Here is a 56,965-nt window from a genome sequence, read left to right as displayed (position 1 = left end):
GGCGCAGCAGATCCAGAACATGATCCTGCAGGGTTACAAGGCCATCGTGGTCGACGCGGCCTCCCCCACCGCGCTGAACGGCACCATCAAGAAGGCCTGCGCGGCCGGCGTGGTGGTGGTGTCCTATGACGGGGTGGTGACCGAGCCCTGCGCCTACCGCGTCACCTTCGACTTCCGCAAGATGGGCGAGAAACAGATCGACTACCTGGCCGAGCGCCTGAACGGCAAGGGCAACATCCTCGAGATCCGCGGCCTGGCCGGGGTGTCGGTGGATGGCGAGATCCACGCCGGCATCATGGACGGCATCAAGAAGCATCCGGGCCTGAAGATCGTCGGTTCGGTCAACGGCGACTGGGCGCAGACCGTGGCGCAGAAGGCGGTCTCGGGCATCCTGCCGACGCTGCCCAAGGTCGACGGCGTGGTGACCCAGGGCGGCGACGGCTTCGGCGTGGCGCAGGCCTTCAAGGCGGCCAATCGTGAACTGCCCATCATCATCCTCGGCAACCGCGAGGACGAACTGCAATGGTGGAAGACCCAGGTCCAGAGCGGCTACAAGACCTACTCGGCCTCCAACCCGCCGGGCGCGGTGACGGTGGCCTTCTGGGTCGCCCAGCAGGTGCTGGCCGGCAAGAAGGTGCCCAAGGAAATCGACATCGTGGCGCCGCTGCTGTACCTCAACGAACAGCAGCTGCCCGACGCGCTGGCCAAGACCCCGCAAGGCGGCGTGGCCGATATCGCCTTCTCCCAGCAGGATACGGTCAAGCTGCTCGACGCCACACCGGCCAAGGGCAAGTGACGCCGACCGGTCCCGCGCATGCGCGGGACCGGCGGACGCCATCCGCCGCTTGCGTCCATTGCCGCGGGCTGCGCGGGCGTCGTCATCCATGCCGCGGCGCGCCCCCGCCGGCGCGCGCCTCCACCATGAAACGGATCATCCACCGTGAACGCAGCCACCACTCCCCCGCCCGCGCCGGCAGCATCGCCCGGCGCCCCGCTGTGCAGCCTCGCGCACATCCATAAATCCTTCGGTCCGGTCAGGGCGCTGCAGGACGCCAGCCTCGATATCGAACCCGGCCAGTGCTGGGGCCTGGTCGGCCACAACGGCGCCGGCAAGTCGACGCTGATGAACGTGCTGGCCGGCGTGCTGCCGGGCGACCAGGGCAGCATCGCCGTCGACGGCCGCGTGCTGCCGGCCTACTCGACCCAGACCGCCTACCGCCACGGCATACGCTGCGTGTTCCAGGAACTGTCGCTGTGCTTGAACCTGTCGGTGGCCGAGAACCTGTGCGTGTTCCACCCGGCGCTCAAGAGCTTCGGCTGGCGCCGCAAGGCGCGCCGGCTGGTGCTGGAAAAACTCGACGAAATCTTTCCCGGGCACGGCGTCGCGCCCGACCGCATCGTCGGCGAACTCTCCATCACGCAGCGCCAGATGGTGGAGATCGCCTGCGCCTTCACCGTGGTGGATGCGCCGGTGCGCCTGCTGATCCTGGACGAGCCCACTTCCAGCCTGGACGCCCAGACCGCCGCGCGCCTGACCACCTACATCCGGCGCCGGCTGCAGGACGGGCTGAGCCTGGTCTTCATCTCGCACATGCTGGGCGAGATCTTCGACTGCTGCAATCGCATCGCGGTGATGCGCGACGGCAGGCTGGTGCTGCAGGATGAGGCTGCCCGGCTGAACCGCGAGTCGCTGGTGCAGGCCATGGGACACGCCGACCAGAAACAGATCGAACGTCAGGCCGAGGCCGACGGGCAACAGGTCGACTTCGACGCCGCCCCCGCGCTGCTGGAAACCGAACTGGCGCCGGCCTCGCCGGTACGCCGCCTGCGCGTGGCGCGCGGCCAGGTGGTGGGCCTGTCCGGCCTGGCCGGCCAGGGCCAGACCGAGATGCTGGTGCGCCTCTTTGAACAGTACCGCGGCAAGCTGCGCATCGCCTTCGTCGCCGGCGACCGCGCGCGCGACGGCAACTTCCCGCTCTGGAGCATCCTGCACAACCTCAGCATCCGCTCGTTGCCGCAGCTGTCGCGGCGCGGCGTGGTGGATCGTGCGCGCGAGGCCGAACTGGGCGCGCAATGGCACGAGCGCATCGCCATCCGCACGCCGGACCTGGGCAACGACATCCTCTCGCTGTCCGGCGGCAACCAGCAGAAGGTGCTGTTTGCCCGCGCGCTGTCGTCCGACGCCGAACTGATCCTGATGGACGACCCGATGCGCGGCGTCGACTTCGGCACCAAGGTCGACATGTACCGGCTGATCCGCGCCGAAGCCGCACGCGGCCGCAGCTTCCTCTGGTACACCACCGAGAACGACGAACTCGAGTACTGCGACAACAGCTATGTCTTCTACCAGCACCAGGTCACGCTGGCGCTGGCTCGCCATGAACTGTCGGAGGAGCGCATCATCGCGGCCTCCTTCGGCAGCACCAAGGCCGCGCCCGAGGCCGGCCGCCGCCCCTTGAAAGGAGCCCGCGCATGAACGCCCTGCCGCGCCATGAAATCCAGACGCTGCTGCTGCCGGTGATCACGCTGGCGGCGGTGCTGGCGCCGATCTTCTGGATCAACCCCAACACCATGAGCTACTTCGGCCTTGGCCTGCTGCTCAACCTGGCCGTGCCGATGATCCTGGCCAGCATGGCCCAGCTGTGCATCATCGCGGTCAACGACCTCGACCTGTCGATCGGCGCCTTCGTCAGCCTGGTCTCGTGCATCGCCGTCACCTGGCTGCCGCAACAGCCGGCGCTGGCGATCGCCGCGATGCTGGGCTGCGTGCTGCTGTACGCGGCCGTCGGCGCACTGGTGGAAATCTTCAACCTGCCGTCCATCGTGGTCACGCTCGGCCTGTCCTTCGTGTGGGGCGGCTGGGCGCTGATCCTGCTGCCCATGCCAGGCGGCGCCACGCCGCAGTGGCTGCAGGACATCATGAACCTGGCCATCCCGGTGGTGCCCACGCCCATCGTCTATGCGCTGGCGATCGCGGCCGCCGGCCACTGGTTCCTGATGCGCTCGGCGCCCGGCGTGCGCCTGCGCGGCGCCGGCGGCAATCCCAAGGCCATCGTCAGGAGCGGCGGTTCGGTGGTGCGCGCCAAGGCCGTGATGTACGGCCTGGCCGGCCTGCTGGGCATCCTCTCGGCGCTGGCGCTGGTGGGCATCACCACCTCGGCCGACGCCAACATCGCGCAGCGCTACACGCTGGTGTCGATCGCCGCGGTGATCCTGGGCGGCGGCAGCTTCATCGGCGGCAAGGTGTCGCCCATCGGCGCCATGCTGGGCGCGGTCACGCTGGGCATCGCCGCATCCTTCCTGTCCTTCCTCGACATCGCGCCGAAATGGCAGATCGGCCTGCAAGGCGCGATCCTGATCGTGGTGCTGTCGTTGCGCACGCTGCTGGCCCGCCGTGGAGAACGCCAATGACCAGCGCAAGCCATCACTCCCCTGCCCCGGTTGCGCTCAAGGAACGGCTGGCGCGTCGCCCCTGGAGCTGGTCGTTCATCGGCGCGGTGCTGCTGTGGCTGGCCACGCTGGCGGTGGCCGGCGCGGACGCGGCCTTCAACATCGGCCTGGCGGCGCTGTCCTTCGGCGCGCTGATGGTGCTGGTGGGCCTGGGCCAGATGCTGGTGGTCACTACCGGCCCCGGCAACATCGACCTCTCGATTCCCTCCACCATCGCGCTGACCGGCGCCATGGCCATGCGCACCATGGGCGGCGCGGACAGCGGCATCCTGGCCGGCGTGGCGGTGGCGATCGCGGTGGGCGTGGCCATCGGCCTGTGCAACTACCTGCTGATCCGCCTGCTGCAGATCCCGCCCATCATCGCCACCATGTCGTCCTCCTTCATCCTGCAGTCGCTGGCCATTCATACCAGCCAGGGCATGAAGATCGCGCCGCCGCAGCTGCTGTCTTCATTTGCCACCGGCTGGCTGCTGCATCTGCCGGTGCTGGCCTGGGTGGTGCTGGCGTTCGCCCTGGCGCTGGCCTGGATCCTGGCGCGCACGCTGTTCGGCCGCTTCCTGTCGGCGGCCGGGCAGAACGCGCGCGCGGCCTGGCTGGCCGGCATCGGGGTGGAGCGCATCCGCTGCCTGTGCTACGTGATGTGCGCCGTGTTCGCGGCGCTGTGCGCGTTGCTGATCGCCGGCTTCTCCGGCGGCGCCTCGCTGGACATGGGCAACGAATACCTGCTCATGTCGGTGGCGGTGGTCGTCATCGGCGGCACCAGCGTCACCGGCGGGCGCGCCACCGTGGCCGGCATCTGGGGCGCGGCGCTGTTCCTGTATTTCACCAACACCTTGCTCAACGTCATCGGCCTGTCGGCCGGCGGCCGCTCGGTGCTGTCTGGGCTGATCATCATTGCGGTGATCGTGCTTTCCGGCCGGCGCCGCGCCTATCGATAAATCCAACAGGAGACCTGCATGTCCTTGCCCGAATCCCCTTTCCAGCATTTCGACGCGCGCTTTCGCCGCATGGTGGTCGATACCGCCCACCTCGACCGCCTGTACGGCGACTGTCGCTGGGCCGAAGGTCCCGTGTGGCTGCCGGCGACGCAGGAACTGATCTGGAGCGACATCCCCAACAACCGCCTGCTGCGCTGGTCGGAGGGTGCGGGCGCGGGCGTGTTGCGCCAGCCGTCCGACTTCAACAACGGCAACACGCTGGACCGCGAGGGCCGCATCGTCGGTTGCCTGCACGGCGGCCGCGCGGTGGTGCGCACCGAGCACGACGGCAGCATCACCACGCTGGCCTCGCACTGGCAGGGCAAGCGCCTGAATTCGCCCAATGACGTGGTGGTGAAGTCGGACGGTTCGATCTGGTTCACCGACCCCGACTACGGCATCAACAGCGACTACGAGGGCTACCAGGCCGAGAGCGAGATCGGCGCCTGCAATGTCTATCGCATCGACGGCGCCAGCGGCGAGCTCTCCATCGTCACCGGCGACATGGAGCGGCCCAACGGCCTGGCCTTCTCGCCCGACGAAAGCCGGCTCTATATCGCCGACACCGGCCTGACCCATCGCGAAGGCGGGCCGCACCACATCCGCGTGTTCGACGTGGTCGACGGCTGCCGGCTGCGCGGCGGCGAGGTGTTCGCCACCATCTCGCCGGGCCTGGCCGACGGCTTCCGCCTGGATGACCGCGGCAACATCTGGACCTCGGCCGCCGACGGCGTGCATTGCTATGCGCCCGACGGCGTGCTGCTGGGCAAGGTGCTGGTGCCGGAAGTGGTGTCCAATGTGGTGTTCGGCGGGCCGCGCGGCAACCGCCTGTTCATCACCGCCACGACCTCGCTGTACGCGGTCTACGTGGCGGTGAACGGCGCGCGCCGTCCGGCGCGCTGAAAAGAAACCGGCTCAGCGCGCCATGCGCGCGTAGGACACCAGCATGGCGGCCAGCTCGCGCGCGGCCGGCCCCAGCGGCGCGGCGGCGCGCTGGATCAGGCTGATGCGCGCCGCGGGGATAGGCTCGGCCACGGCGATCGAGGTGAGGCGCTGGCCGAAGCCATCCGGCGCCAACGCCGCGCGCGGGCCGAGGAAAAGATAGTCCGATTGCGCCACCAGCTGCAGCGTGTCGAACAGCGATTCGACGGTGGCCACGATGTGCGGCGGCGCCAGGTCGCTGGCGGCGAACCAGTCGGCGATGCGGTTGCCGGGCGTGCCCGCTACGCCAATGGGGCGGGTGTTGATCCAGGCCGCGCCGGCCAGCTGGCGTATCGAGGTGGCGTCCTGCAGCGGATGGCCGCGACGGCCGATGATGCAGGGGTCGGCCGGCAACAGCTCGGTCTCGGCCAGGTCCAGCATGTCGGTGCCGGGCGAGACCAGGGACAGCGCGAAGTCGATGCGTCCCTCGCGTATGCCCGAGAGCATCAGCGAGGACGGCCCGCTGGCCAGGTGCACCGTCACGCGCGGATGGCGTTCGCGCAACTGGCGCAGCACCGGCGGCACCAGCTTGGCGAAGGCCTCCGACGATACCCCCACGTTCACCGCGCCGGCCAGCTCGCCGTCGGCGGCGCTGCACTCCTGCAGCGCGCGTTCATATTCCCCCAGGATCACCCGCGCCCGCGCCAGCAGCGCGCTGCCGTGCGCGGTCAGGCCGATGCCGCTGTGCGCGCGCACGAAGAGGGTACAGGCCAGGCTGGCTTCCAGCCGCTGGATCTGCTGGGTCAGGCCGCTCTGGCCCATGTCGAGGGCGCGCGCGGCGGCGCGGATACTGCCGTGTTCCACCACGGCGACGAAGGCGCGCAATTGGTCCAGGGTCATGGGCGAGAGATGGGATCGATGGTGGGCGGCCGGGGTGATTGCACGGCGCGATCATGATCACGATAGTAGCATCTTGGGCGCACCGGCCCGGCTGGCTAGACTTTTCCTGCGATTTGACTTCAACCACGTCACAAGGAAAAACATGCAAGACGACCTCTACCAGCTCGGCGAAAAAATCCGCGGCGAAGTGCTCGGCCCGGCCTATGTCAACGCCTCGCAGGCGGCCACCGACGAATTCTCCGAGCCGATGCGCGCCTTCGCCATCCGCAACCTGTGGGGCGACATCTGGGCACGTCCCGGCCTGGACCGCCGCAGCCGCAGCATCGTCAACCTGGCGCTGCTGTCGGCCGCCAACCGCCCCAACGAACTGAAGATCCACATCCGCGCCGCGCTCAACAACGGCGTCACCCGCGCCGAGATCGGCGAGGTATTCCTGCAGGTGGCGCTGTATGCCGGCGTGCCCACCGGCAGCGACGCCACCCGCGTGGCCAAGCTCTTGTTCGCCGAGCTCGACGCCGAAGCCCGCGCGGGAGCCTGAGCATGGATGCGCGCCAGGCCCTGTTCGAACAATTGCGCCAGGCCGCCGTCGGCGTGGCCGCGAGCGTCGGCTCGTGGATAGGCGGCCGCCCCGTGGCCGGCGACGGCCAGGCGCTGCCGCTGGTGGATCCCTTTACCGAACGCGAACTGATGCGTTTCGACCATGCGTCGGACGCCATCGTCGACGCCGCTCTGACCGACGCGCAGGCAGGCTTCGAGCGCTGGTCGGCGCTGCCGGCGCAGCAGCGCGCCATTCGCATGGCGCGCCTGGGCGAGCTGGTGACACGCGAGGCCGACACCCTGGCCAAGCTGGAAAGCATCACCAGCGGCAAGTCGCTCAAGGGCAGCCGCGCGCAGCTGGCGGCGGTGGCCGAGATCTTCCGCTACTACGCCGGCTGGTGCGACAAGTTCGGCGGCAACGTGGTGCCGGTGCCGGGCGGCCAGTTCACCTATACGCTGCGCGAACCGCTGGGCGTGGTGCTGGCCATCACGCCGTGGAACTCGCCGATCTACCTGGCAGCATGGAACATCGCGCCGGCGCTGGCGATGGGCAACGCGGTGCTGCTCAAGCCCTCCGAGCTGACGCCGCTGACCTCGCTGGCGCTGGCGCGCCTGGCGATCGAGGCCGGTTTTCCGCCGGGCACGCTCAACGTGGTCAACGGCCTGGGCCAGCACATCGGCAACGCCGCCATCGCCAACGAGGCCGTCAAGAAGGTGGTGTTCGTCGGCTCCATCGGCGTGGGCCGCCGGGTCAACGCGGCGGCGGCGGCGCGGCCGATCTCCTGCCTGCTGGAGCTGGGCGGCAAGTCGGCCAACATCGTGTTCGAGGATGCCGATGTCGACGCCGCCGTGAAGGCCGCGGTGGTGGCCGGTTTCGCCAACACCGGCCAGAACTGCGCGGCCGGTTCGCGCCTGCTGGTGCAGCGCTCCTTGTACCCGCGCTTCGCGGCGGCGGTGGCGCACGCCAGCCGGCAATACCGCTACGGCGATCCGCTGGATGAGGACGTCGACTGCGGCCCGATCAACAACGGCCCGCAATACCAGCGCATCCGCGACATGATCGCCATGGGCCTGGACGGCGGCGCCGAGCTGCTGGCCGGCGGCATGCCGCCGGCCGATACCGGCGGGCGCGGCTGGTTCGTCGCGCCCACCGTGCTGGGCGAGGTCGACAACGGCATGCGCATCGCGCGCGAGGAAGTGTTCGGGCCGGTGCTGTCGATCATCCCCTTCGACGACGAAGAGCAGGCCGTGGCCATCGCCAACGACAGCGAATTCGGCCTGGCCGGCGCCGTGTGGACGCGCGACGTGGCGCGCGCGCACCGCATGGCCGCGCGGGTGCGGGCCGGCATCTTCTGGATCAACATGTTTCGCGACATGCATGTGGCCAGCCCTTTCGGCGGCTACGGCAGCAGCGGCTACGGGCGCTCAAGCGGCGTCGAGTCGCTGTACGAATACACGCAGACCAAGAGCGTCTGGCTGCCGACCGCGGCCGGTTTCTGAGCTTCACCAACCAAGGAAATAAACGATGGAAAAGATCCAACGCATAGGTGTGATCGGCCTGGGCAACATGGGGCGCGGCATGGCGCTGTCGCTGGCGCGCGCCGGCTTTGGCGTGGCAGGCTTCGACAACGGCGAGAGCGCGACGCTCGCCGCGCGCGCGGCCGGCATTGCCGTGGCCGACGGCCTGCCGGCGCTGGCCGCGACCTGCGACGCCTTCGTGCTGTCGCTGCCGACCTCGGCCATCGTCAAGGCGGTGCTGTTCGGCGCCGACGGCAAGGATGGCCTGGCCGCGCTGCTCAAACCCGGCACCCTGATCGTCGACACCACCACCGCCGACCCGCAGGCCACGCGCGCCATGCTGCCGGCGCTGGGCGAGCGCGGGCTGCGCTTCGTCGATGCGCCGGTCAGCGGCGGCGCGGCGGGCGCGCAGAAAGGCCAGCTCACCATGTTCATCGGCGGCGCCCCGGCCGACCTCGAGCTGGCCGAACCCGTGCTGGCCGCCATGGGCAGCAAGCGCTTCACCATTGGTGCCGCGGGCGCGGGCCATACCGCCAAGCTGATCAACAACCTGCTGGTGGCCTCGCACCTGCTGACCGCGGCCGATGCCTTCCGGCTCTCGGAGGCGGCGGGCGTGCCGATCGGGCAAATCATCGAAGCGGTCAACGCCGGCTCCGGCCGCAGCGGCGTCACGCAGTACAACTACCCCAGCCGCATCATGAACGGCGCCTTCGACTCCGGTTTCACGATGCAACTCATGCGCAAGGACGTGGGCCTGGCGATGGCGCTGGCCGAGCAGCTGGCGCTCGAGCTGCCGCTGGCGCGCGAAGTGGGCCGTCGCTGGAAGGAGAGCGCGGCGCTGCTGGCCGACGGCGAAGACTTCAACCGCATTACCCAGCTGCAGTAAAGCGGCCGCCGGGTACGGACGCGATGGCGGTCCGTGCCCATCGCCAGAGGCAAGCCCGCCCTGCGCGCTTGCCTCTTTTGCATCGGTGAGGCGCCGATGCAACTCATCCGTGGAAAATCCCTGCGGCCGCGCTTTTCTTGCACGGCATGCGCCCCTAGACTCGATCCTGCGCCGGCACATCGATCCGCCCTCACGCCCACACAATTCCAACAGGCCAGGGCAATGCGGACAAAGGGAACAGCATTTCGCACCGTCGGCGCGATTGCCATGTCCGCCGTCATCGCAACGGCATCCTGTTCCAGAACTTCACCTCGGGGAAAACCATGTTCCAACTTCAAGCACGCGCGCAAAGCGCCATCGTCTCCGGCTTCGTGCTGGCGATTGTCACCTCGGCGAGCGCGCAGGCCGCCGACCTTGGCCTCAGCGGCGATGCCGGCACCACCGGCGTGGGCGTCCACCTCAGCGTGCCGGTGGCGCAGCAGCTCAACGCGCGTTTCGGCGTCAACTACTTCGACTACAGTTTCCATACCAGCACCAACGACATCAACTACGATGCCAAGGCCAAGCTGCGCACCTTCGACGCGCTGCTCGACTGGTTCCCGTTCGCCAATGAATTCCGCCTTTCCGGCGGGGTGATCTACAACGGCAACAAGGTCGACGCCACCGGCACGCCCAAGGCCAACGGCACCTACACCATCAACGGCAATACCTACACCGCCTCACAGGCGGGCCAGGTCGACGGCCGCATCGACTTCAAGAAGTTCGCGCCCTACCTCGGCCTGGGCTACGGCAATGCGCTGGCGCCCAACAAGGGCTGGGGCTTCACGGCCGACGTCGGCGTGATGTTCCAGGGCAACGGCTCGACCTCGGTCAGCAACTCGGGCTGTACCGCCTCGGCGCTGATCTGTACCCAGCTGGCGCGCGACGTGGCGGCGGAGAACGCCGAGCTCAACGACAAGGTGCACGGCTACAACCTGTATCCGGTGGTGCGGCTGGGCGTCAGTTACAAGTTCTAGCCTAGTCTGCCACGCTCAATGGATGAGCCTCTGCATACCGCCCTGGCTACGCGCCTCATTTACGTCAACACGGTTCCGATGGCCGCATCCCAGGGAACAAATCAGAATCGTCGGCAACCCCGATGGTGATGTTTTTCGGATCCCTGCCATTGGCCATCACGACTGCGCGCAATGCGGCTATCGCAGCCTCACCATTCTCGAGCTTGCAATAGCGGGTGGTAATGCCGCTTGCGTCGCCTTTCTGCAAGAGGGTACCGACGATGAAACAGCCTTCAGACCACGAAACATCCATTCCGTAGTGAAACTGAATCGCTGACCGCGGGGCGGTTCCGCCCAACTCAAGTCGCCATTTCTGATCCAGCGACTTCATCCATGGCTTGCTGGCGTCAGTTCGAACAGATGCAGTGTAGATGCCCTTGGGAATTGAACTGACATTGGCTTGATTGCCTTTCCAAGGGCGTTCGATCACGTCACAAATAGGAACCAGCGTCTTGAGCAACGGAAGCACAGTCTGATCCAGCGGCGCCGCTTGGGTGGAAAGGTCATAAATTGAGCCTCTGATGCAAGGAGCGACACATTGGTTCGTCGGCGCCAATCCCAGCCGGCGAACCACCATCAGACGGACCGGCACAAGTTTCTGGGCAAAAAGCTCTGGGGCAAGTATTGCCGCCACGCTCCCTGCCAACATTGCTCGTCGCTTTTTCATTGCTGCCTCCAAACGAATATCATTAGAGCCATGGCGCTTCTTCAACCTTTGCTGGAGCCCTCTGGCGCCGAAACCGGAATCGCTTCAAATTGCATTTCTTCGCACCATAGTGCAGTTCGCAAGGGCGGGAGCATTGACAGCGCTGCGCCAGCTCTCGAAATTATTCCCTTGCCCATTCTCGGCATGCATCTGGAAACAAATGGCCGCGACCAAGCGATCTTCCGCAGATTTAAGTTCTGCCGCAGTACGCAAAAGATTCAACATACGCGCGGCATCAACATTGATATCGGCCATCACGCTGCTCACTCCAGGATACTGAGTGAAGTCCCACAGCACGTCTGAGGCCTGATCAAGCAGCGCAATGGACACCCGGATATCCGTCGATGAATTGCGCGCCCGCTTTTCACGCCAAGCCGCTGCGTTCGCCTTCAATGCGCGTGCATACAGAAGGGCATTTTTTGCATCCGGGGCACTTTTGAACGCCGCGCTTGCATCGCCCATCATCTTCGGCGCTTCCTGCGTCGCCCCTGTAAAATCTCCTCGATCCAGCATCGACTCCGTGATGACCAGACGTAATGCAGCGGAATCCTGATCTGACTTGCTGGCCAACTTCACTGCATAACTGGCCAGGTCAATGATCTTCAGATGCAAGGACGCGGACGATCCGCCTGCCTTGTTGGCAATCGTCCCCCTGAGCCGCTCGCAAGCCTCCCTGAGGATGCTGGCCAAACGCAAAATGCTTGCCTGGGATGCTACGACCGGATCGTACAAAAGCGGATCAATACTGTTGCCGTCGGTGATTGCAGGGACGTCCAGCGACTCAATTTTCATGTTGGCCAGCCGCGCCTGTAGTGCATCAAGCCGCGGCGCCACGTTGATGCTTGCAAAGGAGATCGTCAGGTCTCCGCCGCTGCATCGTCGCGGCCTTCCCGTGCACGGCCCTCTGCTGGCAGGCGAGCCGCCGCCTTTTAGCAGCAGCATGCCGCTGAGATCCACTCCGTTGGTAAAGTTAGCATTCCCCGCAGACAGGGGAACGCTCACCCGATAACTACCGCCGCTTTGCGTCACCGTAGCGTCTTCTGCGGACAACCGAACATCGAAACCACCAGATGAAATCCAGTGAGGTCGATCCCATGGCTCGTTCCAGCAGGACAGGCCAAAGTATTTACATCTCCGCCTTTCGCCGTACTCGTGATCGACGTCGACCCTCCCACTGGCAGACACATCTACACTCTCTCCTGGGTAGAGCTTTACGTGCGGAACCAGTTGAATTGACTGAGGCTTGTCCCAAAGTATGTTCACACGGCCACTGACGGGCTCGGCATTCGACGCCACCGCAGCAACTGCTGCGCCCACTGCAAAGAAGAATTTATAGGTAGCGTTCATTGAGCCAGCTCCTTGCACTGTAGCTTGGCAGCATCGCCGTCACGGTCCATCGCTTCGATATCCGCCTTGGCGGTCATCCAGCTGCATTGCGTCGTCGCGCGTTGCCAATCCATCGCCCGCTTTGCGGGCGGCACTTTCGCATTTGCCTTGCACAAGGTCATTGGAGAAGACTTGGCGTCGTCTTGCGATACGCGCAGGAACTCCAATCCTGCATCGGCTGCCAGCCAGCGATTCGACGAGGATGGAGGAATACCCTGGCATCCATTGGACGACCAGAAGTAGATGCTCCGGCAAGCTGCTTCAGCGCCTCCCCGTGTTTCCGGGGTGTTGCACGCGTCGATTGCCGTGGCCATGCTCCGGGAGACAAAGGTGCGCTCGGAATCAATGTTCTCCGGATCGGTATAGATATAGGCCAGCTCAATCTCGAAATCCTCGACATCCTTGACCGCAGGGCTGGCCTGGATGGTCAACTCATAGGCGCCGTATAGCCCCCACCCTTCAAGGTTGCTTAGAATCGTCGTGTCCTTAAATCGCACCGCCAGTTGCGCGGCATCGAAGGTGTCCGCCCTGTTGCTTGGCATGAAGCTGTTGGGAATCATGGATTCCTCCCGCAATGCGATCTGGCCGCGCGCTCCGTTTTCATCAATATAGGGAATACGCGAATGCCCCAAATGCCGTACCGACAACAACGACCCGGCGACTCTTCCATTGCGCGTTACAGGAACGGCATTCCAGTCAAGATTGCGCACGTTTAAACGGTGCTCCGAAATTTCCCTCAATGAGGTCGGATCAAGCGTCACCCGGAACACGAATGGCTGCTTCGAACCGGAATTCTTCCATTGATTGAATCGTTGGAGTGTTCCAGGCGGAGCCAGGTTTTCCATCGCACGAACTCTGCTGGTCGTTCCGATCTGTCCCAGACGATTATCCCCCGGTGAACAGCCGTGGCTCTCGCAATAATCCTCGGCCAGCTGAACCAGCTGCTGCCAGTGCATGAACAGCAGGAATGGATCCGTCTTGGTCGCTTCCCGATCCCGATTGAGCCAATCGAAAAGGTGGATTTCAGTGTCCAATGCCAGGCGCGCCAATGTGGGATCCGTGGCAATCTTGGAAGCAAAGAAACCTCGTGAGTCGGTCGCTCCGGACCACATGGCAAGAGAACGATCAAATATATCGAAGCGCTGTCGCAGCATTTCTGCCAAATAGAAAAAATAGGGCCGATACAGCCGCAGGCGCGCGTCAATATCCTGGGTGGTGTCCAAAATCGTGTCCATCGCACCGTTATATTGCTCCAGCTGCGCTTTCGCCGCATCGGCCAAAGCTGTCGCCCGCGCATATTCCTTTCGGCTGATCGCCTCGCTGAAATCCGCGTCTTGCGACGACCTCACCAACTCCTGATAGCTACTCATCAGCTTCTGACTCTGGTCTGAGAGCTGTTCATTGAGCTGCCTGTTCGCATCCATGGCGCCGAAGGTCTGTGCCAGCTGAAGCGCTGTTCCCGCGCCAGGAAAGGCTGCATTGAGCGCCATCGCGGCCATCTGGTTCTGCATCTGATCCTGCGCGCTGTTCGATGGAATCAGCGGATCGTCCGGAACTGACGGTACCTCTGGACGTGGCACTGCAGGAGCTGCCATCGACGCTGCTGCAACATATCGCACGCCTTTGTCCACCTCGTTTCTGAAGTCGGGAGGTAAGGACTTCAGCTTGCTCCATATCTTCGCCGAGTCATTTCTGTTGACGAACCGCGACAGGAAATTTCCTGCACCTTCTTCAGATGCGGAGGCGGCAACAAGACTCATCAAGCGATCGGGACTTGCCTTCACGCTGACGGAGGAGAGCAAGGACTCTATTTGAGCTTGCGCATCAAGGCGAATGAGCGAAGGATTTATTGGCTTGGCCAATTGGATGATCTGTGTATTGACATCGAAGGTCTTCAGGCTTCCAGACACGTTGATCACAAACGTTCCATCTGCGACCAGGCCCATTCCCGTTTTCTTCAGATACGCCTCGCGCTGAACCTGGGACAAGCTCAGCGTGTCGTTGGCGGCGTTCAGGAAATAAGAAAGCAGTTGGCCATCATTGATACCGGGATGCCGTGCTTTGAGCGAATACCACAAGTTAGTATTGACCGAAGAGATGTAGTTGGGATAGGCCTTGAGCGCTGTCACCAACGCTTCCTCGGCCTGACGTCCGGTAATTTGCAGGTCCTTGACTCCGTCTATCGTCCTCGCCATGAGAGCTTGCATTGCGGTGTCGCCTTCTGCCTTCGCCCTTTTGAATTCCTGCGCAAAGAAGGTACTGGCTTCCGCGTTAACCGCTTTGGGTAGGTCTCCCATTTCCCTGGCAACGGTCCTCAGACTGTTGCGGTAATTTTCAAGCTGCTTTTTGTTCGCAGAGAATTGTTGGTAAGCCGTTTGAATCCAAGCTTGTACCGGCTTTTGAGAGTCGATGATCTTATCGATTTTCTGCGCCTGTTCAGGACTCAGCCTGGAATAGGTCAACTCCCCAACCTTCATAAAGCGTTCCATGCTGGGCTCTCGGATGGACACTGCCACCAGTTCCGCATCGCGCTTGAGAGCGCCGATTTCCTTGTACGTATTCTTCAGGTTAGCAAAGGTCTTATTTGCCTCCGCCATGACGTCGTCGAACTGCTTCAACTCGACGCTCAAGGCGCTGCCGGGATTGGCAAGCTCCGAAGTCACATAGGCCGCCACGGCTTTCTTCAGATCGCCATCCGCCACCCCGGCGATAACCTCGACAGGCATGCCGGTCGCGGAAGCTGCCGCATTCATCGCCAATGAAGTGGCTTGCTTGCCCAGCGCATCTTGTTGACTGGCCAGTGCATCCATACGTTGACCGACCCGGGTCATCTCCTTGGTGACAAAATCCCTCGCCGTTGCATTGTTGGCCTTCAACTGGGTCCACCGATTGGTATCGATGGTCTTGACATCAGCAGTCAACTCCTCAGCCTTGAATTGGCCAAGCACATAGGATTTCTTACCGTCGAGCTCTTTGAGCCTCGCAGCTGCGTCGCTCGTCTTGAATTGCAGTTGCTCCATTTCACTGTTGGCTTTCTCAAGGCGACTACGCAGGCTTTTGATCCTCTCCAGTTCCAGTTGCGGCGTGGTGGGACGCAGTGTGCGAAAGCCACCCCAAAACGTCAATCGGCGCTCCAACAAGAATTTCCGGTAATCGATATCAGCTCGCACCAGCGATAACGTGGCTTTTTGCGCTTTGCTCATGCCATCACATGAATCGCCTCCGCCGCAATTCGGCAAAGATGCCAGTGCTGCGTCATAGAGCGTTCTCAGGGCGCCCGCCTCTTCTGACTGCAAGTAGCCGTCCTCCCCTGCCTTTGTTCGCATGAATCGCTCATCGGCGGCCAGTTTGCGTGCGCTGGCAAGCTCGATTTTCAATGATTGCAACGTCGGACTGTCGGAGTAGCGGGCTTCCGGAAGCAATGCCAACTTGACGCTTGCGGTCTGACCGTATTCGTTTTTGAGCTGTATTTGCAGAGTTGCATCCTTGGGCAATGCATCAACGGAAATACTCATGCCAAGCTTTTCCAGCTTTTTTAGCTTGGTGGGCGACAGGGGCGGCTCTACCTCTCCGATTTCGACGGCGCCATAGTTGACGACAATAAGATCCTGAAGCTGAACTAGGACTTCCTGGGCATTCTGGGAATAGAAGCGAGAAGTCGCATTTTCCGATTTCGGTTTGAGGCCAGGCACTCCCGCGCCAATAGCCTTGACCGCAATCGACTTGGCGCCGGTGTTCACCGTCCATACGGAACTGACGGAATTCTTGGGCAAGCGCAACAGCGGCAAGCGCTCATCCCCCGCTACCGTTTCCATGCTCATACATCCCTGATCGCCGCCGGCGCCGGGTGTAACCATGGTCAAGCTCGCGCCAATCGGAGCAATCTCCTCAAGAACGACGCGGCAGTAGGCCCCTCCGTCACTGAGCGTCAGCAACAAAGGAGAATTCGATGATGATGAACGTATGACTTCGCATTGCGGCAATGACTTCAGGTCAACGATCGTCTCCGCAGGGATGCAGGTCTGCGCCCTCAATTCGGCGCTATTTGTCTGCAGTGCAAAAGCCAATAGTATTAACAAGCCCCCCCGTGCATTCATCACTACCTCCGGTGTGAGTAACGAATCAATTAGCCAATACCAACAAGAGCACCGTCCGATTGAATTATCAATTTCTTGATTGCCCCGGACGAACTCCTTCTCGACTTCGAAACAAGACACAGGGCACAGGGCACAGGGCACAGAGCATCCCTCGCATTTCTGAAATACGAGTAACTTGCGATTGCATAAAACGAAAAGCGATATTAAACGTTCAATGGCGCTGAACCATCGATCGCATGAATTACACTCCGTGGTGATAAAGTGCTTTCGAACAACGTTGAAGATGCCCCATCTTCAGATGTACCCGATACATCACGTCTGATCCGCGGTGCTGACGCAAACTTCAAGTTACTTTTTATTGATACGCCGCACCGGCGAAATTCCCCTGCAGAAATGCCTTTTATTTTCTTTGATACTTAACTCATAAGCGATAAAAATATATCACGTCATTTGCGAGTTAGTTAAAAATTTTTTACTTCTCACAACAGGATATGCAGACCCTTTTATCGCCCGATATTCGCGAAAAGGAACTATCCGCCGCCATTGGTTTCCCGTCTGACTTTGCAGCGTCCGAGCCGCGAGTCCACTTCAAAAGAAGGAACCGGCGCACACTACCCGAATCGCTATCCGGCAAAACCCATATATCTGCTATTGGGCTACGCAGATATATCGTTTTCGGCGCTGTGTTAGAGTTGCTTTTCTTTCGCCTTGTCCCGCCTGTCGGGCAAGGCGTTTTTCATGGGTTCCCTAACCCCATCCATCAAAAAGGTCCATATGACTGACTTCGACTTGCGCCGGCACACGGCTGTGCTGGCGTGGCTTTCGCTGTTCCACCTGCTGGTGATCACCTCCAGCAATTACCTGGTGCAGCTGCCGGTTTCCATCTTCGGCTTCCACACGACCTGGGGCGCGTTCAGCTTCCCCTTCATCTTCCTGGCCACCGACCTCACCGTGCGCTTCTTCGGCGCACCGCTGGCGCGCCGCATCATCTTCGCGGTGATGCTGCCGGCGCTGTTCATTTCCTATGGCGTGTCGGCGCTGTTCTACATGGGGCAGTGGCAAGGCGTCGAGGCGCTGGCGCACTTCAACCTGTTCGTGGCGCGCATCGCGGCGGCCAGCTTCACCGCCTATGCCCTGGGCCAGGTGCTGGACGTGCAGGTGTTCAACCGCCTGCGCGCCAGCCGCAACTGGTGGCTGGCGCCGTCGGTGTCGATGGTGTTCGGCAACGCCAGCGACACGCTGGCCTTCTTCACCATCGCGTTCTGGCGCAGCAGCGATCCCTTCATGGCCGAGCACTGGGTCGAGATCGCGCTGGTGGATTACGGCTTCAAGATCGTCATCAGCCTGCTGTTCTTCCTGCCGGCCTATGGCGCGCTGATGTCGCTGTTCAAGAACTGGTTCGGCCGCACGCCGGCCGCCGGTCCGGCCTGAACGCAGCGGCGTTGCAACACCGGGCGCCGGCGCGGTTTTTTCTTCCTGCAACATTTCCCGCCAGACGGTAAACTTGCGGTTGCGCGCGGCGATCCCCGCCGCGCCCCTCCCTCCCCTGGATACCGCATGAACTGGCCCCTGTTTGCCCTTGCCGTCGCCGCCTTCGGCATCGGCACCACCGAATTCGTCATCATGGGCCTGCTGCCCGACGTCGCCCGCGACCTGGGCGTGTCGGCGCCGGCGGCCGGCATGCTGGTGTCCGGCTACGCGCTGGGCGTGGCCGCCGGCGCGCCGATCCTGGCCATCGTCACCGCCAAGTGGCCGCGCAAGCAGGCGCTGGTGGGCCTGATGAGCCTGTTCATCCTCGGCAATATCCTGTGCGCGGTGGCGCCGACCTATGGCTTCCTGATGGTGGCGCGCGTGGTGACGGCCTTCTGCCACGCGGCCTTCTTCGGCATCGGCTCGGTGGTGGCCGCTGAACTGGTGGCGCCGGACAAGCGCGCCCAGGCCGTGGCGCTGATGTTTACCGGGCTGACGGTGGCCAATATCCTGGGCGTGCCGCTGGGCACCGCCTTCGGCCACGCCGCCGGCTGGCGCTCGACCTTCGGCGTGGTGACCGGCATCGGCGTGGTGGCCGCGATCATGCTGTGGTCCATGCTGCCCAGGAAGATCCCCATGCAGGGCGGCAACATCTTCCAGGAATTCCGCTCCATCATCGATACCCGGGTGCAGCTCTCGCTGCTGACCTCGACGCTGGCGTCGATCAGCATGTTCACCGTCATCACCTACATCGCCTACATCCTGCTGGACGTGACCGGTTTCAGCGCCAAGGAAGAAAGCTGGGTGCTGCTGCTGTTCGGCGCCGGCATCACCGTGGGCGGCCTGGTCGGCGGCAAGCTGGCGGACTGGAAGCTGATGCCGGTGCTGTGCACTGTGTTCATCTGCATCGCCATCGTGCTGGGCCTGTTCTCGTTCACCAGCCATTACAAGTGGCCGACGCTGGCGACCATGTTCGCCTGGGGCGCCTTCGCCTTCGCGGTGGTGCCGGGCGCGCAGATCCGCGTGCTGGACACCGCGCGCGGCGCCCCCAACCTGGCCTCGACGCTGAACCAGGGCGCCTTCAACCTGGGCAACGCCACCGGCGCCTGGCTGGGCGGTGTGGCGATTTCGGCAGGCCTGCCATTGACCGACCTGCCGCTGATCGGCGCCGCGGTCGCGCTGCTGGGCCTGGCGACGGTGGCGCTGTCGGCGTCTCTCGACAGGCGCGCGCAAGTGGCCGCCTGACGCAAAACGCTGGACGGCACAAACAGAAACGGCGCTTGCCTTTATCGGGCAAGCGCCGTTTCTGTTTGCAGCGGGGATATTCAGGCCGCGTTCATGTTGGCCGACGCCACGAAGTTGTCGAAGAAGCTCTCGCAGCGCGCCAGCTGCTCCAGCGTCACGAACTCGTTGGGCTTGTGCGCCTGCACGATGTCGCCGGGGCCGCAGATCACGGCCGGCATGCCGGCCTCGCCGAACAGGCCGCCTTCGGTACCGAAGCCGACCTTGCGCGCGCGCTCGCTGCCGAGGATGCGCAGCGCCGAAGCCACGATGGGGTCATCAACCGGCGTGCTCATGCCCGGATAAGCCGTCAGCGTCTCGAACTCGATGCGTCCCTGCGCGCCGTCGGCGGTCATCTGCGGCACCACTTCCCTTTCGGCATAGGCCTTCACTTCGTCGAACACCTCGCGCGGATCGATGCCCGGCAGGAAGCGGTGCTCGAACACGAACTCGGCCTTGTCGGGAATGATGTTGGGCGCGCTGCCGCCGTTGGAGAGCGTGGTGACGATGGACGAATACGGCACGTCGAAATCGTAGTCGTTGGTCTCGGTCTCGCGCACGCGCCTGGCGATGTCGCGGATCTTCAGCTGCATCATCGCGGCGAAGTCGATGCTGTTGATGCCCAGGTGCGGGCACGACGAGTGCGCGGCATGGCCGTGCACCGAGCAGCGGTAGGAGCGCTTGCCCTTGTGCGCGATCACGGCCTGCATCGAGGTCGGCTCGCCGATGATCACGCCGGTGGGGCGGATCTCGTTTGCCTTCAGATCGGCCAGCAGTTCGCGCACGCCCAGGCAGCCGACTTCCTCATCATACGAGAACGAGAAATGCAGCGGTGTATGCAGGCGGCTCTGGTCGATCGACGGCAGGCGCGACAGGCACACGGCGATGAAGCCCTTCATGTCGCAGGCGCCGCGGCCAAACAGCTTGCCGTCGGCGACATGGGCGACGAAGGGATCGGTGTCCCAGTTCTGCCCCTTCACCGGAACCACGTCGGTGTGGCCGGAGAAGACGGTGCCGAACTTCGCATTGCCGGCCGCGCCGCCGATGGTGGCGAAGAGGTTGGCCTTGCGCTTCTCGGCGTCGTAGGTGAGGCGGGTGACGGCGCCGTGGCGCTCGAGGTAGTCGCGGACCCATTCGATCAATCCGAGGTTGGATTCGCGGCTGATGGTGTTGAAACCGATGAGTGTCTTGATGATGTCCAGCGTCTGCTTCGTCGGTTCCGAAGCGGCTGTCTTGAGAGGTGCGTTCATGATGATGTTTGCCTGTTCAATTTCCGGAGCGCACACCCGCGATGCGGGCGATTCGTTCCGGCAACTTCAGCAGCAAGCCCCGTGCCACGGCTGAGCCGTCGCGGCGGCTGGGCCTGCCAAGCCCGATTTTCCCTGGCTGCTTGTTGAACGGCGGTCTGTTGCCGCCTGATATCGGAAGCGCAGCGTGCAGAGGAAAAACTGCGCGCTTTACGCAACACAGTCGACATTACACCTCATTTCCGCAAGCCGCGCTCACCCCTTCCGAAAAATCCGTTCTTCATAGACAAAAAGCTCATCTTTGGCGGCGCAAGCATGTCGCCCAAGGCCGGTCTTATCAGGAATTTCATGATATGGCCGCCCCCTCCTTTTTGTAAGACTGCAAATGAAGCAACCAGCCCGGGCGGCCCGCCACGAGCAGTCGCCGACGTCTTCCCGCCCGTTGGGAAGAGGCTGCCGGAATCGCTGTAATAGGAAAGACCGAAATCATGAAACCGCCGATCATCCTGATGATTGAATCGAACGGCGAAGCAGTCGAACTGGCGCGCTTCGCCCTGTGGCGAAGCAACTTCCATTGCGTGCTGCAGTGGTACGACGAAGCCGACGCGGCCATCAACCGCCTGCTGTACGCCCGGCGCGACGGCGGCAGCGGCGAGTTGCCGGCCATGATCTTCCTCGACCCGGGCATGATGGAGAACAACGGCCTCGACTTCATCCTGGCGATGAAGGCCGGACGCGCCACGCGCGCGGTGCCCATCGTGGTCTTTCCCGATCCCGATTACCCGCCGGCGCTGCCCGAGCTGATCGAGGCCGGCGCCAGCGAGTACCTGCTCAAGCCGGCTTCCGCGGACGCCTATATCAAGGTATTCCTGGAATGCGCCCAGCATTGGGGCAAGCGCCGGCGCTCGCGCGCTGCGCGCGAGACGCCCTCCTCTTCGCCATGAAAAAAGCCCGCAGATGCGGGCTTTTTCTTTTGCTGGCTGCGGCGCCGTCCGGGACGGTGCAGGGCCGGTGCGTTACTTCGTCACGCGCGAGCTGATGTGTTCATCAAATGCGCGGTGCGCGGCTTCCAGGTTCTTCAGGGCGCTCTGCCACGGCTCGTAGTCGGCCGCCGTCAGGAACGGCGCTCCGGGAGTCTGCTTCCACTCCTCCAGCTTGGCCGTCATCAGTTCATACTCTTCCAGCTGGACTTGCAGCAAGGTCTCCATCTGGAGACGCAGTTCTTCTGCGCGTTCAATCCAGGGATCGGGTGTCGTCTGTTCGGTCGTTTCCATTCGTCCTCCACTAAAGGAGCCAGCATGCTAGCACGAGGCAGCCTTGTTGCAGCGGAATTGACGACTGTAAATGACCTCAGGCGATGCCCAGCGAGGCCGCCAGCCAGTCGGCCTGCGCGCCCTTGAGCGAGGCCAGCTCGATCGACAGCACGGCAAGCGCCGCCGCGCCCTGCAGCATGAAAGACAGCTTCTTGCGCAGATAGGCGGCATACCAGCGCAGCGCCTGCGGATACTTGCCGTGCCCGCGATGATAGGTCGCGCATTGATGCATCTGCTTGTAGGTGCGGGGCCGGTCCAGCGGCACATCGGCCCAGCCCGAGCCGCGCTGGTAGGACAGGAACATCGACTGCGCACAGGCGTGCGACCAGTTGTGCCAGGGCTTGAGCGGGCCGCCGAAATGCAGCATCACGGCGTCCTCGGCGATGCTCAGCTTTTGCCTGCCGGAGCGCAAATTGCTCAGCAGCGAGAACATGATGTTCCATTTGGGATGCAGTTTCATCACGTGGCCGTGCGCCACCTTGTTCAACGCGTCCTGGTCGGGATAGTCGAGTTTGTAGCGGCCGCTGCCGATCAGTTCGATGGCGCGCTCGGTGATGCCCGCGCGGTTCCAGTTGTCGATGTCGATCAGCAGCAGGCCCGAGTTGAAGTAGAAATCGCCGTCCAGCTCCATGGCGACCAGGCGCCGCTGAGCGATGGTATGCACATCGGCCGCGGCGGCGGCGACATGCTCGCCCAGGTCCATGCGGGCAAGTTCTGCGAGCTTGCCCCGGCAAAGGATGTCGGAGTCCACATAGAGCATGCGGTCAGTGACGCCGGCCAGCACGCCGGGCATCAGGATGCGGGTGAAGATGGCATTGGAGTAATTGCCGCGCGGGTTGTGACGATAACGCGAGAACACGCCTTCATCCAGCACGTGGACATGCATGGGAACGCCGCGTTCGGCCGACATGCGCGACAGCCGGGCCCGGCTGTCTTCGGTGCAGCCGAAGGTGAAGACGTGGAAAACGAAGTCGAGGTCCGGATTGTTGTCCAGGATGGAGGCGATGCAGACGCCCGCTCCCCGGAAAAAATTCTCGTCCACGCCGAATGCGACATGCAATGCCGAACGTTCACCGTTCATGAAGACCTCTTCCAAGATGAGTAGCTGCCCGCAGGATGCGCGATCTTAACATCTGCTGCATGGCCTATCCATGACAGCAGAACAAAATCACTCGCTTAATTCAAGCGCGACAGCAGCCTTGTTACACGTGGAAACCCCAACTGCCGGAACGATTACTTGTATTTGTGAGTATTGCGGATGAGCGCAACGACGGACGCCATGCTGCCCGCGCGCCGAGGATGGGCGAGACGGCGGCAAATCGATGAAGAATGCGGGAGAATCCGAGCGCGGAGAGCCCGGAAAGGGCCGGAATGCGGAAAGAACCGGAACGCAGACGGCAAAACCAGGAGCAGAAATGCAAAAGCCGTTGAACGCTATGCATTCAACGGCTTTGCAATTTGGTTGCGGGGGCAGGATTTGAACCTACGACCTTCGGGTTATGAGCCCGACGAGCTGCCAGACTGCTCCACCCCGCGTCTGTACGGTACGTCTGATACTAAAAAACAAAAGCCGCCGAACACACTGATTCAGCGGCCTTTTTTATCTGGTTGCGGGGGCAGGATTTGAACCTACGACCTTCGGGTTATGAGCCCGACGAGCTGCCAGACTGCTCCACCCCGCGTCTGAAGAAAAAGATTATATGACATATAAATCAGGAGCGCAACCTCTCTCTGCACTCTTTCTAGAGTGATACACTTCACTGCGCATCTGCCGATGCCGGCGCGGCGGTTCAGCCGCCGCGACATCCGCAATGGAGCGAGACGCGCATGCATGCCGATAACAACCATATCAAGCCACGACGATCCACACTTATGAAATTCTGTTCCGAATGCGGCCAGCCGGTCTCGCTGCAGGTTCCCCAGGACGACACGCGCCAGCGCTTCGTCTGCGGCAGCTGCGGCACGATCCATTACCAGAATCCCAAGATGGTGGTCGGCTCGGTGCCCGTGTGGGAACGCGACGGCGAGGTCAAGGTGCTGCTGTGCAAGCGCGCCATCGAGCCGCGCCTGGGCTACTGGACGCTGCCGGCCGGTTTCATGGAAAACGATGAGACCACCGAAGACGCCGCCGTGCGCGAGACCGAGGAAGAAGCCGGCGCGCGCATCAAGCTACATGAGCTCTATACACTGGTGAACGTGCCGCACGTGCACCAGGTGCATCTGTTCTACCGGGCCACCCTGCTGGACCTGGAATACCAGGCCGGCATCGAGAGCCTGGAAGTCGCCCTCTATACAGAGGAGCAGATTCCCTGGAAGGACATCGCCTTCCCCACGGTGGAGTTCACGCTGCGCGCCTTCTTCGCGGACCTGAAGAAAGTGCGCGCCGGTGACGGCGGCTTCGCGCTGCACACCGAAGACATACGGCGCCGCATGATCTGATCCGCGAAAGGTTAGCGGATGATCGCCTGGCTCAACATCGACACGCCCTTCCCCGACGTCTCGCGCGCATTGAAAGATCCCGCGGGATTGCTGGCGGCCGGGGCCGACCTGTCGCCGCCGCGCCTGCTGGAAGCCTATCGCCAGGGCATCTTCCCCTGGTTTTCGGAAGGCCAGCCGATTCTCTGGTGGAGCACCGACCCGCGCATGGTGCTGCGCACCGACCGCTTCACCGTATCCGACAGCCTGAAAAAGACCCTGCGCCGCATCGAGCGCAGCCGCCATGGCGACCGCCTGTGGCAGGTCACCTTCGACACCGTCTTCGAGCAGGTCATGCGCGGTTGCGCCGGGCCGCGCCGGCATGAGCAGGGCACCTGGATCTCGCCGGAGATCATCGAGGGCTACACCGGCCTGCACCAGGCCGGATATGCGCACTCCTCGGAAGTCTGGCTCAACGGCGAACTGGTGGGCGGCGCCTACGGCGTGGCCATCGGCAGGATGTTCTACGGCGAGTCGATGTTCGCCCGCGTCAGCGATGCCTCCAAGGTCGCGCTGGCGCACCTGGTGTTCTTCCTGCGCAGCCACGGCGTGGAGATGATCGACTGCCAGCAGGAAACCTCGCACCTGGCCTCGCTGGGCGCGCGCCCCATCCCCCGCGACGACTTCCTGCGCCACCTGCGCGGCGCCATCCGCGAACCGCAGATCCACGGCTGGCAGCCGCTGAACCTGCTGGAGACCGGCATCCCGCCGGCGGCGCCCGCGGCCCGCGTGGCGCGCGCATGAGCCGCCGCGCCCCTGCCGCAGCCGTGGTCTTTGCCACCAATCCTGACAAAGTAGTGTAAATTAGAAGTTCGGCTCATCGCCCCGCGGCCGTCGCTCTCCCGCCGCCGGGCTCCCGCAAGACAGGACAGGACGCACATGACGCATCTCAAAGACTTGCCGTTCTCCACGTTGCAATTCTATGCAACCGCGCCCTATCCTTGCAGCTATCTCGACAACCAGCAGGCCCGCTCGCAGGTCGCCACTCCCTCGCACCTGATCAACGCCGACGTCTATTCGGAGCTGGTCAAGACCGGCTTTCGCCGCAGCGGCATCTTCACCTATCGTCCCTATTGCGACGGCTGCAACGCCTGCACGCCGGTGCGCATCCGGGTGGCCGATTTCGTGCGCAACCGCAGCCAGCGCCGCGCCTGGGAACGCAACCGCCACCTGGTGGCGCTGGTCACGAACCTGACCTACGCCCACGAGCACTACGAGCTGTACCTGCGCTACCAGTCGGTGCGCCACGCCGGCGGCGGCATGGACCAGGACAGCCGCGACCAGTACGCGCAGTTCCTCCTGCAGAGCAAGGTCAACACCCGCCTGGTGGAATTCCGCGAGCCCGACGGCACGCTGCGCATGGTCAGCATCATCGACGTGCTCAATGACGGCCTGTCCTCGGTCTACACCTTCTTCGACCCCGACATGCCGGCCTCCAGCTTCGGCACCTACAACATCCTGTGGCAGATCGAACAGGCGCGCCAGCTCGACATGCCCTACGTCTATCTCGGCTACTGGATCAAGGAAAGCCAGAAGATGGCCTACAAGACCAACTTCCAGCCGCTGGAAGCCCTGAGCAGGGGCGACTGGACGCCGCTGGAAGAGTGAGCTCGCGCGGCCGCCGCGCCGCAAATGCCACAGGATGACGGCAAATCGCCGGAGATGCGCGCCCATGCCGTAAAAACTGCGGGGGCGCGGCGCGGACACGTTAGAATAGCGGCACTTTTCACCGCCATCCGCCCATCCAGCACCTTCCATCGTGTCCGACAAATTCCTCTACGCGCTCGCGCGTCCGCTGCTGTTCTCCCTCGAACCCGAGACCGCGCACCACCTCACCCTGCCGGCGCTGCGCTGCGCCGCCCGCTACAGCCTGACCGACTTCATCGCCAAGGTTCCGGCGCGCGATCCGCGCACGGTGATGGGCATCGAATTCCCCAATCCGGTCGGCATGGCCGCCGGGCTGGACAAGGACGGCGCCTACATCGACGGCCTGGCGGCGCTGGGCTTCGGCTTCATCGAGGTCGGCACGGTCACGCCACGCGCGCAGCCGGGCAACCCGCTGCCGCGCATGTTCCGCCTGCCGGACGCAAACGCGGTGATCAACCGCATGGGCTTTAACAACGGCGGCGTCGACGCCTTCGTGGCCAATGTCCAGGCCTCGCGCTTCTACCAGGAAAAGCGGGGCGTGCTGGGCCTGAACATCGGCAAGAACGCCGACACCCCGATCGAGCGCGCCGCCGAAGACTATGTACACTGCCTGGAAAAGGTCTATCCCTACGCCAGCTACGTGACGGTCAACATTTCCTCGCCCAACACCAAGAACCTGCGCCAGCTGCAGGGCGCCTCCGAGCTGGACGCGCTGCTGTCGCAGCTGAAGTCGGCCCAGCGCCGCCTGGCCGACCGCCACGGCCGCTACGTGCCGGTGGCGCTGAAGATCGCGCCGGACATGGATGACGAGCAGGTCAAGAACGTCGCCGATGCGCTGCTGCGCCACCAGATCGACGGCGTCATCGGCACCAACACCACCATCACGCGCGATGCGGTCAAGGGCATGCAGCACGGCGAGGAAGCCGGCGGCCTGTCCGGCCGTCCGGTGTTCGAACTGTCCAACCGCGTCATCCGCGGCCTGAAGGCCGAACTGGGCGACGCCCTGCCCATCATCGGCGTGGGCGGCATCTTCAACGGCGAAGATGCCAAGGCCAAGATCGACGCCGGCGCCTCGCTGGTGCAGCTCTACACCGGCCTGATCTACCGCGGCCCGGCGCTGGTGCGCGAATGCGCCGAGGCGCTGCGCGCGCCGGCTACCGCGACGACGGCTCATCACTAAACGCGGGCGCAATAGCGCAGGCGAAAAAAAACAGCAGGCGCAGGCCTGCTGTTTTTGTTTCCCGAGCGCTCGCCCAGGACCGGCGCGCGAAGCGCTCAGTCCTTGGACGCTTCGCGCTTGAGATTGAAAATCTGCCGCGCCTTGGCGTCGGATTCAGCTTTCTTTTCGAAGTCGGTCTTTTCGCAACCGACCAGAACCGCCCCGACGACCAGCGTCAGCAACATGACGACGACACGCATGATATTCCCCTGAAAATTCGGATGAAGCATCCCCGGATGAACGCCGGCGCAGGCGCAAGATCTGCGCACCGGATGCCGGCAGGCGCCATTTTATGCCCAAACCCGGCGGCGCGACGCAGACAGTAAAGAAAGATTTTCGGCGCGGCCGCCCGATGCACGTTTGTCATCGCGACCGCGCCGCAGCGTTCATCCCTGCAGCTTCGGACTGGGCGTTTCCATCTCGATGGTGCGGCCGTCGTCGCCGGCGGCGCCATGCGACAGCCCCTCCTTGAGGCGGAACACGCTCACCAGCGACGCCAGTCCCGACGCCTGCTCCTGCATGGCGCGCGCGGCGGCTGCGGCCTGTTCCACCAGCGCGGCGTTCTGCTGCGTGCTCTCGTCCATCAGCGCGATGGCGCGGTTGACCTCCTCGATGCCGGCGCTCTGCTCCTGGCTGGCGGCGCTGATCTCGGCCACCACGTCGGTCACGCGGCGCACGCTTTCCACCACCTCGCTCATGGTCTGCCCGGCCTGCTCGACCAGCTTGCTGCCGGCGCCGACCTTGTTGACCGAATCGTCGATCAGGGTCTTGATCTCCTTGGCGGCGGCCGCCGAGCGCTGCGCCAGCGAACGCACTTCGGAGGCCACCACCGCGAAGCCGCGCCCCTGCTCGCCCGCCCGCGCCGCCTCCACGGCAGCGTTCAGCGCCAGGATATTGGTCTGGAACGCGATGCCGTCGATCACGCTGATGATGTCGACGATCTTGCGCGAAGAATCGTTGATCGAGCTCATGGTCTGCACCACCTGCCCCACCACGCTGCCGCCCTGCATCGCCACCTGCGACGCCGAGCCGGCCAGCTGGTTGGCCTGGCGCGCGTTGTCGGCGTTCTGCTTGACGGTGGAGGTCAGTTCTTCCATGGCCGAGGCGGTCTCTTCCAGCGAACCGGCCTGCTGCTCGGTGCGGCTGGACAGATCCAGGTTACCGCTGGCGATCTCCTGGGAGGCGTTGGCGATGCTGTCGGTACCGCTGCGCACCTGGCTGACGATGGTGCGCAGGCTGCGGTTCATGTCCTGCAGCGCCGCCAGCAGCTGGCCGGTCTCGTCGCGGCTGGCGGCCTTGAATTCGGCGGTCAGGTCGCCCTGCGCCACCCGGCGCGAGACGTCCACGGCGGTGCGCAGGGGCCTGATGATGCTGGCGGTCAGCCACCAGGCGCACAGCACGCCGAAGGCCAGGATCAGGATCTCCAGCGCCAGCATCAGCATCTTGCTGCGCGCGGCGATGGCGTCGATCTCCTGCGCCATGCGGTCGATGTCGTCGCGCTGGATCTGCAGCAGCGTCTGCATGGCACCGAGATAACGGTTGGCCGCCGGCACGAACACTTGGTCCAGCACGCGGTTGCCTTCGGCCAGGTCGCCGGTGGCCTTGACCTTGTTGATGTCGTCGCGCCCGGCCAGGTAGGCCTTGCGCTCCACCGCGATCTGCGCGAAGGCGGCTTTCTCGGCCTCGCTCTGGATCAGCGGCTCGATCTTCGACTGGGTCTGGGCCGAACTCTTGGACGAGGCCGCCGCATCGTCGGCGAAGTATTCCGCCAGCGACGGATCGGCGCTCTTGGCGATGGCCAGCGTACGGCGGATACCGCCGTACAGGTTGGCGTACCAGTCGGAGATCAGGCGCTCCTTGGCCAGCGGTTGCTGCATCATTTCATGGGTGGCGTCCGACACCGCCTGCAGGCGCCAGAAACCGATGGCGGTGATCACGATGGACAACGCCAGGATCAGGCCGAAGCCCAGCGACAGGCGCTTGCCTATCGACATGTTGCTGATGATTTTCATGTTCCCTTCCCTCAATTCTGGTTGTTGTTCTGCGGTCTCGCGTCGCCCATGCCGGCGCCGGGCGCTTCTCTTTTTTATTTCCACACGGAAAATTATCCGCGGACGATATTAAACGGCAAAAGGATAGGACTGACCAGTGAGAAAATTGCATGTGGGAAAATCAAAACACCAGCCCTGGCACCGCCGGGGTTCGCCACTGCTGCCGCGCCGTCCCCGGCATTGCCGAAGCGACAATGCCGGTCCCGCTGCCGCACGTCGACAGTGGCCGGTTTTATAATGGAAGGCTCCCGACGGCCGGGCCGTCAACGCGTATTCATGCCATGTCCGCCAATACCATCTCGATCAACAGCCAGATGAGCCATTTCGACAGCCACGACAGCGTCTGGCTGTTCGGCTACGGCTCCATCATCTTCAAGGCCGATTTCCCCTTCCTGGAGCGCCGTCCTGCGCACATCAACGGCTGGGCCCGGCGCTTCTGGCAGGGCTCGCACGACCATCGCGGCACCGTCGAGGCGCCCGGGCGCGTGGTGACGCTGGTGCCGCAGGAGGGCGCGGTCTGCGCCGGCATGGCCTACCTGATCACGCCCGAGGTGTTCGCCCACCTCGACCACCGCGAAAAAAACGGCTACCTGCGCCTGGTGACCGAGATCCACTTTGGGGAAGCTGAAAAAGCTGAGGGCCTGATCTATATCGCCTCGGAAGAAAACACCGCCTTCGCCGGCCCGGCCAGCGAGCTGGACATCGCCCGCCAGATCGCCCGCGCGGCCGGGCCCAGCGGACGCAACAGCGAATACCTGCTGCTGCTGGCGCAGGCCCTGCGCGAACTGGGTTCGGACGACGCCCACGTGTTCGAGATCGAAAAGCACCTGCTGCAACTGGAACGCGAAGCCGCCGCCCGCTGAGCGGCGTGGTATCTTTGCCCGGCTCCAGGCATCAATCACCATCCAAAAACACAAGGAAGAGGAACATGATCAAAGCTCTCGCCGCATGCGCAACCGCTCTCGCCCTGGCCGCCTGTGCCGCTCCGGTGGAGAGGACGTCCAGCGGAGAAATCCCCCAGTCGCGCATCTACATCAAGAGCATGACGCAGCAGGATGCCGGCCTGAGCCAGGTCGAGTTCAGCCGCGCCGCCGGCATGCTCAACAACGAGATGCTGGAACTGGCGATCAATGACGTGGTGCTGGCCCAGATGGCCAGCGGCGAACACCTGGCCATCTGGCTCAAGCCGGGCCGCTACGATTTCAGCGCCAGGCCGGTCCTGACCCTCAATACCCCGGCCTCCGCCAAGCAGGACCGCGTGAGCGTCGAGGTGAAGGCCGGCGGCGCCTACAAGATCCACATCGCCACCGAGGTGCGCGGACTCAAGATGAGCCTGGCCGGACAATAAGACGCGGGCGCCTTCGGGCGCATTGCCGCCGTCCTCATGTCGCACGAATGAAACATCGTGCGATTTTTTTTGCCTGCCGATGCCGCACCCCACCGCAAGCACGCCTGTCATCCAATAAGCAAACTGTTGATTTAAAAGGATATTTTCAAGTTACGGGTACAAAAACCGGCACAGGCATCAAGTTATTCAAGAATTCGATAACTGATATTGGGATTCAAAATTGGCTCCGTCGCGAGGAAGCACATATATTGCAATGCAACAGATCAATTTTTTCTCGCGGAGCTCACCATGAACATCGTCGTCGACATCCTGCCCTACACCCTGCTGATCGGCGCCATGGTCGCGCGCTACCTGGTTTCGGCCAAGTAAGCAGCAACCCTGGCCGGGTCTTTTCCGCACCTCGTGGTGCGGATCTGATTCAGGCAGCAGTACTTCGAAAAGCGGTTATTGTCGCATTGCAATGCTGACAAGCCGCTTTTTGTTTTGCCCGTTGAAACGGCAAATTTGGCGCAGGATTTGCCAACTTATCATCATTGCTGATAACAGCAGGAATCCGTCGCCAGCGGGGATTTTTGCCCGCGGATTTGAAAAGACGGTCCGCTTTCCCGGCGTGCGCCTTCCGGCCGGGCATCTTGCAAATGGCTGACTTGCCATTACACTCGCTAAGTTTGCCAACCGGAACGAAAGAAACCGCATGAAGCGTCTCGCCTCCATCGTCGCTGCAACCGCGCTGCTGCTGGCGCTGCAAGGCTGTGCCTGCGCCCCCGGCTTCGTCGGTTTTGACAGCCGATGCGCATTTACCAACGTTCCCAGCGGGCAACCCTGAGCGGGTTTCCGCTTCTTCGGGTGCTTGAAAACACCCTCCGGACGGCTTTACACGGGTAATTTATTGTTAATTTTCGAACCCGTAGCCGCAGCGCCGATCCGCATCCCCTCCCGTCACCTCTCCTCAGCCCGCGTCGGCCAATTGCGCCAGCCACTGGCGCAGGTCGTCCATGGCCTGTTCGCGCAGGGCCGGCGTCTCGTTGAATATCTCGTGGTAAGCGTCCGGATACCAATGCATGGACTTGCGCCCGGCCGGCAAGGCGTCGAAGAAGGCGCGGCTGCCGTGCGGCGCGACGAACGCGTCGTCCCCGGCCACCTGCAGCAGCACCGGCTGCATGAACTGCCCGGCGTCGCGCGCCACCTGGTGCATGGCGTCGAGCATGAAGTTGAGCATGCGCGGCGCGATCTTGCCGTGGTTCAGCGGGTCGCCGCGGTAGGCCTTGATCTGCTGCGCATCGTGCGAAATGCGGCTGGCCGGCAAGGCCGTGGGCAGCGCAAAGCCCGGCGCGATGCCGCTTGAAACGGCCAGCAGCAGCTTCTGCCACGCCGTCATGTCCAGCGCCAGCGCCGGCGAAGACAACGCCAGCGCGCGCACCGGGCTGAAAGCGCCGGTGGCGAAGCGCGCCGCCACCAGGCCGCCCATGCTGTGTCCGAACAGGATGGGCGTGCACTGCGTGCGGCGGCTGAAATCGTCGAAACTGAGCTTGAGGTCCTGCAGCAGGTCGTCCGCCCTTGCCAGGCTGCCCTGGCGCCCGCCGGAGTTGCCGTGGCCGCGATGGTCGCAGATGCGCACCGACAGGCCGGCCTGGTTGAACAGCCGGGCCAGCGCGACATAGCGGCCGCCATGCTCGCCCAGCCCGTGCACCATCTGCACCGCGGCGCGCGCGCCCGGCAACAGCCAGTCGCGGCAAAAGAGCCGGGTGCCGTCGGCGGCGTCGAACCAATGTTCCTGCGGTGCCTGCTGGCTGCTCATGCCGTCTCCAAGGTTGTTGCCGGCGCGGGCCTGGCCCGGCAGGACGTAAGACTCAGGGTTCGTGGTGTTCCGCGTAACGCCGGCGCGCGCGCCAGACTTCCTTCAATCGCCGGCTCTGGCGCAAGGCCAGCTGCAGCGAAGCGGCCCACGACAGTGGCCGCGGATGCACCACCGCGCGCAGGGCGCGCGAATAATCGAGCACCAGGCCGGGCGTCCAGGCCATCGTCAGCGCCCGCTTGCGGATCTGGCTGGCGACCCAGATCTCCGGCGTAAACATCATGCGCACGGCATTGGACCAGTGGCGGTCGCGCGTGCCGATCACGCCTTCCAGCGCCGCCTCGAGCGCGTTGGCGACGGTGCTGGAGCAGTTGCGGTAGGTCAGGTTGTAGATCTCGGTCTGGCGGTAGTCGCCCCAGAAACGCTCCAGCCCGCAGCGGCTGTAGTCGCGAAAGACGATCTTCTCGGTCGACTCGCACCAGGCCGCAGCCTCGCCCGGATAGTCGCTCAGGTAGCGGCCCCGCACATTGTTGTCGGCGGTGGCGCGCAAGAGCCGGGCGAACTGGTCGGGCGAGCGGTCGATCTCTTCGGCCGGGTAAAGGCTGATGTACAGGCCGGGCGGCACCTCCAGCGCGGCGTGGCCGGTGGAGATCACGCCATTGGTGTCGACCGCCGCGATGTAGCGGTCGATCACCGGCTGGCGCCGCGCCGGCCCCTTGGCGCTGCCGGCCGGGGTCCAGACGTGCACCGTCATCGGCGCCGCACCGCCCTCCTCGTTGCCGGCGGTAGCGTCGTCGTCCGGCGCGGCCGCAGCCTGTTCCTGGGCGGCGGCGCCGGCTTCGTGCGACTGCGGCGCGGGCGACTTCCAGCCCCGCCCCAGCGCGCTGCCGTCGGCGCGCAGCATGGGCTTCATGCGCTCGTCGCCGCGGTACAGGCCGGCGTCGAACGGCTTGTCGTCGCCGCCGTTGGCGCGCGCCAGCATGTCCACCGACACCTGCTGCGGCAGCATGCGCGTACGCAGCGCCAGCCAGATCATGTTCCAGCCGCCGAAGATCAGGCCCAGCGCCAGGCAGAACGGCACCGTGCCCTTGTAGTGCGTGGGATAGGGCTGGAAGAACAGGATCGCCAGCAGGATCTGGACGCTGCCGCCGGCCACCGCCGCGCGCCAGCGCGGGAAGCGCACCACCACGGCCGAGGTGATCTGCAGCGAGCCGCCGATGGTGAAGGCGATGCCGAACAGCATGGCCAGCGCCATGTTGCTAGCCTGGTGCTGGGTGATGACCAGCACCGCGATGAGCAGGAAGATCGCGCCCTTGGCGTAGCGCAGCGTCTTCTGCGCGCCGATGCCGCTGTTGGCCACCCACAGGGTGACCAGGCTCTCCACCAGCAGCAGGTAGCCGAACAGGGTCAGCGGGAAGTTGAGCACGCCGTCCAGCGCGTCGATCATCAGCGACACGCCGATGGTTCCCCAGGCCAGCCCGGCCACGGCCAGCACATGCCAATTGCGGCGGATGAAATCCGCCCCCAGCAATAACAAGACAAGACGTATCACGGCATTCCCCGGGGCGCATGGCCCTTCCCTATATGATGGCGTGATTTTCCGGGTTTCCGTGCAGGCAGGCAACTCGCGCCCGCAATGCTGGATCAAAGCGCCGCAATCGCGGAGAATCTGGCTGCGCACCTTCCTCCCATTGAACCGCTTGCCGATGAACGCTTCCGTCCTGTTTTCCACCCTGGCCGGCGCCATGCTGCTGCCGCCGCTGAACTGCCTGCTGCTGTGCGCCATAGGCCTGCTGCTGCGGCCGCGGCTGCGCCGCACCGGCACGCTGCTGATCGTGCTGGGCGTCGCCCTGCTGCTGCTGCTGAGCACGCGCGCCGGGGCGCTGCTGCTGGTGCGCCCGCTGGAAAACCGCTACGCGCCGCTGACCGAGGTGAAGGATGCCCAGGCCATCGTGATCCTCGGCGCCGGTCGCCAGGCCAACGCGCCGGAATACGGCGGGGCGGACGCCGCCAGCCTGAACGGGCTCAAGCGCCTCGAATACGGCACCTACCTGCACAAGCGGACCGGCCTGCCGCTGCTGGTCACCGGCGGCAGCCCCGACGGCTCGCCCGAGAGCGAAGCCTCGCTGATGGCGCGCGTGCTGAGCGCGGACTTCGGCGTCCAGGCGCGCTGGCAGGAAGGCGCCTCCAACAACACGCAGGACAACGCGGTCATGTCCGCAGCCATGCTCAAGACCGCCGGCGTCGAACGCGTGCTGCTGGTCACCGACGCCATGCACATGCCGCGCGCCATGAACGCCTTCGCCGCCGCCGGCCTGCAGGCGACCGCGGCCCCCACCCTCTTCAGCGGCAGCGGCCGCCCGTTGCCTACGGATTATTTCCCCCATGCATCCAATCTCGCCATGGCCAGCTACGCCATGCACGAATGGATAGGCCAACTCTGGTACCGGTTGCGCTACCACGGCGCGGGCTCGCGTTCGGATTGAACGAAGTACCCTGCCTTTACCCCCTTGTTTCCCCCGTTTCGCGCCGGCCGCCCCCGGTAAAGTGAGAGCATCGCCGCAGGTCTGTGCACTGCGGCGGTAATTCGCGTCAACGCTGCTCGAACAAGTAAAGAGGGATAGTCCATATCCGGAATTTCCAGGGTGCAAAGACATCCAGACAGCAATATTCAATTCTAGGGAGACTCCATAATGGGCCAGCTGTCATTCAGCAAAAAACTTTGGCTGCCACTCGTCTTAAGCCTCATCGCGCTGCTGGCGATCTCGCTCTTCAGCGCCGTCATGGTCCGCAACATACGGCTGGAAGAACGCAGGGCAGACCTCACCAACATCGGCCAAACCGCGCTGTCGCTGGTCAAGAGCTACGGCGCCGCCGCCGAAAGCGGCGCGCTGCCCAAGGAAGACGCGCAGAAACGCGCCATCGCCGCCATCAAGAGCATCCGCTACGGCACCGACGGCTACTTCTCGATTTCCACCTCGCAACAGATCATCGTGATGCATCCGATCAAGCCCGAGCTTGACGGCAAGGACCTCACCAGCATGAAGGATCCGGCCGGCACCCAGCTGTTCGTGGAAATCTCCAAGGCCGGCGCCCAGCCCGAGGGCGGTTTCGTGAACTACCTCTGGCCCAAGGTCGGCGCCGCCCAGCCGGTGCCCAAGTCGTCCTTCGTCATCGCCTACAAGCCCTGGGACTGGAACCTGACCACCGGCGCCTACATGGACGACATCAACGCCGCCTTCATGCGCACGCTGTGGCAGATGATCATCCTGTTCGCGGTGGTGTCGGCCGCGTTGGTGGCGCTGGTGATCGCCATCAACCGCGGCATCATGCGCACCATCGGCGGCGATCCGGCCAAGGCCGCCGACGTGGCCAACCGCATCGCCCAGGGCGACCTCACGCCGCAGATCGAGACCCGGCCCGGCGACACCGCCAGCCTGCTGTACGCCGTGCGCAGCATGCGCGACTCGCTGCTGTCGACCATCTCCAACATCAAGCTCTCGGCCGACACCATCGCCACCGCCTCCAGTGAAATCGCCAGCGGCAACCTCGACCTCTCGGGCCGCACCGAGCAGCAGGCCGGCTCGCTGGAAGAAACCGCCTCGGCCATGGAAGAACTGACCTCCACCGTCAAGCAGAACGCCGACAACGCGCGCCAGGCCAACCAGCTGGCGGAGTCGGCCTCGGAAGTCGCGATCCAGGGCGGCAGCGTGGTCGGCCAGGTGGTGCAGACCATGGAAGGCATCACCGAAAGCTCGCGCAAGATCGCCGACATCATCGGCGTGATCGACGGCATCGCGTTCCAGACCAACATCCTGGCGCTGAATGCCGCGGTGGAAGCCGCGCGCGCCGGCGAACAGGGCCGCGGCTTCGCCGTGGTGGCCTCCGAAGTACGCTCGCTGGCCCAGCGCTCGGCGGCCGCCGCCAAGGAGATCAAGACCCTCATCGACGACTCGGTCAACAAGGTCGACACCGGCAGCAAGCTGGTGGAACAGGCCGGCGCGACCATGACCGAGGTGGTCGCCAGCGTCAAACGGGTGACCGACATCGTCGGCGAGATCAGCTCGGCCAGCCAGGAGCAGAGCGCCGGCATCGCCGAAGTGGGACGGGCCATCACCCAGATGGACGAAGGCACCCAGCAGAACGCCGCGCTGGTGGAGCAGGCCGCCGCCGCCGCGCAGTCGCTGCAGGACCAGGCAGCCACGCTGGCCGGCCTGGTCAGCCGCTTCCACGTCGACGCCTCCCAGACGCGCGCGGTGCAGCCCGCTGCCGCCGCAACCGGCGCGGCTCGGCCGGTTACCGCCGCCCCCGTCAAGAAGCCCGCGCCTGCGCCCCGCCCGGCCGCGACCAAACCCGCCGTCGCCAGGGCCGATGCGCCTGCGGCGCCCAAGCCGGCCGCCAAGTCGCCGTCACGCCTGCCGGCCGGCGACAACGAGGGAGACTGGGAGACATTCTGACCCCACGGTCTTGCCGGCCTGACAAGCCGGCCCGCAACACCCGAGCCCGCCCAGTGCGGGCTTTTTCATGGGCGCCCGCCTGCCGGCGACATCGCCGCCAAGAACGTTTTTGAGACTATTCCCATATAAACGCGAGGCTCGAATCGCGAGAATCACTACATCGCGCAACACATTGCGCCCCTCTCCGAGCCGAGCCGAACATGAACCGCCTCCTGAACATGCTGATCCTGGTTGCTGCCGCAAGCGCGGCGACCGTCTCGCATGCGGCGCCGTCGGTGGAGCTCAAGGTCACCGGCGTGATCCGCCCGGTCGCCTGCACCCCGACCCTGGGCGCCGGCGGCCTGGTCGACTACGGCAACATATCGGCGGCCACCTTGCGCAACGGCCAGGGCACCGCGCTGCCGGCGCGCCAGGTGAGCCTGACGGTAAGCTGCAACGCCACCGCCAAGATCGCGCTGACCGTGATCGACAACCGCGCCTCCTCGCGCGTGGCCGGCCTGACCGACGGCATCCAGGCCGGCGCCGACTACAACTTCGGCCTGGGCACCGTCAGCGGCAAGAAGGTGGGCGGCTATGTGATGTCCTTCGACAACGGCGCCACCGCCGACGGCCGCAGCGTCTCCGCCATCGTGTCCGGCGATCGCGGCAACAGCTGGAACAGCGCCGCCGGCTACATCCAGCACGAAGGCAACTACTACGCCTTCAGCGACAACGGCGCCCAGCCGGCCGCACAAAAGGTGCTGTCGACCCGGATCACGGTGCAGCCGGTGCTCAACAAGGCCGAAGAGCTACCGCTGGCCACCGACGTGCCGCTGGACGGCTCGGCCACCATCGAAGTGAAGTACCTGTAATCCCCTTCCCATCGCGCAACGGCAATCCGGATCCGGGAACGTTGCCGGCCGCGCAAACCAACGCCGGGCATCGTTGCCCATCGTTGCCCATCGTTGCCATAACGCAAAGCATTCGCCCCTCTATCTCCTTCTTCTCACATTTTTTTGCCGCACTTTCGATGCACCCAACAGTCGAAGGGATATTCGGCTTAGAATAGTCAGGAAGCGTTCTACGTAATCGGTTTGTACGTACTTTCCTGAAGCGATGGTGAATTGAAAAAGCCTCTGGCGGAACGGTGCGAACTCTGAAAGGAAAGCGGACATGGCGCAGTCACCCAAAAACATCTCGGCACTGATGTGCGAACTCAGCGTGGCGCTGGCCGAGCTGTCGGAAAAGATGAGCAATCTCGCCATCACGCTGGAAAACCATTACCTCGACTCCAACGCCCCGGAGTCGACGGCGACCATGGAAGCCGCCCGCGAGACCATCGAAAAGGCCCGCAGCAGCTAAGGCAAGGCCCATGCCGCCAGCGCGCCGGCCAGCCTCTGCCTGCTGATCTCCCCCGCTTCACCCATTCGCGCGCCCCCGCGCATCCATCCAGAAATCCTCCCCCAGCGCCGCCAGCCGGCTCACGATGAAATCAGCCACGACCTGCACCCGCAGCAGGTCGCGCGCGTCGGCATGCGTGAGCAGCCAGTAGGCGCGCGTCATGCGGATCTCGTCGGGCAGGAGACGGATCAGGCCCGGCTCCCGTCGTGCGAGGAAACACGGGAGCACGCCCACGCCGACGCCCGCGGCCACCGCCTGCACCTGGCTGATCACGTTGGAAATGCGGATCTGCGGCGTCAGCGAAGAGGATATTTCGCCGAGGTAATCGAGCTCGGGCGACCATCGCAGGTCTTCGATATAGCCGACCAGGCGATGCCGCTCCAGGTCGCGCCGGCCGACGACCGGGCCGTGCTCGTCGAGATAGGCGCGCGCGGCGTACAGGCCGAGTTCGTAGTCGTTCAGGCGGCGGGCGATCAGGCGGCCCTGTTCCGGACGCGTCATGCTCACCGCGATATCGGCCTCGCGCTTGGACAGGCTGAACATGCGCGGATTGGCGACCAGCTCCACCTCCAGCTCGGGATGCAGGCGCACCAGTTCGCGCAGCTCGCGCGCCATGAAATACGTCCCCCATGCCTCCGGCGTGCCGATGCGCACCGAGCCGGCCAGGCCTTGCGCCGCGTCGTCCTGGCGCGAGCGGATGCGGATGGCGAGGCTTTCCATGGCCTCGGCGTCCGGCACCAGCCGCTCGCCCTCGGCGGTCAGCGCGTAGCCGGCAGAGCGGCGGTCGAACAGCGTGGCGCCGATCGCCTGCTCCAGGCCCGCGATGCGGCGACTCAAGGTGGAATGATCCACCCCGAGCTTGCGCGCGGCCACCGTCAGGCGCCCGGCGCGCACCACGGCCAGGAAGGCTTGCAGGTCGTCCCAGTCGAATTTCCTCATGTTGGCAGCCTCTCCAGATATGCGATTTTTCACACGAAGCATGTGCAAAATTCGACATTTACGCGGAAAAATCCCAATGCTACTCTTTTTTCACACAAGGGCATCCGGCCTCCGGCCGGCCCGACACAGACAAAAAAAGGAGACGGCATGGCAACGATGTTCAATCAATTGAAGGCGCTGGCCGAACAAGGCAAACCGGTGCGCGTGGGCCTGATCGGGGCCGGCAAGTTCGGCTCGATGTTTCTGTCGCAGGTGCCGCGCACGCCCGGCGTGCACCTGCTGGGCATCGCCGACCTGTCCCCGCAGCGGGCGCAGCAATCCTTGCAGCGCGTGGGCTGGAAGCCGGAGCAGTATGCGGCGCGCTCCTGGGATGAGGCGTTGCGCCACGGCAGCACCTTCGTGCAGGACGATGCCGAGGCGCTGATCTCGCAGCCGCAGCTGGACATCGTCATCGACGCCACCGGCAGCCCCGCCGCCGGCATTCGCCACACGTTGCTGTGCTGCGAACACAAGAAGCACATCATCATGGTCAACGTCGAGGCCGACGCGCTGGCCGGGCCGCTGCTGGCGCGCCGCGCCGCCGAGGCCGGCATCATCTACTCGATGGCCTACGGCGACCAGCCGGCGCTGATCGCCGAGATGGTGGACTGGGCCCGCACCTCCGGCTTCGAGGTAGTCTGCGCCGGCAAGGGCACCAAGTACCTGCCGGTCTATCACCAGTCCACGCCCGACACCGTGTGGGGCCACTACGGCTTTTCGGAGGAACAGGTGGCCGGCGGCGACTTCAACGCCCAGATGTTCAACTCCTTCCTCGACGGCACCAAGTCGGCGCTGGAAATGTCGGCCGTGGCCAACGCCTGCGGCCTGCGTCCGGCCGATGCCGGGCTGGCGTTCCCGCCCTGCGGCGTGGACGACCTGCCGGGCCTGCTGCGCCCGCAAAGCGCCGGCGGCATCCTGCCGCATTCGGGCACGGTGGAAGTGGTGTCCTCGCTGGAGCGCGACGGCCGCCCGGTGTTTCGCGACCTGCGCTGGGGCGTCTACGTCACCTTCGAGGCGCCGACCGACTACGTGCGCGACTGCTTCGCGCAGTACGGCTTAAAGACCGACGCCAGCGGCCGCTACGCCTCGATGTACAAGCCCTATCACCTGATCGGCCTGGAACTGGGCTATTCGGTGGCCAACATCGCCGTGCGCGGCCAGCCCACCGGCAACACGCTGGGCTTTGCCGGCGACACCGTGGCGGTGGCCAAGCGCGACCTCAAACCGGGCGAGAAACTGGATGGCGAAGGCGGCTACATGGTCTACGGCAAGCTGATGCCGGCCGCCGCGTCGCTGAACCACGAGGCGCTGCCGATCGGCCTTGCGCACGGCATCGTGCTGCAGCGGCCGGTGACGGCGGGACAAACGGTGAGCTGGGCCGATGTGGCGATTGACGCGTCGCGCGAGGCGATCCGCGTGCGACGGGAGATGGAGGCCCTGTTCCGCAGGGAGATGGGACTGGGCGAACCGCTGCGCAGCAAGGCGGCCTGACAATCATTGCGCTGCTTGCGCCGGATTCACTGCGCGACGAAAGACGCTGGGTCCTGAGCTTGGTCAGGACGACGCCGGGGGAGGAAACCCGGGCCGCCGCAGGCTCAAGTCACCGCCTTCACGTCGTCCTGACGAAAGCCAGGACTTAGCGTCGTTGAAGGGCGCTCAAAAGTCGTACTTCAACTCCGCGAACACCGTGCGCTGCGGGAACGGGTGGAACAGGAAGTAATCCCGATTGGTCAGGTTGTCCACGCCCAGCGCCGCGCTCCAATGCCTGTCGAAGCGATAGCGCACGCGCGCATCGAACACGGTGTAACCGTCAAACCCCTGGTAGGTATGGCTGTTGACGTCGGTGTTGTCCACCGTCGCATACACGCGCGCGCTGTAGCGGCCGGCCAGGGTGTAAGTCCAGCGGTCGTCGGGCTTGTAGGTGGCCACCAGTGTGGCGCGCCATTCGGGCACGTAGGGCGTGCGCTTGCCCACCGAGCTGGCGCCGGCCACCGTCGGCACGTAGCCGCCGTTTTCCAGGATGCGGGCGTCCACCCAGGTCACGCTGCCGTTCAACGACAACCCGCGCAGCATCACATCGCTGCGCTCGAAGGCGGCTTCGATGCCGCGCTGGCGGGTCTTGTCGACGTTCTGCGTGAAGGAGGCCACGCCGCTGCCCAGCGCGGCCGATTGCGAGATCAGCGCATCCGACACGCGCTCCTCGAACAGCGACACGCGCCACTTGCCCTGCCCCTCGGCCAGCGTGCGCTCGATGGCCAGCTCGGTCGACCAGACCTTCTCCGGTTTCAAATTGGGATTGGCCTGCAGGTAGACGCCGCCCACCAGCACGTTCTGGTACAGCTCGCCCACGGTCGGGAAGCGCAGCGCCCGTCCGGTGGACAGCGTGGCCAGCCATTCGTCGCTGAGCGCCCAGGCCAGCGAGGCCTTGGGCGACAGACCGCTCTGGCTGACCTGCGGCTGGTTCACCGGGAAACCGACGCCGCCGGTGGTGGAATAGTTGTAGCCGTCGAAGGCGCGCCACCATTCGTAGCGCGCGCCCAGCGTCGCCTTCAGCGCGGAACTCAGGCGCCACACGTCCTGCGCCCACAGCGCCGAGGTCTCGGTCTTGCCGCGCGAATCCGACGCCAGCGCGCCATTGCCGCCGGACACCCAATCCGTGGTGTTCCAGGTCGGCGTGGCCAGCGTGTAGCGGTCGTAGTGCGCGCCGAAGCTGAGCACATGGTCGCCGCGCTTGCCGTCCGCTCCCGCGGGACGCCAGATCCCCTTGGCGTCGAGCGTGCTCCAGCCGGTGCCGCCGGCGTCGGCGATGGTGCCGGCGCCGCCCGCGGCGCCGGCCGGGAAGGCGGCGCTCGACGTGCGTGTCAGGTCGCGCGAGGCCGACATGGTCGACGCCGCGACCTGCCAGTCCCACACGCCACCGGTCTTGCTGCGCAACTCCAGCCCCTGCATCCACTGCTGCTGGTCGACGTTGCTGGCGGAGAAGCCGCTGCCATAGGCTGGCGCGCCGGTGGCGGCATTCTTCAGGTAGGTCTGCGGGTTAGCGTTGGCCTGGTTCTGCCACAGGCCTAGCGTGTAGGTGGCCGTCAGCGTCGGCGTGAAGTCGTAGGACAGTTTCAGGCGCGCGCTGTCCTGCACGGTGTGCGTCAGGTTGCCCGCCCCCAGCACATAGATGGTCTTTCCGGTGCGGTCCTGGGTCGCCACCGCGCCGGTGGCGCCGGCCGGAACGCTGGCGGCGGTGATGTAGGTCACCGGCTGCGAGAAGCTGTCCAGATGGTTGGCCGAGAAGCGCCACGCCAGCGCGCCGTCGCGGTTGCCCAGCGAGACGTTGTACTCCTGGGCGCGATAGGTGCCGGAGGCGCCGTACTGGCTGAAGTCCTGCTGCGAATACAGCGCCTTGGCGCTGGCCTCGAACTGCTGCGGCATGCGCGTGGTGATCTCGGTGACGGCGCCGTAGGAGTTGCCGGGATACTCGGCGGCGAAGGGGCCGTACATGACGTCGACGCGCTCGATCTCCTCGGGCGCCACCATGAACCAGCGCGGCGAGCCGTTGCCGTTGTTGTTGTTCACCAGCGCCGAGAGCAGGATGCCGTCCGCATACACCAGGCTGCGCGCGCTAGCGTTCACGCCGGTGGTGCGCGTGGCCAGCGGCGACTGCGTGTCGCCGATGTAGCGCTTGCGCACCGACAGGCTGGGCAGGTACTTGAGCACGTCGGAACTGTCGGTGACGTTGATGCCGTCGGCGGCAGCCGCGGCGGTGACGCTGGCGCTGGTCTGCGGCAGCTGCTTGCGCTCGGCGACGGACGCGGTCTCGCGCACTTCGATGGCCGGCAGCGCATCCGCGGCAGGATCGGTGGCGGCGGCGGATTGTGCTGACGCGGCGCCGCCCCAGGCGGACAGCAGCGCCAGCATCAGCGGATGCGGCTTGAAGCGAAGCGAAGGAAAGGAAACCTGAAGCGGGAACATGGCGGAAGGTGAAAACAGGATGGGCGCGAATCTAGCACGCGCCCCGCCCGGCGCGGCATGGCGCGCCGTCACGCGAGCCTGTCGGGAATCGCGCGGGACTTCACAGCTGTGAAGAAAAGCCCTTGCGCCACAAGCACTTAGCGCAAATTTTCGAGGACAAAAAAAGGGCTGCGACATATTGCCGCAGCCTTCAAATACAACAGAGAGGAGAGGAGATTTGAAACGAAATCCTGGTCGCCGCCCTTGATCCTGCTCAAGCCGCCGTGTCGGCGATCCAGAGCAGCGCCAGCACCGGCGCCGCGTACATCAGCCAGCGCGACCACACCGGCACGCGCGCCGGCACATAGCTCAGCGACAGTACCTGCAGCACCCCGGCCATGGTCAGGAAACCGAGGCAGCCGACCGGACCGATGGTCCAGCCCTGCATCTTCACCGCCACCGCAAACGTCAGCACGATGCCCAGCGCGCCCAGCCGGCGCATGCGGCGGCGCACAGCCTCGGAAGGCTCGGCGCCGCGGCCGTTGATGTCGGCGTAGTGGCGATCCATGGCGATGGCCAGCGCGCTCCAGGCGCAGTAGGCCAGCACCATCGCCAGCGCGAAACCGTAGGGATTCATGCGGCCTCCTTCAGCTTGCCGGCGTCGGCGCGGGCGCCGGCGGGAGCGGACTTGGCCTGCTTCTTTGCGCGCCGGTGGAGTACCCGCACCACCAGCGCCAGCGCCACGCCCTGCAGCAGCACGGTGATGTCGAACCCGGCCACCGACCATGGGCCGCGCGCCATGAACAGCGTCACGCCCAGGTGCGAATGGGTGGTGAAGACGTTGAGCACCGGAATGCCGATCAGCATGGCCGCGCCCACCGACAGCTGGAAGCGCCACATGCCCATGCTCGGGCGCACCTGCGCCAGCGCGGCGGCAATGCCCCAGGCGGCGAAGAAGCAGGTGATTTCCATCTGCGAGCGCTGCGGCGCCTCCAGCGGCAACAGGCGGTTTGCCCAGAAGTAGGCGGCAAAAGCGATCGGCAGGCCGGCGATGGCGCCGATGTTGAGCGCATCCACCAGGCGCAGGCCGAAGCTGGGACGCGCCCCCGCGGCCAGCGCCTTGGCCTGCTTCTGGCGCGTCTTGACCGCCCACAGCAAGGCGCCGCTGGCGACCATGACGCAGCCCGACAGGCCACACAGGAAGAACAGCACGCGCAACCAGGGGTCGGCGAAGTGGCCCATGTGCAAGCCGTACAGCGCGCCGCGCGTAACCGCCGTGCCGCTGGGCTCGTCGCCCACGGCCGAGGTCATCGCGCCGGTGGTGCCGTTGAACACCATGCCCGGCTGCAGGTAGGACAGCGTGCGCGTCTTCTGGCGCGTGATGACGATGGTCGCGTTGGCGTCGCCCGGGTTGTTGACCACGATGGTGGCCAGCGGCGCGCCGTTCCAGTGCTGCTGCGCCTGTTCGGCGATCGGGCCCAGCGGCGCCAGCGGCGCGGCCACGCCGGCAGGCTTGACGCGGCCCGCGCCGACCGGGAACACCTCCTCGAAGAAGGCCGACTCGCCGCCCTTGTCCTGGTAGTTGGCCTGCACGCCCCAGGGCATGAGCATGAACATCAGCGTGATCAGCCCGGTGTAGGTGATCATCAGGTGATACGGCAGGGCCAGCACGGCGGCGGCGTTGTGCGCGTCCAGCCAGGAACGCTGCCCCTTGCCGGGACGGAAGGTGAAGAAATCCTTGAAGATGCGCTTGTGCGTGATCACGCCGCTGACGATGGCCACCAGCATGAACATGGCGCAGATGCTGACGATCCAGCGCGCCCAGATCGCCGGCATGTAGTGCAGGTCGAAGTGCAGGCGGTAGAGGAACTCGCCGCCGCGGGTCTCGCGCACGGCGGCCAGCTTCTCGCCGGTGGCCGGATCGATGGACTCGCTCTTGAAGCGGGAGCGCGTATTGCCCTTGGGGCCATCCTTGGGCGGCGGGCTGACCCAGCCCACGCGCATCGCGCTGCCGCGCTCGGAAGGCATGGTGATGAACCAGCGCTCGGCCTGCGGCGCCTGCTGCTGCAGGCGTTCCACCGCATGCTGCAGGGCGACTGCCGGCGCCACGTCGGGACGCGCGGCGGCATGCAGCTCCGGCGTCATCCAGAACGTGATCTCATCCTTGAAATAGCTGGCCGTACCGGCCGAGAACACCAGCAGCAGCACCCAGCACACCAGCAGTCCGCTCCAGGTGTGCAGCCACGCCATCGACTGACGAAATCCCTCCCTCATGCCGCGCTCCTGCCGAACCAGTAGGCCAGCGCCAGCACCAGCGTGGGCAAGCCCAGCCCGAGCCAGGCGCGCCAGGCGTCGCGCGCGGCGAACACCCAGATCACCGCGCAGGTGTAGATGGCGAAGGACAGCATGGTGGCCGTCATCACGGCGTCGGCGCGGCCCATCGGCAGCCATTTGGCCAGCAGCGAGGTGCACAGCGCCGCCAGCGCATAGCCGCCGGCGACGGCGGCCACGGTGCGCGAGAGAACGCCCAGGCGATACATCGCCGTAGGGCCGGATTGCGTAGTCGATTTCATGGCGTGGTTACTGCCTTGCTGCTTACTTGTTGGGCTTGGCGGCCGGACCGGCAGGCACCGCCTTGATGCCCTTGCCCTGCACCAGCGACAGCGTGGTCACGAAGCTGGCCGTATCGAAGGGCTTGCCGCCGCGCTCGCCGGCGGTCTTGTCGGTGTGGTGGACTTCAGCCACGTAGGTGCCCTGCCAGGGCATGTCGAAATGCACCAGGCCCTGCTCGTCGGAGAAGGCTTCCTTGGCCCAGCCCGATTGCACCACCAGGCCGACCTTGGCCTTGGGCAGCGGCTGGTTCTTGTAGGTCACCTTGAATTCGCCGGCACGGCCGGTGGGCAGCAGGTCCAGCGTCAGGCGCGGTTCCTGCGCCGCGTCCGAGGTCACCAGGCGCGCGGCCGGCGTCCATGCGGTGCGGGTCGGGGTGCCACCGCCGTGCTTGTTTTCGAAGACCGGATAGTGAGCTTCCTCGGCGACGATGGATTCGCCCTTGGCGGCCTTGGCCGACAGGTTGAAGGCGTTGGACTTCTTGGACAGGTCCAGGGTGCGGTCGCCATTGGGGCTGATCAGCACGGCGCTCGGGGAGACGAACTTGTCGAGCAGGCCGGGCGAGGCCTCACGCAGGTTTTCGCCGAACTCGCCGAAGTACAGCTGGGCGCCCTTGGCATCCTGCTGCAGCCAGATCTGGTGGGCCGAAACCGGCGCCGCCAGCACGAGGGAGGTGAGCAAACCCGATACGATCGCCAAACGCTTCATGAACTTATTCCTTTCGATGTATGTTTTCTGATGACACTCTGGATGGCATTCAAACGGCACTCGTCCATGCGCATGCATGCGAATGCCGTTTCGTTTGGCGCGAACGGGTCTGCCACTGGATATCGGACGGTGCTGGGGAGATGCGTTGCGCGCGGCGACCGGATCGATGATCCCGGCGGCGGCTGGCGTGATGCGTGGGCTCCGATGCGCAACGGCGCGTTGCGCCTTCCCTTTTCCAGCCCGGCGCCTGACCGTTTCACAACGGCTGCCCGACTGCCCGACTGCCCAATTACCGATGGCTGGCGCTCCTGCCCAGCCTGCGGCCGGCGAAACGCTCTGTTTTTCAACTCTCTATCTTGAGAATGATTATCAATTATATTGCTTGTACCCTCCGCGGACAAGGAAAACGGCAAGGCCGCGCCCGCCCGGCGCGAGCCCCGGCAAGACCACCGCCGACGGCTTGACACGCAAGGTATGATGCCTCTCGAGTTTGCCCCGCCGCGCCGAACGCGAGCCGCGGCCCCGGCGGCAGCCTTCCCGTTTCCACCTCAGGAGTTCCTCCATGCTTCGCCGCAACCCATCCGGCCACCGGCCCCAGGTCCACGAATCCGCCTATGTCGACCACACCGCCATCCTGTGCGGCAAGGTCATCGTCCATGAGAACGTCTTCATCGGCCCCTACGCCGTGATCCGCGCCGACGAAGTCGACGAGCATGGCGAGATGGAGCCCATCGTCATCGGCGCCCACTCCAACATCCAGGACGGCGTGGTGATCCACTCCAAGTCCGGCGCCGCCGTCAACATCGGCGAGCGCACCTCGATCGCCCACCGCGCCATCGTGCACGGCCCCTGCACGGTCGGCGACGGCGCCTTCATCGGCTTCAACAGCGTGCTGTTCAACTGCAGCATCGGCGCCGGCTGCGTGGTGCGCCACAACGCCGTGGTCGACGGCTGCGACCTGCCGCCCGGCTTCTACGTCCCCTCCACCGAACGCATCGGCCCCAAGACCGACCTCGCCACCATCGCCCGCGTATCGGTGGCGGCGTCGGAATTCTCGGAAGACGTGGCGCGCACCAACAATGAACTGGTGCTGGGCTACAAGAAACTGCAGAACGAGTTCTGAGACGTACAAAGCAAAACGGCCGCCCCATCAAGGAGCGGCCGTTTTGCCTGGAGCAGCGAAAAGATCAGCTGCCGCGATAGGTCGAATAAGCCCAGGGCGACACCACCAGCGGCACGTGGTAGTTCTGCGCCGGATCGGCGATGCCGAAGGCGATCACCACTTCGTCCACGAAGCGCGGCGACGGCACGTCCACGCCCTGCGCGGCGAAATAGTCGCCAGCGGCGAACACCAGCTCGTACTTGCCGGCGCGGACTTCGTCGCCGGCCAGCAGCGGTTCGTCGCAGCGGCCGTCGCCGTTGGTGACGGCGTTCTTGAGCAGCGTCTTCCGGTCGTTCTCGACGGCGTACAGCGCCAGCTTGACGCCGACGCCCGGCTTGCCCTTGGTGATGTCCAGCACGTGGGTGCTCAGTTTGCCCATGACGATGTCCTTTCCTTTTCTGGTGTGCCTGGCGGCGTTTGATGTTCGATCGATGACGCCAGATGATATACCGCAGCCTCCAAGTCCATATACGGGCGACCTTATACCAGCCATCAATTCTGCGGACATAATTCGATACCGCAGGGCCTGCGCCAAACCGGTGCAGCGCAGAACCAGAACAAGGCAGGAGACATGAAAGACCCCAACTACCCACGCGACCTGGCGGGCTACGGCCGCAATGCGCCGCATGCGCGCTGGCCCGACGGCTCGCGCATCGCCGTGCAGTTCGTGCTGAACTACGAAGAAGGCGCGGAGAACTGCGTGCTCGACGGCGACGCCGGTTCCGAGACCTTCCTCTCCGAGATCATCGGCGCGCAAAGCTTCGCGGCGCGCCACATGAGCATGGAGTCGATCTACGAATACGGTTCGCGCGCCGGCCTCTGGCGCCTGCTGCGCATGTTCGAGGAGCGCCGCCTGCCGCTGACCATCTTCGGCGTGGCGCGCGCCCTGCAGCGCAACCGCGAGGCGACCTCCGCCTTCATCGAACTGGGCCACGAGATCGCCTGCCACGGCCTGCGCTGGATCAGCTACCAGAACATGGATGAAGCCACCGAACGCCGCCACATCGCCGAGGCCGTGCAGATCATCCGCGAACTGACCGGCGCACCGCCGCTGGGCTGGTACACCGGTCGCGACTCGCCCAATACCCGCCGCCTGGTGGCAGAGCACGGCGGCTTCAGCTACGACGCCGACAGCTACGCCGACGACCTGCCCTACTGGGAAGAGGTGAAGACCGGCGACGCCGTCACGCCGCAGCTGATCGTGCCCTATACGCTGGACACCAACGACATGCGCTTCGCCGCGCCGCAGGGCTTCAACTCGGGCACGCAGTTCTTCGACTATCTGAAGGATGCCTTCGACACGCTTTACGCCGAAGGCGACCCGAACGGCCTGGACCGCCCCAAGATGCTCTCGGTCGGCCTGCACTGCCGCCTGGTCGGCCGCCCGGCGCGCGCCGCCGCGCTGGCGCGCTTCCTCGACTACATCGGCAGCCACGACAAGGTCTGGGTCACGCGCCGCATCGACATCGCCGAACACTGGCGCAAGACGCACCCGTATTCTTGACCGTATTTGCCGCCGGCTTCCAACAGAAGCCGGCGGCCCGCGGCAGGCCGGCGCCACCCTCCCGCCGGCCATCCTACGCATCCCGTCCGACCGGCCTGCCGCCCGCGCAGGCTCCGGATGCGTGCGCCCTGAAGCCCCGCTCCCCGTCCCGCCCGCGCCCTGCCGCCGGCGGCCCGGGAAAGCTGCGCCCGATTTCTGAAAGACCGCCGTGGCGGAACCACGGAACCGCGCATACCAATAACCACGCGCGGCCACATCAAACTATGGAGGAGACACCATGCACCACACATCCCTGCGCATCCAGGGCGCCATCGCCGCCGGCCTGCTGGTCGCGTCCGGCGCGGCAGCCGCCGCCGACTGGGCCGACAATTCCATCGGCTACCGCTACGGCACCCGCTTCGCCGAGCCCTACAACTCGCAGGACATCACCAAGAACATCATCAACTTCACCCACAGCAGCGGCTACAAGTACGGCACCAACTTCCTCAACGTCGACCTGCTGATGTCCGACAACAAGGACGACAACGCCCAGGAAGCCTACATCACCTATCGCCACACGCTGGACATCGGCAAGATCGCCGGCCGCGACCTCTCCTTCGGCCCGGCACGCGGCGTCGGCTTCACGCTGGGCTTCGACTGGAACACCAAGAACGACAACAGCTACGCCTCCAAGAAACGCATGTGGGTGGTCGGTCCGACCCTGATGATGGATGTGCCGGGCTTCCTCAACATCAGCCTGCTGGCGCTGTTCGAGAGCAACCAGCCCAAGGGCGTCTCCAGCCGCTACAGCTACGACACGCACCCGATGCTGAACCTGGCCTGGGGCATTCCCTTCGGCGGTTCGGGCTTCGCCTTCGAGGGCTACCTGAACTACATCGCCTCCAAGGGCAAGAATGAATTCGGCGGCCCGACCGCGCCCGAGCTGAACTTCGACGGCCAGATCATGTACGACCTCGGCAACACCATGGGCATGGGCAAGAACACGCTGCGCCTGGGCCTGGAGTACCAGTACTGGCGCAACAAGTTCGGCAACCCCAGCAACGTGCCGGGCTCGCTAGCCAAGACGCCGATGGTGCGCCTGGAATACCACTTCTGATCTTCTCCCCGCCTTGCCTGCGGCAAGGCTTGGAAGCCGGACGGACAATCGCGTAAGCTGCGCTTGTCCGTCCGCGCATTTCTGCTCCTTCAATCTTCTATGCAAACCGATCACAGCAAGCCCGACCTGGCCAGCCAGTCCATCAGCGCCGAAGAATGGCAGGTCCGCCGCGACCTCGCCGCCTGCTATCGCCTGTGCGCGATGAAGGGCTGGGACGACCTGGTCTATACCCACATCTCGGCCACCGTGCCCGGCGAGCCGGGGCATTTCCTGATCAACGAGTTCGGCCTGGCCTTCGACGAGATCACGGCCTCGAGCCTGGTCAAGATTTCGCTGGCGGGAGAAGTCGTGGACGGCACGCGACGCCGCGTCAACGCCGGCGGCTTCGCCATCCACGCCGCGGTGCACGCGGCGCGCGCCGACGCCCATTGCGTCCTGCACCTGCACAACGAGAACACGATCGCCGTCGGCATCCAGCCGCAAGGCCTGCTGCCCTTGTCGCAGCATGCGCTGCGCTTTTATGAGCTGATCGGCTACCACGACTACGAAGGCCTGGCGCTCACGCCGCAGGAGCAGGGACGGCTGGTGAAGGCGCTGGCCGATTACCCCGCCATGCTGCTGCGCAATCACGGCAGCCTGGTGTGCGGGCGCACCGTGGCCGAGGCCTACGTGCTGCTCGACACGCTGGACAAGGCCTGCGCCATCCAGCTCAAGGCCCTGGCCGGCGCCCCCTATGCGCACCAGCCGCAGGCGGCGGTATGCCGCAAGACGCGCGACCAGCTGCTGGGCGACGGCAGCCCGGAAGGCGCGCTCGAATGGCCGGCGCTGCTGCGCAAGCTGGCGCGCCTGGATCCCGGTTACCAGGATTGAACACCCACCGATGCCTATCTGAAAAAGGAGAACCCCATGCCCACATTCAATATCCAGCTGTTCGAAGGACGCAGCGTGGAACAGAAGCGCGAACTGGTGAAAGCCATCACCGAGGTCACCTGCAAGACGCTGCAATGCCCGCCGGAATCGGTGGACATCATCATCCAGGACGTGAAGAAGGAAAACTGGGCCACGGCGGGGAAACTCTGGTCTGACTGAGCCGGAAAACCGCCCGATGGCCCCTCTGACGGGGCCATTTTTTTGGCCGCTTCTTTACTTGCGGAGTACACCCGCAACGCACGCCGTTACATGCTGCAACATTTTCGCAACATTTCCCGCCCGCCCCGGAATTCCGGAAAACCGCCGCCGGACTGGCTTTGCCAGCAAGAGCCCTGGTGAAGCATCAAAAAACATTCATAAATTTTGAGAATAGGAATTACTTCTATTCAGCTCATCTTTATAATTGTAAAAATTCTGTGACAGCACCGACAAAGATCGAGCGGCCAGAATAAAAAAACTAATACATACGCCAGCCACCACCGCAGGACCCTCGCCTCAGCATCGCTGACGCGCACGTCGTCGCCTGTGCATAGCCAGCCTGTCCCCCTAACGTTCCGTTCTCAGGCCCAGAGCTATGACCTACATAAAAAGCCGCAAGCACGCCCACGCGCGCCTCAACACCAAGCTGTCCGCCGCCGTCGCCGGCGCCCTGCTGCTGCCCGCCGTCGGCGTGCATGCGCAGCAGGCGCAAAGCACGCTGCCCAACGTGGAAGTGAGCGCCACCCAGGAGTCGGCCTACAAGGCCGACAAGGCCTCCTCCGCCAAATACACCCAGCCGCTGGTCGATACCCCGCAGACCCTGCAGGTCATCAAGAAGCAGCTGATCGACCAGCAAGGCGCCACCACGCTGACCGAGGCGCTGCGCAACAGCCCCGGCGTGGGCACTTTCTATCTCGGCGAGAACGGTTCGACCAACACCGGCGACGCCATCTACATGCGCGGCTTCGACGCCTCCAGCGCCATCTTCGTGGACAACGTGCGCGACCTGGGTTCGGTCTCGCGCGACATGTTCAACATCCAGCAGGTCGAAGTCCTGAAGGGACCGGCCGGCACCGACAACGGCCGCGGCTCGCCGACCGGCTCGGTCAACCTGGTCACCAAGCAAGCCGAGCTCACCGACGCCTTCAGCGCCAGCGCCATGTACGGCGGCTGGGGCCAGAAGCGCGCCACCGCCGACTGGAACAAGGTCATCAACAACGAAAACGGCACCGCCCTGCGCCTGAACCTGATGAAACAGGACAGCGGCGTGCCGGGCCGCCACGAGGTCAACAACGACCACACCGGCGTCGCCGCCTCGCTGGCCAACGGCCTGGGCACCAGCACCCGCATCTTCCTGGACTACCTGCACATGGAGCAGAACGACGTCCCCGACGGCGGCGTGCCCACCATCGGCCTGCCCGGCTACAAGAGCCCGCAGACCGCCACCGCGCCCATCATCGCGCCGCGCGCCTACGTGACCAGCGCGCCGCGGGTGAATTCCGCCAACTTCTACGGCCTCACCAGCGACTACAACGACGTCACCACCGACCGCGTGACCCTGCGCGTGGAACATGACATCTCGCCGGACGTGAAGCTGCAGAACACCACCCGCTACGGCAAGACGCACCAGAACTACCTGCTGACCTCCTTCATGGGCAGCGCCGCCAACCTGGTGACGCCGAGCGCGACCGACCTGTCGACCTGGACCATCGCCCGCTCCAACCCGACCATCAAGGACCAGACCAACACCATCCTGACCAACCAGACCTACATCACCGCCAACCTCGACACCGGCGGCCTCAAGCACACCCTGATGGGCGGCGTGGAACTGACGCAGGAAAAGCAGGACAGCAACGGCTACGCCACCAGCGGCACGCTGCCAGCGGCCAACCTGTACAACCCCAACCCGAACGCCGGCCAGGGCACCTGGAAGATGACGGCCGACCCGGGCCTGAACAGCTCGGGCAAGACCAATACCATCTCCGCCTACCTGTTCGACACCCTCAAGTTCAATGAGCGCTGGTCGATCAACGGCGGCGTGCGCGTGGACCACTACGACACCGACGTCGCCAGCGGCTACCGCTGCGTGGCCTCGGGACGCGGCACCATCTGCCCGACCGGGGTGGCGGCCAACACCCTGTTCCGCCAGAACTTCAGCACCAGCGGCAACCTGTTCAACTGGAAGCTGGCCGGCATCTACAAGCCGACCGACTACAGCAGCGTCTATGCGCTGTACGCGACCTCGCAGCAGCCGCCGGGCGGCAGCAGCTTCTCGCTCAACGCCACCGCCAGCAGCGCCGACAACGCCAGTTTCGCCCCGCAGAAGACCAAGACCGCCGAGATCGGCACCAAGTGGGACCTGCTGAACAAGAAGCTGGCCGTCACCGCCGCCCTGTACCGCACCGAAGTCCAGAATGAAGTCGAGCAGGATGCGACCTCCGGCCTGTACTTCCAGACCGGCAAGAAGACCGTCCAGGGCATCGAGCTGGGCGTGACCGGCGAAGTGACTCCGAACCTGTCGGTCACTGCCGGCTACACCTACATGGACACCAAGGTCGACAGCGGCAAGATCGTCACCGCCAACGGCGAAAACAACCTGGCCTACACGCCCAAGCAAGCCTTCACCTCGTGGGCGACTTACAAGCTGCCCAAGGGCTTTACCGTCGGCGGCGGCGCACGCTACGTCAGCTCGCTGCTGCGCGGCAGCGACGACGTGCTCAGCGGCACGCCGCAGTACGCCGACTCCTATTGGGTGTTCGACGGCATGGCCGGCTACGTGGTCAACAAGAACCTGGACCTGCAGTTGAATGTGTACAATATTTTCAACAAGGACTACGTGGCCGCGATCAACAAGAGCGGCTATCGCTATACTCCCGGCACGCCGCGCACCGTGACGCTGACCGCCAACATCAAGTTCTGACCGAACCGATGCCAGCGGTTTGATCTGCCTCAGCCCGCGCATCGCCGGCAGCGTTTAAAGTCGTCGATGTCGGGCCGGGTTCCATGCAGAGAACGTCCGGTCATCCGGGCCCGATGGCCCCTCCCCGCGGAGGGGCTTTTCTTTGGAGAATTCCGCCATGATGCTGCACATCCCCGAAGTCCTCAGCGCCGACCAGGTGCGCCACATCCGCACCGAACTGGATCGCGCCGACTGGGTCGACGGCCGCGCCACCGTCGGCGACCAGGGCGCCAAGGTCAAGCGCAACCGCCAGCTGCCCGAGCATTCGCCGGTGGGACTGAAGCTGGGGGAAATCATCCTCGATGCGCTGCGCAAGAACCCGCTGTTCTTCGCCGCCGCCCTGCCCAAGAAGACCATGCCGCCCTTGTTCAACAGCTACGAAGGCGGCGAGCACTACGGCCTGCACGTCGACGGCTCGGTGCGCAACCTGCCTGACGCGCCCGGCGTCTCCATCCGCACCGACGTCTCGACCACGCTGTTCCTGTCCGCGCCCGAAGAGTACGAAGGCGGCGAGCTGGTCGTGGTCGACACCTACGGCACCCATGAAGTCAAGCTGCCGGCCGGCGACCTGATCCTCTATCCGTCCACCAGCCTGCACCGCGTCGAACCGGTGACGGCCGGCGCGCGCGTATGCTCCTTCTTCTGGAGCCAGAGCATGATCCGCGACGACTGGAAGCGCAGCATGCTGTTCGAACTGGACCAGAACATCTCCAGCCTGCGCGCCAGGATCGGCGACACCGAGGAAGTGCTGGGACTGACCGGCCACTACCACAACCTGCTGCGGCAATGGGCCGAGATATAGGCGCCCTGCCGTCTGCGGACCGATTCCGCGCAAAAAAAAGAGCAGCCCGAAGGCTGCTCTTTTCATTTGGCCACGCAGACCGGCCGGTCTGCGGACTTGCGTTCAGAACTGGTAACCCAGCTTGATCGCGGCCTCGGTCAACTCCGGCTTGCCGCTGCTTTCGTTGCCCTGCTCGCGGCTGAAATTCACGCGCTGCAGCTCCACGCCCACGCGCAGCCTGGCGCTGGCGGCATAGTTCAGGCCGACGCCGTAGCCGACGCCGTCATGCGAAGTCGTCCCCGACGGGAACAGCGAATCGCGGTATTCGCCCTGAATGCGATGGTAGGCCAGCTTGCCGTACACCTGCCAGTCTTTGGCGAAGGCATAGCCGGGAGCAAGATACAGCGACCAGTGGTTCTTCAGCTTGACGCTGACGTTGCCGGTGCGGCTGCCGTCGCGATAGCTGACCGAACCGCCGTCGGTCTTGTTCAGGTCATAGGTGCCGCCCAGGGCCAGCGACCATTGCGGCGACAGCGCGAACGCATACGAGGCATCCAGCGCAGCCACGCCGTCATTGGCCGAGGGAGAAGAGTTGAGGAAGCCCTTCATGTCCACGTTGGTATGACGATACGCCAACGCGCCGCCCACGCTGAAGCCGGCGAACTGATTGGCCTGCTGCGCCATGGCCGGAGTAACCGCCAGGATGGACAAACCCAGGGACAGCGCGAATGCGCCTCTCACAATCTTCTGCATGCGTCGATTCCTTCTTTCTTTGGTGAACTGCTTGGTTGATGGCTTGATGTCTTGATCCGGTCGAGGACGCCTTCTCGGTGCGCCCCGTCTTTACAAAGATCAAGGGCGTGTTTATACACGGAAATAATCCCATGTCGCAAGAATCAAGCAAAAATCAAGTCGTCACTTGCGAGAAGATCAACAAAAAAGCCCGCTAACAAGCGGGCTTTGCGCGAGGGAAGAATAGGGCATGCGATCATCCGGAGCGCCGCTCCCTCTGCGGCCAATGACGAAAAGTTATGTAAATAACCACGATCCAGTCAGCTCATTGTCAGTTCACACTGTAAGCTCCGGTCAAGATTGTAAAGAACCGTTTTAGCCCCAGCGAACCGGCTGCCATGCCCTCACCCACCCAAATCGATCCCGGCCTGATAGAAATCCACCGGCTGTTCGCCACGCCCATCGCCAGCATCGAGGTGCCGATCACCGCCGCCCTCAACCGGAGCCTGGCCGACTACATCCTCACGCGGTGCGACGGCGAAGCCTCCACGCAGCACAGCAACATCGGCGGCTGGCAATCGGCCCCGGACCTGTGCAACTGGGATCATCCGGCCATCGGGACCCTGCTCGATTTCAGCCGCTCCTTCGTCGACCGGCTGACCGCCGTCAATTCCGCGCACGGCCTGGTCGAGCCCAGCCACGCATGGAAGATGGAAGGCTGGGCCAACGTCAACGCCAAAGGCTGCTCGAACGCCCTGCACGCCCACCCGGGCGCCTTCTGGTCGCTGGTCTACTGGGTCGACGATGGCCGCGACCTGGAGGAGACCGATAACGGCGGCCAGCTGGAATTCCACGATCCGCGCGGCATCCTGCCCGCGATGTATGCCCCGGCCCTGCGTTTCAGGATAGAAGGCTGCCTCAATGCCGGCTACACGCAGGCAGTGACGGCAACCAGCGGCCGGCTGATCGCGTTTCCCTCCTGGCTGCAGCATTGCGTCACCACCTATACGGGCATGCGCCCGCGTATTTCGATTGCGCTGAATTTCTCGTTGTGACAGGAAGATGCGGGTTCGGCGAGGATAGGGCCGGCTCGCCCGGACGCCGGTCCGAATCCAACCGGGGGCCGAATCCAGGCTCAACTCCGACCTGGATCCAGCCCCAGAACCAAACCGAATCCCCAAAAAAACACCGCCGTCATCCTGACGAAAGTCAGGATCCAGCGTCGTTCGTCGTGCATCGCTGCGCAACAAAAGACACTGGATCCCGGCCTGCGCCGGGATGACGGCGGTGGAGTGATGCTCCGCTGCCTTGGCGGGATGGCGCTACGCTCGAAGCGCGCCTAGGGCATCCAGACGACGATACGTCCGCCCATCAAACAAACTGCCCAATACTGGCCACCACCGCATTGCGCACCGACCCGCTCACCACGAAGTCATGCGCGGCCTGGATGTCGTTGTGGAACCAGCGG

Annotated in this window: 51 protein-coding genes and 2 tRNA genes (1 of these 53 cut by a window edge); 32 read left to right on the top strand and 21 right to left on the bottom strand. The window is 64.6% G+C overall.

The window, feature by feature from the left end; all coding sequences use genetic code 11:
- From CEJ42_RS05920 to CEJ42_RS05900, 5 genes are all read left to right on the top strand, one after another.
- Window positions 1-796, top strand: partial view of an ABC transporter substrate-binding protein gene (locus CEJ42_RS05920; protein WP_165774393.1) — the 3' portion only. The gene continues 269 nt to the left of window position 1, outside the view; 796 of the gene's 1,065 nt are visible here — the last part of the coding sequence; its start codon lies beyond the left edge, outside the window; its stop codon occupies window positions 794-796.
- A 198-nt stretch (window positions 797-994) separates the two neighbouring features.
- Window positions 995-2,476: a sugar ABC transporter ATP-binding protein gene (locus CEJ42_RS05915; protein ID WP_088750432.1), complete on the top strand. Its 1,482-nt coding sequence runs from the start codon at window positions 995-997 to the stop codon at window positions 2,474-2,476.
- Entirely contained in the window at window positions 2,473-3,411 is a 939-nt protein-coding gene (locus CEJ42_RS05910; protein ID WP_088750347.1) for an ABC transporter permease, read from the top strand. The genes CEJ42_RS05915 and CEJ42_RS05910 overlap by 4 nt, the downstream gene beginning before the upstream one ends.
- Entirely contained in the window at window positions 3,408-4,388 is a 981-nt protein-coding gene (locus CEJ42_RS05905) for an ABC transporter permease (RefSeq protein ID WP_088750346.1), read from the top strand. Before CEJ42_RS05910 ends, CEJ42_RS05905 begins: the two co-directional genes overlap by 4 nt.
- An 18-nt stretch (window positions 4,389-4,406) precedes the next feature.
- Window positions 4,407-5,330 (top strand): SMP-30/gluconolactonase/LRE family protein, encoded by a 924-nt coding sequence (locus CEJ42_RS05900; RefSeq protein WP_088750345.1) that lies wholly within the window; start codon window positions 4,407-4,409, stop codon window positions 5,328-5,330.
- Between the two features lie 12 nt (window positions 5,331-5,342).
- On the opposite strand, the gene CEJ42_RS05895 is transcribed toward CEJ42_RS05900, so the two are convergent.
- On the bottom strand, window positions 5,343-6,248 hold the full coding sequence (locus tag CEJ42_RS05895; RefSeq protein WP_088750344.1) for a LysR substrate-binding domain-containing protein: 906 nt from the start codon (window positions 6,246-6,248) through the stop codon (window positions 5,343-5,345).
- A gap of 142 nt (window positions 6,249-6,390) precedes the next feature.
- Between CEJ42_RS05895 and CEJ42_RS05890 the strand changes: the two genes are divergently transcribed.
- From CEJ42_RS05890 to CEJ42_RS05875, 4 genes are all read left to right on the top strand, one after another.
- Complete coding sequence (locus tag CEJ42_RS05890; protein WP_088750343.1) at window positions 6,391-6,786, top strand: carboxymuconolactone decarboxylase family protein; 396 nt, start codon at window positions 6,391-6,393, stop codon at window positions 6,784-6,786.
- Between the two features lie 2 nt (window positions 6,787-6,788).
- A complete protein-coding gene (locus CEJ42_RS05885; RefSeq protein ID WP_088750342.1) occupies window positions 6,789-8,285 on the top strand; it encodes an aldehyde dehydrogenase family protein in 1,497 nt (498 codons plus the stop codon).
- Between the two features lie 25 nt (window positions 8,286-8,310).
- Window positions 8,311-9,189 (top strand): NAD(P)-dependent oxidoreductase, encoded by an 879-nt coding sequence (locus CEJ42_RS05880; RefSeq protein ID WP_338064248.1) that lies wholly within the window; start codon window positions 8,311-8,313, stop codon window positions 9,187-9,189.
- Window positions 9,190-9,512: 323 nt separating this feature from the next.
- A complete protein-coding gene (locus CEJ42_RS05875; protein WP_217507500.1) occupies window positions 9,513-10,205 on the top strand; it encodes a hypothetical protein in 693 nt (230 codons plus the stop codon).
- A gap of 64 nt (window positions 10,206-10,269) precedes the next feature.
- On the opposite strand, the gene CEJ42_RS05870 is transcribed toward CEJ42_RS05875, so the two are convergent.
- The 3 genes from CEJ42_RS05870 to CEJ42_RS05860 form a co-directional block, all read right to left on the bottom strand.
- Entirely contained in the window at window positions 10,270-10,911 is a 642-nt protein-coding gene (locus CEJ42_RS05870) for a DUF5675 family protein (protein WP_129587681.1), read from the bottom strand.
- Between the two features lie 84 nt (window positions 10,912-10,995).
- On the bottom strand, window positions 10,996-12,297 hold the full coding sequence (locus CEJ42_RS24420) for a hypothetical protein (protein ID WP_129587680.1): 1,302 nt from the start codon (window positions 12,295-12,297) through the stop codon (window positions 10,996-10,998).
- Complete coding sequence (locus CEJ42_RS05860; RefSeq protein WP_129587679.1) at window positions 12,294-16,403, bottom strand: hypothetical protein; 4,110 nt, start codon at window positions 16,401-16,403, stop codon at window positions 12,294-12,296. Before CEJ42_RS05860 ends, CEJ42_RS24420 begins: the two co-directional genes overlap by 4 nt.
- An 804-nt stretch (window positions 16,404-17,207) precedes the next feature.
- Here CEJ42_RS05860 and CEJ42_RS05855 point away from each other — a divergent pair.
- Window positions 17,208-17,864: a 7-cyano-7-deazaguanine/7-aminomethyl-7-deazaguanine transporter gene (locus CEJ42_RS05855; RefSeq protein ID WP_088750338.1), complete on the top strand. Its 657-nt coding sequence runs from the start codon at window positions 17,208-17,210 to the stop codon at window positions 17,862-17,864.
- A gap of 126 nt (window positions 17,865-17,990) precedes the next feature.
- Window positions 17,991-19,148: an MFS transporter gene (locus tag CEJ42_RS05850; RefSeq protein ID WP_079214216.1), complete on the top strand. Its 1,158-nt coding sequence runs from the start codon at window positions 17,991-17,993 to the stop codon at window positions 19,146-19,148.
- An 80-nt stretch (window positions 19,149-19,228) separates the two neighbouring features.
- Here CEJ42_RS05850 and argE read toward each other — a convergent pair whose 3' ends face one another.
- Entirely contained in the window at window positions 19,229-20,434 is a 1,206-nt protein-coding gene (gene argE / locus CEJ42_RS05845; protein WP_088750337.1) for an acetylornithine deacetylase, read from the bottom strand.
- A 485-nt stretch (window positions 20,435-20,919) separates the two neighbouring features.
- Between argE and CEJ42_RS05840 the strand changes: the two genes are divergently transcribed.
- Entirely contained in the window at window positions 20,920-21,375 is a 456-nt protein-coding gene (locus CEJ42_RS05840; RefSeq protein ID WP_088750336.1) for a response regulator, read from the top strand.
- Between the two features lie 72 nt (window positions 21,376-21,447).
- Here the strand turns inward: CEJ42_RS05840 and CEJ42_RS05835 are convergent, their stop codons facing one another.
- The 4 genes from CEJ42_RS05835 to CEJ42_RS05820 form a co-directional block, all read right to left on the bottom strand.
- Entirely contained in the window at window positions 21,448-21,705 is a 258-nt protein-coding gene (locus CEJ42_RS05835) for a hypothetical protein (RefSeq protein WP_088750335.1), read from the bottom strand.
- Between the two features lie 76 nt (window positions 21,706-21,781).
- Window positions 21,782-22,825, bottom strand: a complete 1,044-nt coding sequence (locus CEJ42_RS05830; protein ID WP_129587678.1) for a glycosyltransferase family 8 protein — start codon at window positions 22,823-22,825, stop codon at window positions 21,782-21,784.
- Between the two features lie 378 nt (window positions 22,826-23,203).
- Window positions 23,204-23,280 (bottom strand) — tRNA-Met (locus tag CEJ42_RS05825).
- Between the two features lie 69 nt (window positions 23,281-23,349).
- A tRNA-Met gene (locus CEJ42_RS05820) sits at window positions 23,350-23,426 on the bottom strand.
- A gap of 190 nt (window positions 23,427-23,616) precedes the next feature.
- Here CEJ42_RS05820 and CEJ42_RS05815 point away from each other — a divergent pair.
- The 4 genes from CEJ42_RS05815 (at window position 23,617) to CEJ42_RS05800 (ending at window position 27,046) form a co-directional block, all read left to right on the top strand.
- Entirely contained in the window at window positions 23,617-24,183 is a 567-nt protein-coding gene (locus CEJ42_RS05815; protein ID WP_079214211.1) for an NUDIX hydrolase, read from the top strand.
- A gap of 18 nt (window positions 24,184-24,201) precedes the next feature.
- Window positions 24,202-24,963 (top strand): leucyl/phenylalanyl-tRNA--protein transferase, encoded by a 762-nt coding sequence (gene aat / locus CEJ42_RS05810; protein ID WP_079214210.1) that lies wholly within the window; start codon window positions 24,202-24,204, stop codon window positions 24,961-24,963.
- 135 nt (window positions 24,964-25,098) lie between these two features.
- Window positions 25,099-25,827, top strand: a complete 729-nt coding sequence (locus tag CEJ42_RS05805; protein WP_088750333.1) for an arginyltransferase — start codon at window positions 25,099-25,101, stop codon at window positions 25,825-25,827.
- Window positions 25,828-25,978: 151 nt separating this feature from the next.
- The gene (locus tag CEJ42_RS05800; RefSeq protein WP_088750332.1) at window positions 25,979-27,046 is read left to right on the top strand and encodes a quinone-dependent dihydroorotate dehydrogenase; all 1,068 of its coding nucleotides are present in this window, start codon (window positions 25,979-25,981) and stop codon (window positions 27,044-27,046) included.
- A gap of 95 nt (window positions 27,047-27,141) precedes the next feature.
- On the opposite strand, the gene CEJ42_RS24955 is transcribed toward CEJ42_RS05800, so the two are convergent.
- Window positions 27,142-27,285, bottom strand: a complete 144-nt coding sequence (locus tag CEJ42_RS24955) for a hypothetical protein (RefSeq protein ID WP_158522485.1) — start codon at window positions 27,283-27,285, stop codon at window positions 27,142-27,144.
- A gap of 186 nt (window positions 27,286-27,471) precedes the next feature.
- Complete coding sequence (locus tag CEJ42_RS05795; protein WP_088750331.1) at window positions 27,472-29,097, bottom strand: methyl-accepting chemotaxis protein; 1,626 nt, start codon at window positions 29,095-29,097, stop codon at window positions 27,472-27,474.
- Between the two features lie 320 nt (window positions 29,098-29,417).
- Here CEJ42_RS05795 and CEJ42_RS05790 point away from each other — a divergent pair, with 320 nt between their 5' ends.
- The 3 genes from CEJ42_RS05790 (at window position 29,418) to CEJ42_RS25370 (ending at window position 31,310) form a co-directional block, all read left to right on the top strand.
- The gene (locus CEJ42_RS05790) at window positions 29,418-29,999 is read left to right on the top strand and encodes a gamma-glutamylcyclotransferase (RefSeq protein WP_088750330.1); all 582 of its coding nucleotides are present in this window, start codon (window positions 29,418-29,420) and stop codon (window positions 29,997-29,999) included.
- 65 nt (window positions 30,000-30,064) lie between these two features.
- Window positions 30,065-30,484 carry an NAD-GH domain containing protein gene (locus CEJ42_RS05785; protein WP_079214205.1) on the top strand — a complete coding sequence of 140 codons (420 nt, stop codon included), beginning with the start codon at window positions 30,065-30,067 and terminating at the stop codon, window positions 30,482-30,484.
- 694 nt (window positions 30,485-31,178) lie between these two features.
- Window positions 31,179-31,310, top strand: a complete 132-nt coding sequence (locus tag CEJ42_RS25370; protein ID WP_269087222.1) for a hypothetical protein — start codon at window positions 31,179-31,181, stop codon at window positions 31,308-31,310.
- A 123-nt stretch (window positions 31,311-31,433) separates the two neighbouring features.
- On the opposite strand, the gene CEJ42_RS05780 is transcribed toward CEJ42_RS25370, so the two are convergent.
- Together CEJ42_RS05780 and CEJ42_RS05775 are read right to left on the bottom strand one after the other, a co-directional pair.
- Complete coding sequence (locus CEJ42_RS05780; RefSeq protein ID WP_088750329.1) at window positions 31,434-32,282, bottom strand: alpha/beta hydrolase; 849 nt, start codon at window positions 32,280-32,282, stop codon at window positions 31,434-31,436.
- A gap of 52 nt (window positions 32,283-32,334) precedes the next feature.
- The gene (locus CEJ42_RS05775; protein ID WP_088750328.1) at window positions 32,335-33,831 is read right to left on the bottom strand and encodes an HdeD family acid-resistance protein; all 1,497 of its coding nucleotides are present in this window, start codon (window positions 33,829-33,831) and stop codon (window positions 32,335-32,337) included.
- Between the two features lie 154 nt (window positions 33,832-33,985).
- Between CEJ42_RS05775 and CEJ42_RS05770 the strand changes: the two genes are divergently transcribed.
- The 4 genes from CEJ42_RS05770 (at window position 33,986) to CEJ42_RS05755 (ending at window position 38,077) form a co-directional block, all read left to right on the top strand.
- Entirely contained in the window at window positions 33,986-34,765 is a 780-nt protein-coding gene (locus CEJ42_RS05770; protein WP_088750430.1) for a YdcF family protein, read from the top strand.
- A gap of 207 nt (window positions 34,766-34,972) precedes the next feature.
- Window positions 34,973-36,736, top strand: a complete 1,764-nt coding sequence (locus CEJ42_RS05765; RefSeq protein ID WP_088750327.1) for a methyl-accepting chemotaxis protein — start codon at window positions 34,973-34,975, stop codon at window positions 36,734-36,736.
- Between the two features lie 200 nt (window positions 36,737-36,936).
- Entirely contained in the window at window positions 36,937-37,587 is a 651-nt protein-coding gene (locus CEJ42_RS05760) for a DUF1120 domain-containing protein (RefSeq protein ID WP_088750326.1), read from the top strand.
- 301 nt (window positions 37,588-37,888) lie between these two features.
- Window positions 37,889-38,077, top strand: a complete 189-nt coding sequence (locus tag CEJ42_RS05755; protein WP_079214200.1) for a hypothetical protein — start codon at window positions 37,889-37,891, stop codon at window positions 38,075-38,077.
- A 57-nt stretch (window positions 38,078-38,134) separates the two neighbouring features.
- On the opposite strand, the gene CEJ42_RS05750 is transcribed toward CEJ42_RS05755, so the two are convergent.
- Entirely contained in the window at window positions 38,135-39,055 is a 921-nt protein-coding gene (locus CEJ42_RS05750; protein ID WP_088750325.1) for a LysR family transcriptional regulator, read from the bottom strand.
- A gap of 147 nt (window positions 39,056-39,202) precedes the next feature.
- Between CEJ42_RS05750 and CEJ42_RS05745 the strand changes: the two genes are divergently transcribed.
- On the top strand, window positions 39,203-40,585 hold the full coding sequence (locus CEJ42_RS05745) for an NAD(P)H-dependent oxidoreductase (protein ID WP_165774392.1): 1,383 nt from the start codon (window positions 39,203-39,205) through the stop codon (window positions 40,583-40,585).
- Between the two features lie 165 nt (window positions 40,586-40,750).
- Here the strand turns inward: CEJ42_RS05745 and CEJ42_RS05740 are convergent, their stop codons facing one another.
- The 5 genes from CEJ42_RS05740 to CEJ42_RS05720 all read right to left on the bottom strand — a co-directional run bounded on the left by CEJ42_RS05740 (window position 40,751) and on the right by CEJ42_RS05720 (window position 46,354).
- Window positions 40,751-43,003, bottom strand: coding sequence for a TonB-dependent receptor (locus CEJ42_RS05740; RefSeq protein ID WP_243397793.1), 2,253 nt, complete (start codon window positions 43,001-43,003; stop codon window positions 40,751-40,753).
- A 307-nt stretch (window positions 43,004-43,310) separates the two neighbouring features.
- The gene (locus tag CEJ42_RS05735; protein WP_079214196.1) at window positions 43,311-43,673 is read right to left on the bottom strand and encodes a DUF3325 domain-containing protein; all 363 of its coding nucleotides are present in this window, start codon (window positions 43,671-43,673) and stop codon (window positions 43,311-43,313) included.
- Window positions 43,670-45,310 (bottom strand): PepSY-associated TM helix domain-containing protein, encoded by a 1,641-nt coding sequence (locus CEJ42_RS05730; RefSeq protein ID WP_088750322.1) that lies wholly within the window; start codon window positions 45,308-45,310, stop codon window positions 43,670-43,672. Before CEJ42_RS05730 ends, CEJ42_RS05735 begins: the two co-directional genes overlap by 4 nt.
- Window positions 45,307-45,609 carry a DUF3649 domain-containing protein gene (locus CEJ42_RS05725; RefSeq protein ID WP_079214194.1) on the bottom strand — a complete coding sequence of 101 codons (303 nt, stop codon included), beginning with the start codon at window positions 45,607-45,609 and terminating at the stop codon, window positions 45,307-45,309. The genes CEJ42_RS05730 and CEJ42_RS05725 overlap by 4 nt, the downstream gene beginning before the upstream one ends.
- Window positions 45,610-45,631: 22 nt before the next feature.
- On the bottom strand, window positions 45,632-46,354 hold the full coding sequence (locus CEJ42_RS05720) for a cobalt ABC transporter substrate-binding protein (protein WP_207760391.1): 723 nt from the start codon (window positions 46,352-46,354) through the stop codon (window positions 45,632-45,634).
- A 562-nt stretch (window positions 46,355-46,916) separates the two neighbouring features.
- On the opposite strand from CEJ42_RS05720, the gene CEJ42_RS05715 reads away from it, so the two are divergent.
- Window positions 46,917-47,477, top strand: a complete 561-nt coding sequence (locus CEJ42_RS05715; protein WP_079214192.1) for a gamma carbonic anhydrase family protein — start codon at window positions 46,917-46,919, stop codon at window positions 47,475-47,477.
- 64 nt (window positions 47,478-47,541) lie between these two features.
- Here the strand turns inward: CEJ42_RS05715 and uraH are convergent, their stop codons facing one another.
- Window positions 47,542-47,895, bottom strand: coding sequence for a hydroxyisourate hydrolase (gene uraH / locus CEJ42_RS05710; RefSeq protein WP_088750321.1), 354 nt, complete (start codon window positions 47,893-47,895; stop codon window positions 47,542-47,544).
- A gap of 192 nt (window positions 47,896-48,087) precedes the next feature.
- Between uraH and puuE the strand changes: the two genes are divergently transcribed.
- The 6 genes from puuE (at window position 48,088) to CEJ42_RS05680 (ending at window position 54,786) form a co-directional block, all read left to right on the top strand.
- Window positions 48,088-49,020, top strand: a complete 933-nt coding sequence (puuE, locus tag CEJ42_RS05705; RefSeq protein ID WP_088750320.1) for an allantoinase PuuE — start codon at window positions 48,088-48,090, stop codon at window positions 49,018-49,020.
- A 277-nt stretch (window positions 49,021-49,297) separates the two neighbouring features.
- Window positions 49,298-50,116, top strand: coding sequence for an outer envelope protein (locus tag CEJ42_RS05700; RefSeq protein WP_079214188.1), 819 nt, complete (start codon window positions 49,298-49,300; stop codon window positions 50,114-50,116).
- A gap of 99 nt (window positions 50,117-50,215) precedes the next feature.
- Window positions 50,216-50,986 carry a class II aldolase/adducin family protein gene (locus CEJ42_RS05695; RefSeq protein WP_088750319.1) on the top strand — a complete coding sequence of 257 codons (771 nt, stop codon included), beginning with the start codon at window positions 50,216-50,218 and terminating at the stop codon, window positions 50,984-50,986.
- A gap of 18 nt (window positions 50,987-51,004) precedes the next feature.
- Window positions 51,005-51,205: a 4-oxalocrotonate tautomerase gene (locus CEJ42_RS05690; protein WP_476729723.1), complete on the top strand. Its 201-nt coding sequence runs from the start codon at window positions 51,005-51,007 to the stop codon at window positions 51,203-51,205.
- Window positions 51,206-51,620: 415 nt separating this feature from the next.
- Window positions 51,621-53,945 (top strand): catecholate siderophore receptor Fiu, encoded by a 2,325-nt coding sequence (locus CEJ42_RS05685; protein WP_088750318.1) that lies wholly within the window; start codon window positions 51,621-51,623, stop codon window positions 53,943-53,945.
- 157 nt (window positions 53,946-54,102) lie between these two features.
- Window positions 54,103-54,786 (top strand): Fe2+-dependent dioxygenase, encoded by a 684-nt coding sequence (locus tag CEJ42_RS05680; RefSeq protein ID WP_088750317.1) that lies wholly within the window; start codon window positions 54,103-54,105, stop codon window positions 54,784-54,786.
- 102 nt (window positions 54,787-54,888) lie between these two features.
- On the opposite strand, the gene CEJ42_RS05675 is transcribed toward CEJ42_RS05680, so the two are convergent.
- Window positions 54,889-55,518, bottom strand: coding sequence for an outer membrane beta-barrel protein (locus tag CEJ42_RS05675; protein ID WP_088750316.1), 630 nt, complete (start codon window positions 55,516-55,518; stop codon window positions 54,889-54,891).
- 377 nt (window positions 55,519-55,895) lie between these two features.
- Here CEJ42_RS05675 and CEJ42_RS05670 point away from each other — a divergent pair, with 377 nt between their 5' ends.
- Complete coding sequence (locus CEJ42_RS05670) at window positions 55,896-56,552, top strand: TIGR02466 family protein (RefSeq protein ID WP_088750315.1); 657 nt, start codon at window positions 55,896-55,898, stop codon at window positions 56,550-56,552.
- Window positions 56,553-56,965: the final 413 nt, after the last annotated feature.

Source organism: Herbaspirillum robiniae, from assembly GCF_002213415.1.
In the GTDB taxonomy this organism is placed as follows: domain Bacteria; phylum Pseudomonadota; class Gammaproteobacteria; order Burkholderiales; family Burkholderiaceae_D; genus Herbaspirillum; species Herbaspirillum robiniae.
The sequence above is the reverse complement of the archived record's forward strand: the minus strand, read 5'-3'. Positions and strand labels throughout refer to the sequence as shown.

Coding starts and splice junctions, on each gene's coding strand:
- CEJ42_RS05910 (WP_088750347.1), top strand. CDS start 2,473: ATGAACGCCCTGCCGCGCCATGAAATCCAGACGCTGCTGCTGCCGGTG.
- CEJ42_RS05905 (WP_088750346.1), top strand. CDS start 3,408: ATGACCAGCGCAAGCCATCACTCCCCTGCCCCGGTTGCGCTCAAGGAA.
- CEJ42_RS05900 (WP_088750345.1), top strand. CDS start 4,407: ATGTCCTTGCCCGAATCCCCTTTCCAGCATTTCGACGCGCGCTTTCGC.
- CEJ42_RS05895 (WP_088750344.1), bottom strand. CDS start 6,248: ATGACCCTGGACCAATTGCGCGCCTTCGTCGCCGTGGTGGAACACGGC.
- CEJ42_RS05890 (WP_088750343.1), top strand. CDS start 6,391: ATGCAAGACGACCTCTACCAGCTCGGCGAAAAAATCCGCGGCGAAGTG.
- CEJ42_RS05885 (WP_088750342.1), top strand. CDS start 6,789: ATGGATGCGCGCCAGGCCCTGTTCGAACAATTGCGCCAGGCCGCCGTC.
- CEJ42_RS05880 (WP_338064248.1), top strand. CDS start 8,311: ATGGAAAAGATCCAACGCATAGGTGTGATCGGCCTGGGCAACATGGGG.
- CEJ42_RS05875 (WP_217507500.1), top strand. CDS start 9,513: ATGTTCCAACTTCAAGCACGCGCGCAAAGCGCCATCGTCTCCGGCTTC.
- CEJ42_RS05870 (WP_129587681.1), bottom strand. CDS start 10,911: ATGAAAAAGCGACGAGCAATGTTGGCAGGGAGCGTGGCGGCAATACTT.
- CEJ42_RS24420 (WP_129587680.1), bottom strand. CDS start 12,297: ATGAACGCTACCTATAAATTCTTCTTTGCAGTGGGCGCAGCAGTTGCT.
- CEJ42_RS05855 (WP_088750338.1), top strand. CDS start 17,208: ATGACTGACTTCGACTTGCGCCGGCACACGGCTGTGCTGGCGTGGCTT.
- CEJ42_RS05850 (WP_079214216.1), top strand. CDS start 17,991: ATGAACTGGCCCCTGTTTGCCCTTGCCGTCGCCGCCTTCGGCATCGGC.
- argE (WP_088750337.1), bottom strand. CDS start 20,434: ATGAACGCACCTCTCAAGACAGCCGCTTCGGAACCGACGAAGCAGACG.
- CEJ42_RS05840 (WP_088750336.1), top strand. CDS start 20,920: ATGAAACCGCCGATCATCCTGATGATTGAATCGAACGGCGAAGCAGTC.
- CEJ42_RS05835 (WP_088750335.1), bottom strand. CDS start 21,705: ATGGAAACGACCGAACAGACGACACCCGATCCCTGGATTGAACGCGCA.
- CEJ42_RS05830 (WP_129587678.1), bottom strand. CDS start 22,825: ATGAACGGTGAACGTTCGGCATTGCATGTCGCATTCGGCGTGGACGAG.
- CEJ42_RS05815 (WP_079214211.1), top strand. CDS start 23,617: ATGAAATTCTGTTCCGAATGCGGCCAGCCGGTCTCGCTGCAGGTTCCC.
- aat (WP_079214210.1), top strand. CDS start 24,202: ATGATCGCCTGGCTCAACATCGACACGCCCTTCCCCGACGTCTCGCGC.
- CEJ42_RS05805 (WP_088750333.1), top strand. CDS start 25,099: ATGACGCATCTCAAAGACTTGCCGTTCTCCACGTTGCAATTCTATGCA.
- CEJ42_RS24955 (WP_158522485.1), bottom strand. CDS start 27,285: ATGCGTGTCGTCGTCATGTTGCTGACGCTGGTCGTCGGGGCGGTTCTG.
- CEJ42_RS05795 (WP_088750331.1), bottom strand. CDS start 29,097: ATGAAAATCATCAGCAACATGTCGATAGGCAAGCGCCTGTCGCTGGGC.
- CEJ42_RS05790 (WP_088750330.1), top strand. CDS start 29,418: ATGTCCGCCAATACCATCTCGATCAACAGCCAGATGAGCCATTTCGAC.
- CEJ42_RS05785 (WP_079214205.1), top strand. CDS start 30,065: ATGATCAAAGCTCTCGCCGCATGCGCAACCGCTCTCGCCCTGGCCGCC.
- CEJ42_RS25370 (WP_269087222.1), top strand. CDS start 31,179: ATGAAGCGTCTCGCCTCCATCGTCGCTGCAACCGCGCTGCTGCTGGCG.
- CEJ42_RS05780 (WP_088750329.1), bottom strand. CDS start 32,282: ATGAGCAGCCAGCAGGCACCGCAGGAACATTGGTTCGACGCCGCCGAC.
- CEJ42_RS05770 (WP_088750430.1), top strand. CDS start 33,986: ATGAACGCTTCCGTCCTGTTTTCCACCCTGGCCGGCGCCATGCTGCTG.
- CEJ42_RS05765 (WP_088750327.1), top strand. CDS start 34,973: ATGGGCCAGCTGTCATTCAGCAAAAAACTTTGGCTGCCACTCGTCTTA.
- CEJ42_RS05760 (WP_088750326.1), top strand. CDS start 36,937: ATGAACCGCCTCCTGAACATGCTGATCCTGGTTGCTGCCGCAAGCGCG.
- CEJ42_RS05755 (WP_079214200.1), top strand. CDS start 37,889: ATGGCGCAGTCACCCAAAAACATCTCGGCACTGATGTGCGAACTCAGC.
- CEJ42_RS05750 (WP_088750325.1), bottom strand. CDS start 39,055: ATGAGGAAATTCGACTGGGACGACCTGCAAGCCTTCCTGGCCGTGGTG.
- CEJ42_RS05745 (WP_165774392.1), top strand. CDS start 39,203: ATGGCAACGATGTTCAATCAATTGAAGGCGCTGGCCGAACAAGGCAAA.
- CEJ42_RS05740 (WP_243397793.1), bottom strand. CDS start 43,003: ATGCTGGCGCTGCTGTCCGCCTGGGGCGGCGCCGCGTCAGCACAATCC.
- CEJ42_RS05735 (WP_079214196.1), bottom strand. CDS start 43,673: ATGAATCCCTACGGTTTCGCGCTGGCGATGGTGCTGGCCTACTGCGCC.
- CEJ42_RS05730 (WP_088750322.1), bottom strand. CDS start 45,310: ATGAGGGAGGGATTTCGTCAGTCGATGGCGTGGCTGCACACCTGGAGC.
- CEJ42_RS05725 (WP_079214194.1), bottom strand. CDS start 45,609: ATGAAATCGACTACGCAATCCGGCCCTACGGCGATGTATCGCCTGGGC.
- CEJ42_RS05720 (WP_207760391.1), bottom strand. CDS start 46,354: ATGAAGCGTTTGGCGATCGTATCGGGTTTGCTCACCTCCCTCGTGCTG.
- CEJ42_RS05715 (WP_079214192.1), top strand. CDS start 46,917: ATGCTTCGCCGCAACCCATCCGGCCACCGGCCCCAGGTCCACGAATCC.
- uraH (WP_088750321.1), bottom strand. CDS start 47,895: ATGGGCAAACTGAGCACCCACGTGCTGGACATCACCAAGGGCAAGCCG.
- puuE (WP_088750320.1), top strand. CDS start 48,088: ATGAAAGACCCCAACTACCCACGCGACCTGGCGGGCTACGGCCGCAAT.
- CEJ42_RS05700 (WP_079214188.1), top strand. CDS start 49,298: ATGCACCACACATCCCTGCGCATCCAGGGCGCCATCGCCGCCGGCCTG.
- CEJ42_RS05695 (WP_088750319.1), top strand. CDS start 50,216: ATGCAAACCGATCACAGCAAGCCCGACCTGGCCAGCCAGTCCATCAGC.
- CEJ42_RS05685 (WP_088750318.1), top strand. CDS start 51,621: ATGACCTACATAAAAAGCCGCAAGCACGCCCACGCGCGCCTCAACACC.
- CEJ42_RS05680 (WP_088750317.1), top strand. CDS start 54,103: ATGATGCTGCACATCCCCGAAGTCCTCAGCGCCGACCAGGTGCGCCAC.
- CEJ42_RS05675 (WP_088750316.1), bottom strand. CDS start 55,518: ATGCAGAAGATTGTGAGAGGCGCATTCGCGCTGTCCCTGGGTTTGTCC.
- CEJ42_RS05670 (WP_088750315.1), top strand. CDS start 55,896: ATGCCCTCACCCACCCAAATCGATCCCGGCCTGATAGAAATCCACCGG.